This is a genomic window from Nonomuraea sp. NPDC001699 (genome assembly GCF_053596455.1).
This window is the reverse complement of record NZ_JBSFGF010000009.1, coordinates 1-54,794: the sequence shown is the minus strand read 5'-3', so window position 1 is coordinate 54,794 and position 54,794 is coordinate 1. Positions and strand designations below refer to the sequence as shown.

At 72.0% G+C, this 54,794-nt stretch carries 55 protein-coding genes (1 of these 55 running past the window's edge); 23 read left to right on the top strand and 32 right to left on the bottom strand.

Features of this window, described 5'->3' with window-relative positions; all coding sequences use genetic code 11:
* Together ACWCSU_RS26700 and ACWCSU_RS26695 are read right to left on the bottom strand one after the other, a co-directional pair.
* Window positions 1–674: the 5' portion of a cytochrome P450 gene (locus ACWCSU_RS26700; protein WP_357695960.1), read on the bottom strand. The gene continues 463 nt to the left of window position 1, outside the view; only the first 674 of its 1,137 coding nucleotides appear in the window; the start codon lies at window positions 672–674; the stop codon falls past the left edge of the window.
* A gap of 200 nt (window positions 675–874) precedes the next feature.
* Window positions 875–1,657: an IclR family transcriptional regulator gene (locus ACWCSU_RS26695; RefSeq protein ID WP_357695961.1), complete on the bottom strand. Its 783-nt coding sequence runs from the start codon at window positions 1,655–1,657 to the stop codon at window positions 875–877.
* A 213-nt stretch (window positions 1,658–1,870) separates the two neighbouring features.
* Between ACWCSU_RS26695 and ACWCSU_RS26690 the strand changes: the two genes are divergently transcribed.
* A complete protein-coding gene (locus ACWCSU_RS26690; RefSeq protein ID WP_449938480.1) occupies window positions 1,871–2,692 on the top strand; it encodes a hypothetical protein in 822 nt (273 codons plus the stop codon).
* Here the strand turns inward: ACWCSU_RS26690 and eda are convergent.
* The 4 genes from eda to zwf all read right to left on the bottom strand — a co-directional run bounded on the left by eda (window position 2,610) and on the right by zwf (window position 7,686).
* Complete coding sequence (eda, locus tag ACWCSU_RS26685) at window positions 2,610–3,224, bottom strand: bifunctional 4-hydroxy-2-oxoglutarate aldolase/2-dehydro-3-deoxy-phosphogluconate aldolase (protein ID WP_449938476.1); 615 nt, start codon at window positions 3,222–3,224, stop codon at window positions 2,610–2,612. The two genes, ACWCSU_RS26690 and eda, sit on opposite strands and share 83 nt — an antisense overlap.
* A gap of 58 nt (window positions 3,225–3,282) precedes the next feature.
* Window positions 3,283–4,248 (bottom strand): glucokinase, encoded by a 966-nt coding sequence (locus tag ACWCSU_RS26680; RefSeq protein ID WP_364094366.1) that lies wholly within the window; start codon window positions 4,246–4,248, stop codon window positions 3,283–3,285.
* Window positions 4,249–4,315: 67 nt separating this feature from the next.
* Window positions 4,316–6,286, bottom strand: a complete 1,971-nt coding sequence (gene edd / locus ACWCSU_RS26675; RefSeq protein WP_449938473.1) for a phosphogluconate dehydratase — start codon at window positions 6,284–6,286, stop codon at window positions 4,316–4,318.
* Complete coding sequence (gene zwf / locus ACWCSU_RS26670; protein ID WP_397042551.1) at window positions 6,283–7,686, bottom strand: glucose-6-phosphate dehydrogenase; 1,404 nt, start codon at window positions 7,684–7,686, stop codon at window positions 6,283–6,285. The genes edd and zwf overlap by 4 nt, the downstream gene beginning before the upstream one ends.
* Window positions 7,687–7,900: 214 nt before the next feature.
* Between zwf and ACWCSU_RS26665 the strand changes: the two genes are divergently transcribed.
* Window positions 7,901–9,112, top strand: coding sequence for an ROK family transcriptional regulator (locus tag ACWCSU_RS26665; protein ID WP_357695973.1), 1,212 nt, complete (start codon window positions 7,901–7,903; stop codon window positions 9,110–9,112).
* On the opposite strand, the gene ACWCSU_RS26660 is transcribed toward ACWCSU_RS26665, so the two are convergent.
* On the bottom strand, window positions 9,109–10,683 hold the full coding sequence (locus tag ACWCSU_RS26660; RefSeq protein WP_449938469.1) for an ATP-binding cassette domain-containing protein: 1,575 nt from the start codon (window positions 10,681–10,683) through the stop codon (window positions 9,109–9,111). The genes ACWCSU_RS26665 and ACWCSU_RS26660 overlap by 4 nt on opposite strands.
* Window positions 10,684–10,735: 52 nt before the next feature.
* Here ACWCSU_RS26660 and ACWCSU_RS26655 point away from each other — a divergent pair, with 52 nt between their 5' ends.
* Window positions 10,736–11,368 (top strand): TetR/AcrR family transcriptional regulator, encoded by a 633-nt coding sequence (locus ACWCSU_RS26655; RefSeq protein WP_357695977.1) that lies wholly within the window; start codon window positions 10,736–10,738, stop codon window positions 11,366–11,368.
* 18 nt (window positions 11,369–11,386) lie between these two features.
* Here the strand turns inward: ACWCSU_RS26655 and ACWCSU_RS26650 are convergent, their stop codons facing one another.
* The 4 genes from ACWCSU_RS26650 to ACWCSU_RS26635 all read right to left on the bottom strand — a co-directional run bounded on the left by ACWCSU_RS26650 (window position 11,387) and on the right by ACWCSU_RS26635 (window position 14,128).
* A complete protein-coding gene (locus tag ACWCSU_RS26650; protein WP_449938466.1) occupies window positions 11,387–12,700 on the bottom strand; it encodes a hypothetical protein in 1,314 nt (437 codons plus the stop codon).
* Window positions 12,697–13,008, bottom strand: coding sequence for a hypothetical protein (locus tag ACWCSU_RS26645; protein WP_364094344.1), 312 nt, complete (start codon window positions 13,006–13,008; stop codon window positions 12,697–12,699). The genes ACWCSU_RS26650 and ACWCSU_RS26645 overlap by 4 nt, the downstream gene beginning before the upstream one ends.
* A gap of 93 nt (window positions 13,009–13,101) precedes the next feature.
* The gene (locus ACWCSU_RS26640; RefSeq protein WP_449938464.1) at window positions 13,102–13,728 is read right to left on the bottom strand and encodes a hypothetical protein; all 627 of its coding nucleotides are present in this window, start codon (window positions 13,726–13,728) and stop codon (window positions 13,102–13,104) included.
* 79 nt (window positions 13,729–13,807) lie between these two features.
* Window positions 13,808–14,128 (bottom strand): hypothetical protein, encoded by a 321-nt coding sequence (locus tag ACWCSU_RS26635; protein ID WP_449938462.1) that lies wholly within the window; start codon window positions 14,126–14,128, stop codon window positions 13,808–13,810.
* A 31-nt stretch (window positions 14,129–14,159) separates the two neighbouring features.
* Between ACWCSU_RS26635 and ACWCSU_RS26630 the strand changes: the two genes are divergently transcribed.
* Together ACWCSU_RS26630 and rpsD are read left to right on the top strand one after the other, a co-directional pair.
* A complete protein-coding gene (locus ACWCSU_RS26630; protein WP_449938460.1) occupies window positions 14,160–14,528 on the top strand; it encodes a hypothetical protein in 369 nt (122 codons plus the stop codon).
* 49 nt (window positions 14,529–14,577) lie between these two features.
* Window positions 14,578–15,192, top strand: a complete 615-nt coding sequence (gene rpsD / locus ACWCSU_RS26625) for a 30S ribosomal protein S4 (RefSeq protein ID WP_449938882.1) — start codon at window positions 14,578–14,580, stop codon at window positions 15,190–15,192.
* Between the two features lie 26 nt (window positions 15,193–15,218).
* On the opposite strand, the gene ACWCSU_RS26620 is transcribed toward rpsD, so the two are convergent.
* Window positions 15,219–16,010, bottom strand: a complete 792-nt coding sequence (locus ACWCSU_RS26620; protein ID WP_449938458.1) for an ion transporter — start codon at window positions 16,008–16,010, stop codon at window positions 15,219–15,221.
* A gap of 118 nt (window positions 16,011–16,128) precedes the next feature.
* On the opposite strand from ACWCSU_RS26620, the gene ACWCSU_RS26615 reads away from it, so the two are divergent.
* The gene (locus ACWCSU_RS26615; RefSeq protein ID WP_357695987.1) at window positions 16,129–16,440 is read left to right on the top strand and encodes a DUF4190 domain-containing protein; all 312 of its coding nucleotides are present in this window, start codon (window positions 16,129–16,131) and stop codon (window positions 16,438–16,440) included.
* Here ACWCSU_RS26615 and ACWCSU_RS26610 read toward each other — a convergent pair.
* Complete coding sequence (locus tag ACWCSU_RS26610) at window positions 16,366–17,073, bottom strand: TetR/AcrR family transcriptional regulator (RefSeq protein WP_449938455.1); 708 nt, start codon at window positions 17,071–17,073, stop codon at window positions 16,366–16,368. The genes ACWCSU_RS26615 and ACWCSU_RS26610 overlap by 75 nt on opposite strands.
* A 68-nt stretch (window positions 17,074–17,141) precedes the next feature.
* Between ACWCSU_RS26610 and ACWCSU_RS26605 the strand changes: the two genes are divergently transcribed.
* Both ACWCSU_RS26605 and ACWCSU_RS26600 read left to right on the top strand, forming a co-directional pair.
* The gene (locus tag ACWCSU_RS26605) at window positions 17,142–17,879 is read left to right on the top strand and encodes an ABC transporter ATP-binding protein (RefSeq protein ID WP_357695991.1); all 738 of its coding nucleotides are present in this window, start codon (window positions 17,142–17,144) and stop codon (window positions 17,877–17,879) included.
* A complete protein-coding gene (locus ACWCSU_RS26600; protein ID WP_449938452.1) occupies window positions 17,879–18,604 on the top strand; it encodes an ABC transporter permease in 726 nt (241 codons plus the stop codon). Before ACWCSU_RS26605 ends, ACWCSU_RS26600 begins: the two co-directional genes overlap by 1 nt.
* A gap of 34 nt (window positions 18,605–18,638) precedes the next feature.
* Here the strand turns inward: ACWCSU_RS26600 and ACWCSU_RS26595 are convergent, their stop codons facing one another.
* The gene (locus ACWCSU_RS26595; protein ID WP_357695995.1) at window positions 18,639–19,997 is read right to left on the bottom strand and encodes a S8 family serine peptidase; all 1,359 of its coding nucleotides are present in this window, start codon (window positions 19,995–19,997) and stop codon (window positions 18,639–18,641) included.
* Between the two features lie 273 nt (window positions 19,998–20,270).
* Between ACWCSU_RS26595 and ACWCSU_RS26590 the strand changes: the two genes are divergently transcribed.
* Window positions 20,271–22,217: a spermidine synthase gene (locus ACWCSU_RS26590; protein WP_449938450.1), complete on the top strand. Its 1,947-nt coding sequence runs from the start codon at window positions 20,271–20,273 to the stop codon at window positions 22,215–22,217.
* Window positions 22,218–22,338: 121 nt separating this feature from the next.
* Here the strand turns inward: ACWCSU_RS26590 and ACWCSU_RS26585 are convergent, their stop codons facing one another.
* The gene (locus ACWCSU_RS26585; protein WP_357695999.1) at window positions 22,339–23,907 is read right to left on the bottom strand and encodes an LCP family protein; all 1,569 of its coding nucleotides are present in this window, start codon (window positions 23,905–23,907) and stop codon (window positions 22,339–22,341) included.
* Between the two features lie 133 nt (window positions 23,908–24,040).
* Entirely contained in the window at window positions 24,041–25,360 is a 1,320-nt protein-coding gene (locus tag ACWCSU_RS26580; protein WP_449938447.1) for a neutral zinc metallopeptidase, read from the bottom strand.
* 346 nt (window positions 25,361–25,706) lie between these two features.
* On the opposite strand from ACWCSU_RS26580, the gene ACWCSU_RS26575 reads away from it, so the two are divergent.
* Entirely contained in the window at window positions 25,707–26,576 is an 870-nt protein-coding gene (locus ACWCSU_RS26575) for a LysR family transcriptional regulator (protein ID WP_357696003.1), read from the top strand.
* Window positions 26,577–26,674: 98 nt separating this feature from the next.
* Here ACWCSU_RS26575 and ACWCSU_RS26570 read toward each other — a convergent pair whose 3' ends face one another.
* Together ACWCSU_RS26570 and ACWCSU_RS26565 are read right to left on the bottom strand one after the other, a co-directional pair.
* A complete protein-coding gene (locus ACWCSU_RS26570; RefSeq protein WP_449938444.1) occupies window positions 26,675–28,021 on the bottom strand; it encodes a sensor histidine kinase in 1,347 nt (448 codons plus the stop codon).
* Window positions 28,014–28,688: a response regulator transcription factor gene (locus tag ACWCSU_RS26565; protein ID WP_357696007.1), complete on the bottom strand. Its 675-nt coding sequence runs from the start codon at window positions 28,686–28,688 to the stop codon at window positions 28,014–28,016. Before ACWCSU_RS26565 ends, ACWCSU_RS26570 begins: the two co-directional genes overlap by 8 nt.
* Window positions 28,689–28,815: 127 nt before the next feature.
* Between ACWCSU_RS26565 and ACWCSU_RS26560 the strand changes: the two genes are divergently transcribed.
* From ACWCSU_RS26560 to ACWCSU_RS26550, 3 genes are read left to right on the top strand one after another with little or no spacing between them, the layout of a single operon-like run.
* Window positions 28,816–29,955 (top strand): LolA family protein, encoded by a 1,140-nt coding sequence (locus ACWCSU_RS26560; RefSeq protein WP_449938441.1) that lies wholly within the window; start codon window positions 28,816–28,818, stop codon window positions 29,953–29,955.
* Window positions 29,952–30,929: an ATP-binding cassette domain-containing protein gene (locus ACWCSU_RS26555; RefSeq protein WP_449938439.1), complete on the top strand. Its 978-nt coding sequence runs from the start codon at window positions 29,952–29,954 to the stop codon at window positions 30,927–30,929. The genes ACWCSU_RS26560 and ACWCSU_RS26555 overlap by 4 nt, the downstream gene beginning before the upstream one ends.
* Window positions 30,930–30,987: 58 nt before the next feature.
* The gene (locus tag ACWCSU_RS26550; protein WP_449938436.1) at window positions 30,988–31,941 is read left to right on the top strand and encodes an ABC transporter permease; all 954 of its coding nucleotides are present in this window, start codon (window positions 30,988–30,990) and stop codon (window positions 31,939–31,941) included.
* Between the two features lie 58 nt (window positions 31,942–31,999).
* Here the strand turns inward: ACWCSU_RS26550 and ACWCSU_RS26545 are convergent, their stop codons facing one another.
* Together ACWCSU_RS26545 and ACWCSU_RS26540 are read right to left on the bottom strand one after the other, a co-directional pair.
* The gene (locus tag ACWCSU_RS26545; RefSeq protein ID WP_449938434.1) at window positions 32,000–32,725 is read right to left on the bottom strand and encodes a YcnI family copper-binding membrane protein; all 726 of its coding nucleotides are present in this window, start codon (window positions 32,723–32,725) and stop codon (window positions 32,000–32,002) included.
* Between the two features lie 47 nt (window positions 32,726–32,772).
* Window positions 32,773–33,312 (bottom strand): MFS transporter, encoded by a 540-nt coding sequence (locus ACWCSU_RS26540; RefSeq protein ID WP_357696017.1) that lies wholly within the window; start codon window positions 33,310–33,312, stop codon window positions 32,773–32,775.
* Window positions 33,313–33,441: 129 nt separating this feature from the next.
* Here ACWCSU_RS26540 and ACWCSU_RS26535 point away from each other — a divergent pair, with 129 nt between their 5' ends.
* Window positions 33,442–33,924 carry a hypothetical protein gene (locus ACWCSU_RS26535; protein WP_364104140.1) on the top strand — a complete coding sequence of 161 codons (483 nt, stop codon included), beginning with the start codon at window positions 33,442–33,444 and terminating at the stop codon, window positions 33,922–33,924.
* Here ACWCSU_RS26535 and ACWCSU_RS26530 read toward each other — a convergent pair.
* Genes ACWCSU_RS26530 through ACWCSU_RS26520 form a run of 3 tightly spaced genes read right to left on the bottom strand, consistent with a single transcriptional unit; the run spans window position 33,918 to window position 36,140 of the window.
* On the bottom strand, window positions 33,918–34,661 hold the full coding sequence (locus tag ACWCSU_RS26530; protein ID WP_357696021.1) for an ABC transporter ATP-binding protein: 744 nt from the start codon (window positions 34,659–34,661) through the stop codon (window positions 33,918–33,920). The genes ACWCSU_RS26535 and ACWCSU_RS26530 overlap by 7 nt on opposite strands.
* A gap of 2 nt (window positions 34,662–34,663) precedes the next feature.
* Complete coding sequence (locus tag ACWCSU_RS26525) at window positions 34,664–35,452, bottom strand: ABC transporter permease (RefSeq protein WP_449938431.1); 789 nt, start codon at window positions 35,450–35,452, stop codon at window positions 34,664–34,666.
* Window positions 35,445–36,140 carry an ABC transporter permease gene (locus tag ACWCSU_RS26520; protein ID WP_357696025.1) on the bottom strand — a complete coding sequence of 232 codons (696 nt, stop codon included), beginning with the start codon at window positions 36,138–36,140 and terminating at the stop codon, window positions 35,445–35,447. Before ACWCSU_RS26520 ends, ACWCSU_RS26525 begins: the two co-directional genes overlap by 8 nt.
* Window positions 36,141–36,569: 429 nt before the next feature.
* On the opposite strand from ACWCSU_RS26520, the gene ACWCSU_RS26515 reads away from it, so the two are divergent.
* From ACWCSU_RS26515 to ACWCSU_RS26500, 4 genes are all read left to right on the top strand, one after another.
* Window positions 36,570–37,568: an alpha/beta hydrolase gene (locus ACWCSU_RS26515; RefSeq protein ID WP_357696027.1), complete on the top strand. Its 999-nt coding sequence runs from the start codon at window positions 36,570–36,572 to the stop codon at window positions 37,566–37,568.
* A gap of 149 nt (window positions 37,569–37,717) precedes the next feature.
* On the top strand, window positions 37,718–38,554 hold the full coding sequence (locus tag ACWCSU_RS26510; protein WP_449938427.1) for a siderophore-interacting protein: 837 nt from the start codon (window positions 37,718–37,720) through the stop codon (window positions 38,552–38,554).
* Between the two features lie 220 nt (window positions 38,555–38,774).
* On the top strand, window positions 38,775–40,103 hold the full coding sequence (locus ACWCSU_RS26505; protein ID WP_449938425.1) for a serine/threonine-protein kinase: 1,329 nt from the start codon (window positions 38,775–38,777) through the stop codon (window positions 40,101–40,103).
* Between the two features lie 73 nt (window positions 40,104–40,176).
* The gene (locus ACWCSU_RS26500; RefSeq protein ID WP_357696032.1) at window positions 40,177–40,530 is read left to right on the top strand and encodes a hypothetical protein; all 354 of its coding nucleotides are present in this window, start codon (window positions 40,177–40,179) and stop codon (window positions 40,528–40,530) included.
* 107 nt (window positions 40,531–40,637) lie between these two features.
* Here ACWCSU_RS26500 and aceA read toward each other — a convergent pair whose 3' ends face one another.
* Window positions 40,638–41,924, bottom strand: coding sequence for an isocitrate lyase (aceA, locus tag ACWCSU_RS26495; RefSeq protein WP_357696034.1), 1,287 nt, complete (start codon window positions 41,922–41,924; stop codon window positions 40,638–40,640).
* 267 nt (window positions 41,925–42,191) lie between these two features.
* Here aceA and ACWCSU_RS26490 point away from each other — a divergent pair, with 267 nt between their 5' ends.
* On the top strand, window positions 42,192–43,664 hold the full coding sequence (locus tag ACWCSU_RS26490; protein WP_364104120.1) for a helix-turn-helix domain-containing protein: 1,473 nt from the start codon (window positions 42,192–42,194) through the stop codon (window positions 43,662–43,664).
* A 35-nt stretch (window positions 43,665–43,699) separates the two neighbouring features.
* Entirely contained in the window at window positions 43,700–44,638 is a 939-nt protein-coding gene (locus ACWCSU_RS26485; RefSeq protein WP_357696038.1) for a glucosyl-3-phosphoglycerate synthase, read from the top strand.
* Between the two features lie 86 nt (window positions 44,639–44,724).
* Here the strand turns inward: ACWCSU_RS26485 and ACWCSU_RS26480 are convergent, their stop codons facing one another.
* A complete protein-coding gene (locus tag ACWCSU_RS26480; protein WP_357696040.1) occupies window positions 44,725–45,297 on the bottom strand; it encodes a TetR/AcrR family transcriptional regulator in 573 nt (190 codons plus the stop codon).
* Between the two features lie 87 nt (window positions 45,298–45,384).
* On the opposite strand from ACWCSU_RS26480, the gene ACWCSU_RS26475 reads away from it, so the two are divergent.
* Entirely contained in the window at window positions 45,385–46,587 is a 1,203-nt protein-coding gene (locus ACWCSU_RS26475) for an MFS transporter (protein ID WP_357696042.1), read from the top strand.
* Window positions 46,588–46,601: 14 nt separating this feature from the next.
* On the opposite strand, the gene ACWCSU_RS26470 is transcribed toward ACWCSU_RS26475, so the two are convergent.
* Entirely contained in the window at window positions 46,602–47,741 is a 1,140-nt protein-coding gene (locus tag ACWCSU_RS26470; RefSeq protein ID WP_449938420.1) for an MCE family protein, read from the bottom strand.
* A gap of 140 nt (window positions 47,742–47,881) precedes the next feature.
* Between ACWCSU_RS26470 and ACWCSU_RS26465 the strand changes: the two genes are divergently transcribed.
* Window positions 47,882–49,090, top strand: a complete 1,209-nt coding sequence (locus ACWCSU_RS26465) for an acyl-CoA dehydrogenase family protein (protein ID WP_449938418.1) — start codon at window positions 47,882–47,884, stop codon at window positions 49,088–49,090.
* 137 nt (window positions 49,091–49,227) lie between these two features.
* Here the strand turns inward: ACWCSU_RS26465 and ACWCSU_RS26460 are convergent, their stop codons facing one another.
* The 3 genes from ACWCSU_RS26460 to ACWCSU_RS26450 form a co-directional block, all read right to left on the bottom strand.
* Window positions 49,228–49,689, bottom strand: coding sequence for a hypothetical protein (locus tag ACWCSU_RS26460; RefSeq protein ID WP_449938416.1), 462 nt, complete (start codon window positions 49,687–49,689; stop codon window positions 49,228–49,230).
* 53 nt (window positions 49,690–49,742) lie between these two features.
* Window positions 49,743–49,934, bottom strand: coding sequence for a hypothetical protein (locus tag ACWCSU_RS26455; protein WP_449938414.1), 192 nt, complete (start codon window positions 49,932–49,934; stop codon window positions 49,743–49,745).
* 111 nt (window positions 49,935–50,045) lie between these two features.
* The gene (locus ACWCSU_RS26450; protein WP_449938412.1) at window positions 50,046–50,831 is read right to left on the bottom strand and encodes a helix-turn-helix domain-containing protein; all 786 of its coding nucleotides are present in this window, start codon (window positions 50,829–50,831) and stop codon (window positions 50,046–50,048) included.
* Between the two features lie 86 nt (window positions 50,832–50,917).
* Between ACWCSU_RS26450 and ACWCSU_RS26445 the strand changes: the two genes are divergently transcribed.
* Window positions 50,918–51,775, top strand: a complete 858-nt coding sequence (locus ACWCSU_RS26445) for an NAD(P)H-binding protein (protein ID WP_449938410.1) — start codon at window positions 50,918–50,920, stop codon at window positions 51,773–51,775.
* Window positions 51,776–51,910: 135 nt separating this feature from the next.
* On the opposite strand, the gene atpE is transcribed toward ACWCSU_RS26445, so the two are convergent.
* The 3 genes from atpE to ACWCSU_RS26430 form a co-directional block, all read right to left on the bottom strand.
* Window positions 51,911–52,144, bottom strand: coding sequence for an ATP synthase F0 subunit C (gene atpE, locus ACWCSU_RS26440; RefSeq protein WP_357696054.1), 234 nt, complete (start codon window positions 52,142–52,144; stop codon window positions 51,911–51,913).
* Between the two features lie 198 nt (window positions 52,145–52,342).
* Window positions 52,343–53,914, bottom strand: coding sequence for a M28 family metallopeptidase (locus ACWCSU_RS26435; RefSeq protein WP_449938407.1), 1,572 nt, complete (start codon window positions 53,912–53,914; stop codon window positions 52,343–52,345).
* 151 nt (window positions 53,915–54,065) lie between these two features.
* Window positions 54,066–54,794 (bottom strand): cation diffusion facilitator family transporter (locus tag ACWCSU_RS26430; protein ID WP_449938405.1); only part of this gene is annotated, 729 nt, incomplete at its 5' end.

The following is a 54,794-nucleotide window of genomic DNA, read 5'->3' as shown; positions in this document are numbered from 1 at the left end:
AGCAGCGCGAGGGTGCGCATGAGGCTCGCGGCGGTGACGCTGAAGCCGAGCAGCCAGAACGCCGCCTGCCGCAGGCCGCGCGCCTCCGGGCCGCTGGTCTCGGCCAGCAGGCCGGCGAGGGTGCCGGGCTCGGCGCGGCGCAGGTGGTCGAGGATGCGGGCGTCGTAGCGGCCGGACAGGATCTCCTGGCGGCGTCTGGCCCGGCCTCTGCCCGCCCGCCTGACCTGGGCGAGCAGCGCGCTCAGCTCCTCGTCGCCGGCGGCGCCCGCGCCGTAGACGCAGCGCCGGGCCACGCGTTGCCAGCAGCCCTCCAGCCGGGCGTAGTCGATCACGCCCGCCGTCAGCGCCGCCGCCTCCTCGCGTGCGACCTCGGCGAACGTCGGTCGCAGCACGTCGTAGGGCAGCCCGGCGGCCCGCGTGCGCACGGCGGGGACGAAGGCGGGCTCCGACAGCACGCGCTCGGCGTCGCGGCGGGACAGCACCACCAGAGCCGTGCGGCGCGGGCCGCGGACGAGCACGGGACGGCCGCCGTACCGCACGTGCAGGCCGGTCAGCAGGGAGCGGGAACGCAGCAGGTCGAGCCCGGCCGTCGCGTGCGGCGTGCCCGGCGGCAGGAGGGCGGCGGCCAGGCGCAGGCTCTCCAGCACGGTGGCCCTGTGCAGGCCTCTAGGCACGCGTGCCCTCCCCGGGGCCCGTGCCCAGGGGCGTCGGGGCCTGACCTCGCCGGGCCGCGGGCGCCTCCTCGGCGGCCGGAGCGGGAAGGTGATTCATGGGCTCATGCGATCGCCCGTCCGCCGGTCGCGCAAGCGGGGGTCTCGCTGGGCGGAACGTTTTCGGGCCGCGCCATATGGAGCGTTCCAGAAGCCGGAACACCTCAGGCCACCACCAGCGCGGCCGAGATCGCCTGTGCCGCGCCGCGCACGGTGAGGCCCAGCCGGGCCAGCGGCGCGGACGGCGCGGGCGCCGCCACCCCCACTGACATGCACACGCCGCCGCCGGGCCCGAACACCGGCGCGGCCACGCACGACACGCCCTCGGTGTACTCCTCCTGGGCGTAGGCCACGCCGTAGCGTCGGACCTGGGCCAGTTCCCGTTCCAGGGTGGCCACCCCGGTGATCGTGCGACGGGTCAGCCGCTCGAAGCCGCCGCGCCCGAGCACCTCCTCGCGCAGCCCGGTGTCGAAGGCCAGCAGCGCCTTGCCGGTCGCCGTGCAGTGCAGCGGCGCGAGATCGGTGCCGTCGGAGCGGGAGCGGACGCGGTCGTGACCGTACAGGCGCTCGACGTAGCGGGCCTCCAGGCCGGCGGTCACGGCCAGGTTGACCGTCTGCCGGGTGGTCTCCTGCAGGCAGAGCAGGTACGGCAGCACCACCCGGCGCGACCCCGGGATGCGGCTCCTGGCGATGCCGGCCATGGTCTCCAGTTGCCGGCCGGGCAGGTAGCCGGTGCCCACCCGCCGGGCCAGTTCGCGGGCGCACAACACGCCCAGGATGCGGTGGGCCGTGGACTTGGGCAGGCCCGTGCTCCGGCTGAGCTGGGCCAGGCTGACCGGCCGGGGCGCGGCGCTCAGCGCGAGGAGGATGTCGATGCCCCGCTCCAGGCTCCCGATCGGCGTCACCGGACGCGTGAGGTCTTCCTGGCGGGCCGTTTGCAGCGGCATGGCAGTCCCTTTCGCTCTCCGAGGAGCGGATGGGGCTTCCCGGGGCTACGGCTTGGCATTCCTTGCCCTACCCCGCCGCCACGCGTCCGAATACCCGGTTCGGCGCGGGCTGATGATCTCCGCTTACCCGTGAACGGCCACGTCGGCGGTGGTTCTGCGGTATAAGTCCAGAAGTGCGGCATATGCGCATGGGCGTGCGAAGGGGGCATCAGGATGTCGCTGCGGGCGTACGCCGTCGCGCTGACGGCGGTGCTGCTCGTCGGAGGGCTGCTCTGGCTGGCCTACGGCCCGGAACGGGACGTCCCGCGAGCCGCGCACACGGCGGCCCCCACGAGCACACCGGTGCCCGTGATCCGGTCCACGCGGCCGCCGCCGGAGCTGCTGGAGTCCTGCGCGGACACCTCCGACGCCAAGCGGTGCGAGAGGGGACGGGCCCTTCTCGACGCCTGCGAGGAGGCCGGGTTCACCGGCCGTCGTTGCCGGGGCAGCGAGGCCGTCCAGCGCGACCGGAGGGCGTTCCTGGCGGACTGCCGTCGCGCCGACGTCGTCGTACGCGACACGCGGACGTGCGCGCGGGACGGGGAGAGCGCCGCGCGGGCGTACCTGTACTGCCGGTTCGCCGGTGGGACGGACCGCCGGTGCGAGCGCCCGGCGGTCTACACCGTCTGCGTCCGGCGGGGCGGCGGGATGCTCTGCGGCGACGCCGCCCCCGGCTATGACGCCTGCCGGGCGCGGACCGTCGAGGGCACGGAGATCGCCCGCCACATCTGCGTCGAAGGCATCGAGGAGTACGCCTTCTGCCGGTACGGCTGGACCCTCACCTCCGAGGGCGGCGACATCTGCCGGCACGCGACCGCCGTCTACGAGGACTGCCGCACCCGCGCGCCCGTCGCCGAGTGCGAGCAGGCGCGGCACGAGGACGCCAAGGCCCAGGACCTCCGGCAGGGGCGGCCTACCGGCGCAGGGCCGCCGCGTCGGCGGCCAGCTTCTCCACCCGCGCCCAGTCGCCCGCGGCCAGCACGTCGGCCGGGGTGAGCCAGCTCCCGCCCACGCAGCCGACGTTCGGCAGCCGCAGGTAGTCGGCGGCGCTCTCGGCCCGGATGCCGCCGGTCGGGCAGAAGCGCACGTCCGGCAGCGGCCCGGCCAGCGACTTCAGGTACGGCACGCCGCCCGCCGCCTCGGCCGGGAAGAACTTCAGCTCCTTGATGCCGCGCTCGGCCAGCGCCATCACCTCCGAGACGGTGGCCGCGCCCGGCAGGTACGGCACGCCGCTCGCCTCCAGCGCCTCCACCAGCGACAACGTCGTGCCCGGCGAGACCAGGAACCGGGACCCGGCCGCCACGGCCGCCGAGATGTCGGCGGTGGTGCGGATCGTGCCCGCGCCGACCGTGGCCCCCGGCACCTCCGCGGCGATCCGCTCGATCGCGCCGAGCGCGGCCGGCGTGCGCAGCGTCACCTCGATGACGGGCAGTCCGCCCGTCACGAGCGCCTCGGCCATCGGCACGGCGGTCGCCACGTCGTCGATCACCACGACGGGGATCACGGGGGCGAGGTCGAGCAAGCTCATGAGAGTCTTCTCCTCATCGGCCGCGGTCGCGGCCGTCTAGTGGTGATCAGGGTGAGCCTCAGCCCACGAGTTCGGTGGTGGCCCGCCGGCGCAGCCAGGCGGCCGCGCCGGTGAGCGCCGGCTGGGGCGCGACGATCAGCGTGGTGGCGATCGCCTCCAGGTATCCGGACATGTCGGGGTTGCCGATGAACCGGTCGCGGAAGCCGCTGGCCCGCACCCGTTCCACGATACGGGGCAGCACCCCGCCGCCCAGGTACACCCCACCCCTGGCGCCCAGGGTGAGGGCCACGTTCCCGGCGAAGCTGCCCAGCATCTCGCAGAACACCTCGACGGTCTCCGCGCAGAGCGAGTCGTCGAGCCGGGCCACGATGTCGGAGGCGTTCAGGTCGGGCGCGGTCACGCCGTTGACCTTGGCCAGCGCCCGGTGCAGGCGTACCAGGCCGGGGCCGGACAGCAGGTGCTCGGCCACGACGTGCGGCAGCCCCTCGGCCTGCAGCACCCGTACGATCTCCAGCTCCCGCCGGTCGATCACCGGCACCGTGACGTGCCCGCCCTCGCCCGGGACGGGCGTCCAGCCCCGGTCGGTGGGCACGAGCCCGCCGACGCCGAGCCCGGTCCCCGGACCCAGCACGGCCTTGACGCCGTCGCCGGGCTCGGGCCCGCCCAGGGACACCAGATCGGGGCCCTCCAGGTGCGGCAGCGACACGGCCAGCGCCTCGAAGTCGTTGAGCAGCACCGCGTACGGGATGCCCAGGTCGCGGACGGACCCGGCCCACGCCGAGTTCGTCAGCCGGTAGCGGTCGCCGTCGATGGGCCCGGCCAGCGCCAGGCAGGCCGCGCCCGGACGCGCCCCGCCCGCGTGCTCGGCGAGGTAGGCGTCCACGGCGTCGGGCAGGGTGGCGTAGGCGGAGCCGGCCAGCACCGCGACGTTCGTCGGCCGGGCCTGCGGCGAGGTGACCAGCCCGAACCGGGCGTTGGTCCCCCCGATGTCGGCGACCAGCCAGGGCAGGTCGAACGCACTCATCTCACACCTCCGATGCTCAGGGCGCGACCGGGATCGCACGCCGTCGCCGGAAGGATGTCACGAACGCTCACCGGCGCAGCCCGGTGGCCCGCGTGCCCGCGGGCGCGCCCGTCTCCAGGTGGGAGGCGCCCGCCTCGGCGGGGAAGCCCAGCCCGGGGCCGTGGTGGGGCGACTCGGCGCCGCTCACCCCGAAGATCCCCGCGCCCTGCTCGGCGTGCCCGGCCATGCGGCGGAACGTGGCGAACAGCTCGCGTCCCGTGCCGACCCACTCCGCGTCGCTCAGCGGCCGGCCCTCGGGCGTGCGCCGGGCCAGCTCCTCGGCGGGCACCCGCAGCTCCAGCGTGCCGGCGGCCGAGTCGAGCCGGACCACGTCGCCGTCGCGGACGAGCGCGATCGGCCCGCCGTCGGCGGCCTCGGGCGACAGGTGGATGGCCGCGGGCACCTTGCCCGACGCGCCCGACATGCGGCCGTCGGTGACGATCGCCACGCGCTGCCCCCGGTCCAGCAGCACGGCCAGCGGCGGCGTGAGCTTGTGCAGCTCGGGCATGCCGTTGGCGCTGGGGCCCTGGTAGCGGATGACGGCCACGAAGTCCTGCCCGTCCAGCTCGCCGGCCTCGAAGGCGCGCAGCAGGTCGAGCTGGTCGTCGAACACCTTGGCCGGGGCCTCGATCACCAGGTGCTCGGCCTTGACCGCCGACACCTTGCTGACGGCCCGGCCGAGGTTGCCCTCGACCATGTGGATCCCGCCGTCGGCCGAGAACGGCTCGGCGACCGGACGCAGCACGTCGAGGTCCTTGCTGCCGCCCGTGACCGGCTCCCACACCAGCTCGCCGTCCACCAGGGACGGCGCCTCGCGGTAGCGGTCGAGTCCGGGGCCGGCGACGGTCAGCACGTCGCCGTGGAGCAGGCCCTCGTCCAGCAGGTCGCCGATGAGCACCTGCATGCCGCCGGCGTCGCGGAAGTGGTTCACGTCCGCCTGGCCGTTGGGGTAAATCTTGGTCAGCGACGGCACGACGCGCGACAGGCAGGCCAGGTCGTCCCAGGTCAGCACGAGGCCCGCGGCGGCGGCCATGGCGACCAGGTGCAGCGTGTGGTTGGTGGAGCCGCCGGTGGCCAGCAGCGCCACGCACGCGTTCACGATGGACTTCTCGTCCACCAGCTCGCCGATCGGCGTGTACTCCGATCCGTGCGCGGTGATCTCCACCGCGCGGCGGCCGGCCGCCTCGGTGAGAGCGTGGCGCAGCTCGGTGTGCGGGTTGACGAACGTCGAGCCGGGCAGGTGCAGGCCCATGACCTCCATCAGCGCCTGGTTGGAGTTGGCGGTGCCGTAGAAGGTGCAGGTGCCGGGGGAGTGGTAGGACTTGGCCTCGGCGTCCAGCAGCTCGGCCCGTCCCACCTTGCCCTCGGCGAAGAGCTGGCGGGTACGCGCCTTGACCTTGTTCGGCAGCCCGGAGGTCATCGGCCCGGCCGGCACGAAGATCGCCGGCAGGTGCCCGAAGTGCAGCGCCCCGATGAACAGGCCCGGCACGATCTTGTCGCAGACGCCCAGCAGCAGCGACGCGTCGAACATGTCGTGCGACAGCGCGATGGCGGCCGCCATGGCGATCACGTCGCGGCTGTAGAGGGACAGCTCCATGCCCGCGCGGCCCTGCGTGATGCCGTCACACATGGCGGGCACGCCGCCGGCGACCTGCGCCACGCCGCCCGCCCTGCGCACCGCCGCCTTCAGCTCCGGCGGGTAGGTCTCGTACGGCTGGTGGGCCGAGAGCATGTCGTTGTAGCTGGTCACGATCGCCACGCCGGGCTTGGCCGTGCTTCCGGCGCTTCCGGCGCCTCCGGCGCCGCGCAGGATCAGCTTGTCGTCCTCGGGTGCGGCCGCGAAGCCGTGGGCCAGGTTCGCGCAGCCCAGGTGGGCGCGCGCCGGGCCCTTGGCCCGCGCCGCCTCGCCGTCGCGCCGGATGCGCGCCAGGTAGGCGGTACGGCTGGCCGCGCTGCGCTCGGCGATCCGATCGGTGATCTCCTGGATGACGGAATTCACAGGTCTTCCTCCTCGTGCCAGGCGCGACCGCTGCGGCCGAGCAGTTCGTGGGCCCCGGCGGGGCCGGTGGTTCCTGCGGGGTAGGGCTCGGGCAGATCGGCGGAGGACTCCCAGGCGGCCAGGATCGGATCGATCCAACGCCAGGCCGCCTCCACCTCGTCACGCCGCATGAACAGCGTCGGGTTGCCCGCCAGGACGTCGGTCAGCAGCCGCTCGTACGCCTCCGGCACCCGGGCCGTGAACGTCTTGCCGAAGCTGAGCGACAGCGGCACCGGCTTCAGCGTCACCTCGCCCGCGCCCGGCTCCTTGGCCATGATGTGCAGCTCGATGCCCTCCTCGGGCTGCAACCGCAGCACCAGGCGGTTCGGCGTGCCGCCGGGGAAGATGGAGTGCGGCACGTCCTTGAACTGCACCACGATCTCCGACCGCCGGTACGGCATGCGCTTGCCGGTCCGCAGATAGAACGGCACCCCGGCCCATCGCCAGTTCTTGATCTCGGCCCGGATCGCGGTGAACGTCTCCACCCGCCGCGAGGCCTCGGTCGTCGGCGTGGAGGCGGGCTCGTCCAGGTAGGACGGCATGCCGTCGGCCTCGGTGTACTGGCCGCGCACGGTGAAACGGTCCACCTCGGTCCCGACGACCGGCCGCAGCGACTGCAGCACCTTGACCTTCTCGTCGCGGATGGACTCGCGGTCGTTGCGGGACGGCGGTTCCATCGCGGTCAGCGTGAGGAGCTGGAGCAGGTGGTTCTGCACCATGTCGCGCAGCGCGCCCGCATGGTCGTAGTAGCCGCGCCGTCCCGGCGTGCCGACGGTCTCGGCGGCGGTGATCTGGACGTGGTCGATCCACAACGAGTTCCAGATCGGTTCGAGGAAGGCGTTGGCGAAGCGCAGGACCAGCAGGTTCTGCACCGTCTCCTTGCCCAGGTAGTGGTCGATGCGGAAGATCTGGCGCTCGTCGAAGATGGCGCCGACCTCGTCGTTGATCCGCTGCGCGCTGGGCAGGTCGCGGCCGAGCGGCTTCTCCAGCACCACCCGCGAGAGCGGGGTGACCAGGCCGGCCTCGTCCAGCTCGCGGCAGAAGGGGCCGAACGTCATCGGCGGGCTGGCCAGGTAGAACACCCGGTCGCGCTGCTCGTGACCGGCCAGCAGCCTGGTCAGCGCACCCCACCCGGACTTGTCCTCGCCGCCGACGTCCACCGAGACGTGGTGCAGACGGCCGAGGAAGCGCTGCCAGACGGCGGGGTCGTCCACGGGGACCTGGTCGCGTACCTCGGCGTCCACCTTGCCGCGGAAGTCGGCGTCGGTCAGCCCGCCCCGGGACATGGCGATGACGCGGGTCTCGGGGGACAGCCGGCCGTCCCTGTCGCTGTGGTAGAGCGCCGGGATCAGCTTGCGCATGGACAGGTCGCCGGTGCCGCCGAAGACGACGAGATCGGCGGTATGGGCGGGGCTGGCGGTCGAGAGGGGGGACAAGGCGAAGCTCCGTTGATCTACCAAGAAGGACAGAACGGACACTAACGAGAGTTCGGGTCGTACACAAGCAGGGTTTTGCTATCTGAGATGAAAAAGTCTTCACCTTTCATTACCGAAGCCCATGTGATTCACTTAGCCGATGCCTCGACGTACCGCCGCGACCCTCGCCACGAGTGGCGAGGTGCTCCGCCTCATCCGCACAGGTGAGGCCGTCACGCGCGCCGACCTCGGCCGGGTGACCGGTCTGTCGCGTCCGGCGGTGCAACTGCGCGTCGGCGAGCTGCTCGAACGCGGCTTGGTCGTCGAGCGCACCGACGCGCCCTCCACGGGCGGGCGGCCGCCGGTCCGGCTGGAGTTCAACTCCGGCGGCGGCGTCGTCCTGGTCGCCGCGCTGGGCGCGAGCCGCACCCGGGTCGCGGTCTGCGACCTGGCCGGGCGCGAGCTGGCCGGCCGTGACTTCTTCATCGACGTCGAGCAGGGCCCCGACGTCGTGCTCCCGCTGCTCATGGACACCTGGGACGAGCTGCTCGGCGACCGCCCCCGCTCGTGCGTCAGGGGTGTCGGCATGGGCGTGCCCGCCACCGTCGAGTTCGCCCAGGGCCGTACGGAGAGCGCCCGGGTGATGGCCTCCTGGACCGGCGTGGTGATCCCGCCGATCATCCGCGACCGGTTCCCCGTCCCGGTGCTCGTGGACAACGACGTCAACGTGCTGGCCATCGGCGAGCACCGAGGCGCCTACCCCGACCTCGACGACCTGATGTTCGTGAAGGTCTCCACCCGGATCGGCGCGGGCGTGATCGCCGGCGGCGAGATCCTGCGCGGCGCGATGGGCGCGGCCGGCGAGATCGGCCACATCCCCGTGCTCGACGGCGGCGGCGTGCTGTGCCGTTGCGGCAACACCGACTGCGTCGACTCCGTCGCCAGTGGCACCGCGCTGCTGCGCGACCTGCGCGAGGCGGGCAAGAACGTCGTGACCATCGCCGACGTGACCGCGCTGGTGCGCGCGGGCGACGCCGAGACGATGGCCACGGTCCGCACGGCCGGCCGCCGCATCGGCGAGGTGCTGGCCGGGGCGGTCAACATCCTCAACCCGTCGGTCGTGGTGCTCGGCGGCGACATGGCCGAGGCGTTCGGCCCGCTGGTGTCGAGCATCCGCGAGGTCGTCTACCGGCGTTCCACCGCCCTGGCGACCCGGCGGCTGCGCATCGAGCCGAGCCGGCTCGGCGCGGGGGCGGGCATCAGCGGCTGCGCGGTGATGGTTCTCGACCACGTGCTCTCGCCCGAGGCGGTCGACGAGACGATGACGGTCTCCACGCTGCGCCGCGAGCGCGGCCTGGCCGCCTCCAGCTAGAGGTCCCAGCGGGGTTCGGGGCTCTCCCGCACCACGCCGTCCGCGCCGAAGATCAGGTGGCGGTCCAGGTCGTCGGCGAACCAGCGGTCGTGCGTGACCGCCAGCACCGTGCCCGCGAAGCCGTCCAGCCCCTCCTGCAACGCCTGCGCGCTGGCCAGGTCGAGGTTGTCGGTCGGCTCGTCGAGCAGCAGCAGCGTCGCCCCCGACAACTCCAGCAGCAGGATCTGCAGCCGGGCCTGCTGGCCGCCCGACAACGTCTCGAACCGCTGCCCGCCGGCCGGCGCCAGCTCGTAGCGGGCCAGCGCGGCCATGGCCTCGTTCCTGGTCAGCGCGAACGTCTCGGTGACCAGCTCGGCGACGGGCCGTCCGTGCAGGTCGGGCCGCAGGTGGGTCTGGGCGAAGTGGCCGGGGACGACGCGGGCGCCCAGCCGGGCCACGCCGGTGTGCGCGACGGGCTCGCCGGCCAGCAGGCGCAGGAAGTGGCTCTTGCCGGTGCCGTTCAGGCCCAGCACGCCGACCCGCTCGCCGTAGGCGACCTCGGTGGAGAAGGGCCGCACCAGGCCGGTCAGCTCCAGGTCCGCGCACGTCACGGCCCGTTTCCCGGTACGCCCGCCGCGCAGCCGCATCCGTACGTTCTGCTCCTTCGGCGGCCGGCTCGGCGGCCCCGCCCGCTCGAAGCGCTCCAGCCGGGACACCGCCGACCGGTAGGCCCCGGCGAGCGCGTCGTTGTTCGCCGACCGCTGCCGCAGGACGTGCACCAGCCGGCGCAGCCGGCCCCGCTCGTCCTCCCAGCGCCGCCGCCGCTCCTCCAGACGCTCGCCGCGCCGTCTGCGGGCCTCGGCGTAACCGGCGAAGCCGCCGCCGTGCACCCACACCTCGCGCCCCTCCACCGTGACGACGCGGTCGGCCGCCTCGGCCAGCAGCCGACGGTCGTGCGAGACCAGCAGCACCGTCTTGGCCGAGCTCCTGACCGCCCGCTCCAGCCACTGCTTGGCCGGCACGTCCAGGTAGTTGTCCGGCTCGTCGAGCAGCAGGATCTCGTCGGGGCCGCGCAGCAGCGCCTCCAGCATCAGCCGTTTCTGCTCGCCGCCGGACAGCGTGTCCAGCCCCCGGCCGGCGACCCGCTCGTACGGCAGCCCGAGCGCCTCGGTCGCGCACACGTCCCACACGACCTCCAGCTCGTAGCCGCCCGCGTCGGCGAAGTCGGCGACCGCCTGGGCGTAGGCGAGCTGCCGGGGCTCGTCGTCGCACCGCCCGATCGCCGACTCCGCGCGCTCCAGCTCGGCCGCGGCCTCCCGCACCCGTAGGGGCGCGACGCCCAGCAGCAGGTCGCGCACGCTGCCGGTGCCGAGGAACTGCCGCATCACCCCGACGCCGCCCCCGGTGGTGACCCGCCCGTCGTCGGGGCGCAGGTCGCCCGCGATCAGCCGGAGCAGTGTCGTCTTGCCCGCGCCGTTGGGGCCGACCAGCGCCGCCTTGGCGCCGTCGCCCACCTTGAACGACGCCTCCAGCAGCAGCGGACGCCCGTCCGGCAGCAGGTACGTCACGCCGCTCACCTCGATATGACCCATGTTCCATTACTAGACCATCGATCCGGTCCGCGTACAGCGTATTATCCGACGGGTGGACAACGTATGGGTGCGCCCCCGTAAGGACGCCAAGCCCAGGCTGACGCTTGACCGGATCGTCGCCGAGGCCGTCGCGCTGCTCGACGAGGAGGGCGTGGGCGGGCTCACCATGCGCCGGCTGGCCGAACGCCTCGACACCGGCTCGACCACCCTCTACTGGCACGTCCGCACCAAGGAGGACGTCCTGGACCTGGCGCTCGACGCCGTCTTCGGCGAGGTGCCGCTCCCCGGGGACCACGACGACTGGCGCACGGCCGCACGCGACCTGATGGACGGCTGGCGCGCCGCCCTGCTGCGCCACCCCTGGTCGGCCACCATCCTCGACCGCCCGCTCATGGGCCCCAACGCCCTGGAGCGCACCGACTTCCTCTACCGGACGTTGTCCGGGGCCGGTCTCGACGGCCCGCAGGCCGCCTACAGCCTGTCCAACTACGTCATGGGCTCGGTCATCATGCAGGTCACCTGGCAGCGCCGCGACCTGCACGACACCGACGCGTTCCTGCGCGAGCGGGCCGCCAGCTACCCGGCGCTGGCCGCGCACGGCCTTGGCCACGACTGGGACGCCACCTTCGCCACCGGCCTCGGCTACCTCCTGCGCGGCATGACGCCCGGGAGCGGCGAGGGGTGAACCGGCCGGAGGCCGCCGTCACCAGCTGTCGCCGGACTGGATCCGGCCGCGCCACGCCGACGAGGTGATCATGCCCTGCTCCCGCAGCTCCTGCAGCCGCTGGAGCCTGCCCCTGATCTCCCGGTGCCCGAACCCGGACTCGCGCAGCAGCCGGGCCTCCTGCTCCAGGTCCAGCGCCCGCAGGTCGGCGACGATCCCGGGGCTGAGCGGCTCGTCGCGGTAGGCCATGAGGAACGGCGAGCGCATGGCCCGGGTGTGCGACCGGGGGTTCGACAGCGCGTTGTCGATCAGCCGGAGGCCGCCTGCCTCGTCGGTCAGGTAGTTCTCCGAGTGCCGGTCGAGGCTGCCGATGACGTAGTCGAAGACGGCCGCGCGCTCGCGCTGGATCTCCGGGACGCCGCGTCCCATGCCTCCGCCGCGCGCGTTCTCCACCCACAGCTGCACCGAGCCGTGCCCGTGGGGGCCGTCCCAGGTCGTCGTGGGCGGTACGAGGTCCCAGCCCAGGCGCTCGCTGAACCGGTACGCCTCGGCCTCGCGGCGCGGCATGCCCGACCTCGGCACCGTCTCCCGGGGGCTGCGGCCGGGGGGCAGCTTGTAGATCGCGCGGCTGCCGTCGTCGAGGGTGACCAGGTAGACGCCCTCGTCGCCGGCATGCGGGTACGGGACGACGTCCTTGTCCCGTACCCGGCTCAGCCTGGACAGCAGGTCACGTTCGGCGGCGCCGACCGGCCGGGCGCCCGCCCGTTCCTTCGTCAGGGTGCGGGCCTTGCGGGCGCTGAGGACGGGGTGCAGCAGCGCTCGCAGCCCCGTGGCCAGGTCGCGCGCGAAGAAGCGCTCCAGCTGGCGCACGAAGGCCCGGCAGAAGCGCATGGCCGAGACCCGTAACGACAGGAGCGCGGACCTGGCCTGGAGAGCCGCCGCCCCACCACTCACCGCGGCCGCCGCCACCGCCCACACCAGGACGGCGACCACCCCGGCGGCCAGCGCGACGAGCACCGCCTTCAGCGCCTCCACCAGCAGCGCCGCCGCCTCGTGCGCGTCGGCCAGGGCGTTCAGGGTCGTGCCCATCCTGGACAGGTGGCCCGAGCGGTCGTCGTCCCGGTCCAGTTCGTCCCAGAACGCGGCCACCGCCTCCATGTGCAGCCCCGCGCTGCCGGTGGCGGCCCGGCCGAGCGACTCGCGCACCAGCGGCGTGACCTGGACGACGAGCGCCGCCGCGCACTCACGGTAGGCCGCCGCGCCGGCGCGCAGCCCGTCCTCGTCCTGGGTGGGCCAGGGCACGCCGAGCGCCTGGAAGGCGATCTCCAGTTGGGGCGGCAGCATCACCGTCATGAAGCGTCGATCACCCGGGCGGTCGGCACCGTCGCCCGTTCGGCGGCCCGGCGGACGGCGGCCATGTCCCGCAGGCCCGTCCCGGCGCTGGCCATGCTCTCGTGCAGGCGGGTGCACGCCTCGCCGACCAGGAGGTTGATCTCGTCCACGGCCATGCCGACCACGCCGATGCCCCACGGAGAGCGGCCCCCGCCCGACAGGCGGCCCAGCAGTGTGTCCACGTGCCGCCCGAACAGGTCCGCGGACTCGTCCATGGCGTGCGCCGCGTTCGCCAACGACGTGTCGTCCGCCCAGAACTCCCGCGTCATCGCCACTCCGTCCCCCGATGGGGAGCCCACCTTACGGGCCACCGGCGACGGATGATCAACAACTGGGTGAACGCCCGTCTACAGGCGGGGGAGCTACGTCCGGCTCTTGGGGCCGTGGGTCCTGGACGGGACGCGGCCCGGCGGGGTGCCGTGCGGATGGGACGGCGGGTCGCTCGCCGCCGGGCCCGTGCTCATGGACGGCGTCGGCGTGGGGCCGGGCCGGGAGCCGTGCGGGCGGGACGGCGACGGCGCCGGGGTCCGGCCCGGGGCCGTCGCGGCGGGGCCGGGGACGGTCGAGTGCGGGCGGCGCGTTCCCCGCCCGCCCTCCGGCTGGACGGCCGACGGCGTGGACCCGCCCGGCGGTGTGGAACCGGCCACGAAAGGTCCGGTACGGCCCACGGCGGGCCCTGTGGCGGTCTTGGCGGGCCGGTCGGCGACGGGGCCGGAGGCGACGGCGGCGCGTTCCGACCTCACCGCGACGGGACGGCGGGAGTCGGTGGCGACGGGCCCCGGCTCCCCGGAGGTCCGGCGCGCGTCGTGCGGCCAGTGGACCGGGTCGAGGCCCGGCGAGTTGAACGTGTCGCCCATGAGCGCGCCCGCGGTGGCCAGCATGAGCGTGCCCAGCAGCACCCCGGCGGCCATCAGCGCCCGCCCGCGCCGCCCGCCGCCCTCGGACGGGGAGGAGGCGGCTCGCGCCGCTGATCGATGGGTTCCGCTCACGTACCCCGATGGTAGCGAGGCGGAGGCATGGGTCGGCCGGTAGTGGACGTCCGCCCGGAAAATACGGCGTCAATCGTGATCAACATGCGCACAGCAGCCCGCGCAACGCCGTCTCCAGGCACAGCTCCGAGCGGGCGGGGACCGGCCACGGGAAGCGCACCAGCGACTCGTCCACGCGTACGGTGGCGCCGTACCGGTCGAGCTCCCACAGCCACACCTCGCCGGGCTCCTCGCCGAGCTGCCTGGCCACGCCCGCGGTGAGCTGCGGCCGGTGGGAGGCGTTGACGTGCGCGATCACCCGTTCGGCCGTCTCGGTCAGCGGGTCGGGCGCCGCGCCGAGGTAGTCGTCGGCGTCGAGCACGCCGGACTCCTGGCCGGTCAGGTAGACCACCTGGGCCACGGTCCAGGCGCAGCAGGCGCGGGGCGCCGGGGTGACCGTACCGTTCCAGGGCGTCGAACAGGCCCTCGTCGGCGCTGTGCGCGGCCACCGCCACCGCCGCGGAGCGGGCCTGCGACTCCGGTACGGCCTCCGCCCACCCGTGCACCTCGATCAGCGCCCGCGGATGCGTCACCTCGCCGAGCTGCCGCATGGCCGTCAGGTTCACCGCGACCACGGCGTCCTCGCGCAGGCCGTGCAGGGGCTCGCCGGGCCGGACCAGCAGCACCGGGCGGCCGCGCTCGTCCACGCCGCCGCGGGCGGGGCGGTGGACGCCGTCCACCGTGAGGTTGGCCGGCGTCGAGGTCGAGGCGAGAGTACGGATCCGCTCGGCGAGGGGCAACATGGAGATCACATCCACTGATAGGTTAGGCTTACCTAAGTAAGGATTACCTAACCACACGGAGGTGAACGTGCGCTACACCGGCCCGAAGGTGCGACTGTCGCGTCGCGCGGGCGTCCCGCTGACCAGGAAAGCCGTCCGCTACTTCGAGCAGCGGCCGTACCCGCCGGGCGAGCACGGCCGCAAGACCAACCGCCGCACCACCGGCGACTACGGGCTGCGGCTGCTGGAGAAGCAGAAGCTGCGCTGGTACTACGACGTGTCCGAACGGCAGTTGCGCCGCTACTGGGACCTGGCGGTACGCAAGCCGGGCGCCTCGGGCGCCGAACTGGTCACGATCCTGGAGAGCCGCCTGGCCTCCCTGGTGCTGCGGGCCGGCCTGGCCCCCTCGATCTACGCCGCCCGCCAGTACGTCACCCACGGCCACATCGCCGTGGACGGCCGCAAGGTGGACATCCCCAGCTACCTGGTCAAGCCGGGCCAGATCGTCACGGTGCGGGAGCGCTCGCGGCGCATGCAGCCCTTCGTGGCCGCCGCCGAGGGCGTGCACGCCGACGAGCGCATCGCGCCCTACCTGACGGTCGACCACGCCGGCCTGAGCTTCACCCTCACCCACCGGCCCGAGCGCGAGCAGATCGCGGTGCCGGTGGACGAGCAGCTCGTGGTGGAGTTCTATTCGCGCTAGCCGTGCGGCCGGGGCCGGCGGGCGGGTCAGCCGGCGACGTCCTGCCGGCGCAGTTCGGCGACCTCGCGGCGCAGGGCGCTCAGCTCCTCCAGGATGCGCTGGGTGTGCACGCTGTTGTCCTTCTCCAACGCCGCCCGCTCCTCGGCCGACTCCTCGTCCATGGCGCTCACCACGACCGCCATGAACAGGTTCAGCACGACGAACGTGCAGACGAGGATGAAGATGGTGAAGAAGATCCAGGCCGTGGGGTGGGCGCCCATCACCTCGCGGGCGATGTTGCCCCAGTCGTCCCCGGTCATCGTCTGGTAGAGGGTGAACAGCGAGGTCGGCAGGCTGCCGAAGCGCTCGGGGGCGTCGTCGCCGTACAGCTTGGTGGCCATGACGGCGGCCACGTACAGGACCAGGGAGAGCAGCACCACGATCGAGCTCATCCCGGGCAGGGCGCGCAGCAGCGCCGAGACCACCCGGCGCAGGCTCGGCACCACCGACAGCAGGCGCAGGGCCCGCAGGATGCGCAGCGAGCGCAGCACCGACAGCCCGCCGGACGCCGGGACCAGGGCGATGCCCACGATCGCGGTGTCGAACAGGTTCCACGGGTCGCGCACGAACGCCGACCGCTCGACGTAGACCTTGGCCAGCAGCTCGGCCACGAAGATGTACAGGGCGACGTGGTCGATGGCGACCAGCACGTGGCCGAACTCCCCGGCGACGGCGGGGACGGTCTCCAGGCCGAGGGTGGCCGCGTTGACCAGGATGACGCCGACGATGAAGCGCTGGAAGCGCCGGTCGGCGAGGAGGGCTTGGACGCGTTCACGCACGGGGGCAGGCTCCTAAAGATCGGTCATGTGCCGTTCCATGATGCAGCAACATGATCAAGGAGTTGCCTGTGGTATAAATCGCACCTGATAGTCACAGGGGCAAGGGGGCGCAAGGGGCATGTCGTATCCGAACTACGGACCGTCCTACTACGGGCCGCCGCCCCAGAGCCACCCCAACGGCACCACCATCCTCGTCCTCGGCATCCTGAGCCTGGTGGTCTGCGGCATCCTCGGCCCCTTCGCCTGGTCGATGGGCAACAAGGCGCTCAAGGAGATCGACGGCAGCGGCTACCCCTACGACAACCGGGGCGCGGTGCAGGCCGGCCGTGTCTGCGGCATGATCGCCACGATCCTGCTAATCATCGGGGCCGCGTTCATGGTCCTCGGGCTCGGGGCCGGCATCCTGTCGGCCATCTTCTCCAACAACTAGAGGCCGCACGCAGTAGCCGCCGATGCCCGACTCCAGCAGGTCGAAGGCCGCCGTGGCCTGCGCCCGCAGGTCGGGCGCGATCGTCTCCCAGCTCTCGCCCGCCAGCGTCCGGGTCATCGCGTGATCGGTGAGGATCTTGGTCGTGCCGAGGACGTGCGTGGCCACCATCCGCGGGGTCAGGTCGTCGGGGTCGGCGTCGAGCTCGTCGGTCAGGGCCGCGGCCAGCGCCTGCACCCGCGCGACGTGCAGCTCGTGCAGCTTGGCCACCAGTGACGGGCTGTCGTTGACGATCCGGGCGAACACGTCGCCGCCCGCGTTGAGGCCGTAGCGCCAGTCGCGTGAGTCGAGGGCGTCCAGGAAGTCGCGGCGGAAGGCCCGCGCCACGCTCTCGCCCGGCCGCCGCCCGCGCACCACCTGCTGCGGCAGGTCGGTCACCAGCTCCTGCCGGTCGGCGAACAGGTCTTCCTTGGTCGGGAAGTAGTTGAAGACCGTGTTGACCGACACGTCCGCGGCCCGCGCGATCTCGGCCACGGTCACGCTGTCGAACCCGCGCGTCATGAACAGCCCCATCGCCATGTCCGCGATGCGCTGCCTGGTCTCCCGCTTCTTGCGCTCCCGCAGCCCCTCTTCCATGCCGCCATGATACCAAGTTTGCAGTGACCCCAAAATTGTGGTTACCCTAATTTTGGAGGCGATCACACATGTTGAGAACCACAGGTCTGACCAAGACCTTCGAAGGCGGCGTGGAGGCCGTCAAAGGCGTCGACATCTCGGTGGAGGCCGGCGAGATCGTCGGCTTCCTCGGCCCCAACGGCGCCGGCAAGACCACGACCATGCGCATGCTGACGACCCTGCTCCGCCCCACCTCGGGCACCGCCACCGTGGCGGGCCACGACCTGCTGGGCGACCCGCGAGAGGTGCGCCGCCGCATCGGCTACGTCTCGCAGGGCGGCGGCGTCAACGTCATGGCCCCGCTCGCCGACGAGCTGGAACTGCAAGGCATGCTGTACGGCCTGACCAGGGCCGCGGCCAGGTCCAGGTACCGCGAGGTCCTGGCCCGGCTCGACCTGGCCGGCCTGGAGGAGCGCGTGGGCGGCGCGCTGTCGGGCGGCCAGCGCCGCCGCTTCGACATCGCCTTCGCCCTGCTGCACGACCCCCGGCTGCTCTTCCTGGACGAGCCGACCACCGGCCTCGACCCGCAGAGCCGCGCCAACCTGTGGGAGCACGTCCGCTCCCTGCGCGAGGAGCACGGCGTGACGATCTTCCTGACCACCCACTACCTCGACGAGGCCGACGCGCTCTGCGACCGCCTGCTGATCATCGACGGCGGCCGCATCGCCGCCGAGGGCACCCCGGCCGAGCTCAAGGCGGGCCGCACGCTCGACGAGGCGTTCCTCGACATCACCGGCAGGTCGCTGCGCGAGGAGGCGGGGGTCTGATGCTGCGCGACACCTGGGTGCTGTTCCGCCACTCCCTGCGCGCCACCCTGAGGCAGAAGCTCGGCATTGTCTTCGGCGCCGTCCAGCCGCTGCTGTTCCTGGTGCTGTTCGGGCCGATCTTCGCCACGTTCGGCACCTGGGAGGTGCTGGTGCCGGGGCTGATCGTCCAGCTCGGCCTGATGAGCATGGGGCTGGCCGGGTTCGGGGTGGTCTTCGACAGGCGCTTCGGCGTGCTGGAGCGCCTGCGCGTCACCCCGGCCAGCCGGCTGGCCCTGCTGCTGGGACGGGTGCTCAACAACGCCGTGACGATGGTCGTCCAGACGGTGATGCTGCTGGCCGTCGGGTTCGCCTTCGGGATGCGGGTGCCGATCGCCGGGCTCGTGGCCGGGTTCGTGCTGGTCGTGGTGCTGGGAGCGAGCCTGGCCGCGATGTCGTACGCCGTCGCGCTGACCATCGGCGAGCAGCTCTTCGCACCCGTGATGTCGACGGCGGTCATCCCGCTGGTGCTGCTGTCGGGCGCGTTCCTGCCGATGTCGATGGCGCCCGGCTGGCTGGACGTCCTGTCCCGCCTCAGCCCCTTCAGGTACGTGCTGGAGGCGCTGCGCGACCTGTTCGCCGGCCACTACGCCACCGGCACGGTCGGGCTCGGCGTCGCCGTCACCGCCGTCCTGGCGGTGGTCGGCCTGGCCGTCGGGGCCCGTGTGTTCAACCGGGAGACCGCGTGAGCGGGCCGCTCCGGGACGGCCCGCCCGCCCGCGATCAGGCCGCCGCCCTGGCCCGCCGGTGCAGCGCGGCCAGGATGCCCGCCGGATCGACCGTCCCGTAGCCGTAGTCGTAGTCGAAGCCCACCTCGCTGCGGTCCTCGGCGGTGCGCCGCAGCAGCGCCCGCAGCTGCGCAGGTGACAGCTTGGCGGCCGGCCATCGGGTGCGCACCGCGGCCACCAGCCCGGCGGCCACCGGCGTCGCCGCCGAGGTGCCCGTGTCGGGCTCGCCGTCGCCGAACGCCCGCGACCCCGAGAAGTGCGTGTACGCGCACACGTCGGGCTTGCGCGCGGTCAGCCGCCCGGGGCCCTGCGAGGAGTAGCCCACCCGCTCGCCGTTGACGTCGACCGCGCCGATCGACAGCGCCTTGGGATGGGAGTTGGCGCCCCCGATGGGCCGGTTGGGGAAGGCGCACCGGCCGTCGGGGCACTCCTTGCCGCAGTTGCCCGCCGCGAAGAGCACGTCCGCGCCCGCCCGGTCGAGACTGGCCACCACCAGGTTGAACGGGTGGGCCGCGTTGTCGGAGTAGTTGCCCGGATGCCCGACGGGGAAGTCCCATTCGGGGGAGAACGACCCCCACGAATTGCTCACCACCAGCGATCTGGACGCCGCCGGCTGGGCCTCCAGCACCGTGCGCAGGTGCGTGAAGGCGGCCACCGCGTCCGACAGCAGCCCGTCGAGCGCCGAACCGCCCGGCCGGGCCGACCGCAGCAGCGGGACGTCGATCAGGGACGCCTGCGGCGCGGCGATGAGCGCGTCGAAGGCGCACATCGTGCCGTGGTCGACCTCGAACTGGCCGGCCCGCCCGGTGACGCCGGAGGGGCTCCAGCTGCGTTCGGCGTCGAGCGTGACACCGCGGCCGAGCTGTCTGGCGACGTGGGCGGCGTTGATGCCGGTGTCGAGCACGGCCAGCGCCACCCCGGCGCCGTCGAGCCCTTCGGCGTGCAGGCCGGCGACGTTGAGCAGGCGCTCGACGTCGTGCCAGTCGCCCACCGGCGGATTGCCGCCGCAGGTCAGGCTGGACTCGATCACCGGATCGGCGAACACGCCGACGACGTCGGGCCGCAGCGTGGGCAGCAGCGTGACCCGCGAGGTCAGCTCGTCGTCGGAGATCGTGCCGCGGACGAGCACGGAGGCGTCCTCGGCGGCCAGCGAGAAGGTGAGTGGCTGGTGAAGGGAGAGGGGATCGCCGCCGGCCACCGGGACCGGCCTCGGCACGGCGACCGGTGTGAAGGCCGTGTCGAGTTCGACGCCGGGCAGACCGTCGGCGACGTCGGCCGTGGTGGCGGTCTGGCCGGGGTCGGCGACGGCCGCGACCAGATCGGGGGAGGGGCGGAGCTGGATCAGGACCCGCATGAGTCACCACCGAACATAGGGGGAAAACGAACGACCCAACATTCCTGCATCCGCCAAGGCTCGTCCAGCCCCTTGCAGCGGTTGTGACCTGCGAAAACATGGCATAACTGGCGAAGCGGACGGATATTGTTTCCGGGGCGTCAGACTTCCTTGTTTTCGGTCTGTTCACTACGGTGATGCATCATGACGCTCCAGGCGCAGACGCCGGTTTCCGACGGAGAAAGACATCACTGGCTGCCGGTTCGGCCGAGGCTCGTTCTCGCCAGTGCCTTCATGCTTTTCCTCGAACTGGCGCTCATCCGGTGGACCGGATCGAACATTGTTCATCTGAGTTATTTCACCAATTTTGTCCTGCTCGGTTCTTTTCTTGGAATCGGACTCGGATTCCTGCGCGAGGGGCGCTCGCGGCGCCAGCCCTATTACTCGCCGGTCGTCCTGCTCGTCCTGGTGGCCCTCGTGCTGGCCTTCCCGGTGACCGTCGACCGCAACACCGAGGGCGTCCTGTACTGGACGAGCCTCGGCACCGTCGGGCCGCCCGCCTGGCTGATCCTGCCGGTGATCTTCGTCGCCGCCGCGGCGGTGCTCATGGGGCCGGCCGAGCTGGTCGGGCGCTGCTTCCCCGAGCTGCCGCGCCTGGAGGCCTACCGCTACGACCTGATCGGCAGCCTCAGCGGGATCGCCGCGTTCACGGCGCTGTCGTTCCTGTCGGCGCCGCCGGTGTTCTGGGGCGCGGTCGCGGCCCTGTGCTACGGCCTGCTGCTCGTGCCCCGTCCCCGCTCGCTCTACCTGGGCCTGGTGGTCCTGCCCGCGCTCGTGGTCGTCGGCCTGCTGCTGTCGGAGACGCTGACGGCCGGGGCGCTGTGGTCGCCGTACTACAAGGTGACCTACAAGGCGATGCAGATGCTCGGCGTGCCGGTCACCGACATCGCCGTCAACGGCATCCCCCACCAGCAGGCCGTGCCCGCCTACGCCCGCCTGCAGTGGGAGCGCCAGTACGGGCTGCCCTACGAGCGCACCACCAGGCCGCCCAAGGACGTGCTGATCGTCGGCGCGGGCAGCGGCACCGACGTGGCCATCGCGCTGTCCAAGGGCGCCCAGCACGTCGACGCCGTCGAGATCGACCCCAAGCTGCGCGAGCTGGGCGGCGCCGTCCACCCCGACAAGCCCTACGCCGACCCGCGCGTCACCACGCACATCACCGACGGCCGCGCCTTCCTGGAACGCAGCGGCGACCGCTACGACCTGATCCTGTTCGCCCTGCCCGACTCGCTCACACTCGTGTCAGGGGCCAGCTCGCTGCGGCTGGAGAGCTACCTGTTCACCGAGGAGTCCATGAAGGCCGCCCGCGCCCACCTGCGGCCCGGCGGCACCTTCTCGATGTACAACTACTACCGCGAGAGCTGGCTGGTCGACCGCCTGGCCTCCACCATGCAGGCCGCCTTCGGCCACAAGCCCTGCGTCGACGTGGTCAGCACCGCCGGCCAGCAGGCCGTCATCACCGCCGGCCTGACCGCCTCCGACCAGCGCTGCGCGAGCGAGTGGCCCGGCGCCGCCGCCGGCACCCCGGCGCCCGCCGACGACGACCGTCCCTTCCTCTACCTCAAGGACCGGACGATCCCGCCGATCTACATCATCACCCTCGGCCTGATCCTCATCGTCAGCCTGCTGGCCGTCCGCGTCGTGGCGGGCCCGTACGGGCGCATGAAGCCCTACTCCGACCTGTTCCTGCTCGGGGTGGCGTTCATGCTGCTGGAGACCAAGAGCGTGACCGGCTTCGCGCTGCTGTTCGGCACCACCTGGGTGGTCAACGCGATCGTCTTCGCCGGGGTGCTGGTCGCCGTGCTCGCCGCCGTCGAGGTGACCCGCCGCTTCCGCACCCCGCCGCTGCCCGTCATGTACGCCGTGCTGCTGGCCGGCCTGCTGCTGGCCTGGCTCGTGCCGAACGCGTGGCTGCTGTCGCTGCCGGTGCCGCTGCGCGCCGTGGCGGCCGTGACGGTGGCGTTCCTGCCGATCTTCGCCGCGAACGTGGTCTTCGCCAAACGTTTCTCCGACACCGCCGACGCGACCACGTCCTTCGGCGCGAACCTGCTCGGCGCGATGGTCGGCGGCTGCCTGGAGTACCTGGCGCTGGTGATCGGCTACAAGGGGCTGCTCATCGTGGCCGCCCTGCTCTACCTGGGCGCTCTCGCGGTGATGCCGCGCAAGACCGCGCTCGTGTGACCAAGGGGACCGGCGGGCTTCCGCGATCTGCCGTCGGCGCCGCCCCCATGGGGGTCCTCACGCGGGACCGCCCTGCCGGAGCGGATCCGGCAGGGCGGGGTGGATCGGCAGGGCGGGGCGGTTACAGGCCGCAGAGCTCCGCCAGGGACTTCGCGCCGCTCTTCTGGGTGTTGCGGGTCGGGGTCTCCGTCGGCGTCCCGGCCTGCGTACCCGTCTGGGCCTGCGTCCGCGACGGCGAGGTGGTCGGGGAACCCGAGGGGCCAGGGGAGGCGGTCACGTTGGCGGTCTGGGCCTGGCGGGCGGAACGGTCGGAGTCGGCGATCGCCTTCCTCGTGGCCGCCCGGATCTTGACCCAGTCGGGCCGGCCCGAGTAGAAGTCCGGCGGCACGAACTGGAGGCTGGTGATCTTGGCGTCCTTGACCTTGAGCGCCAGGTCCGCCAGCGGCGCGACGAGCGGACGCGGGATGTTCGTCTGGGCCAGCCGCTTGGCCGCCCCGGCGATCTTGGTGAAGTTCGTCAGGATCACGCCGGGGGTGGCCTGCTGGGCGAAGGCGCCGATGACGCAGCGCTGGCGGCCCATGCGGGAGAAGTCGTCGCTTTCGACGCGGGAGCGGCCGTACCACAGGGCCTGCTCGCCCGACAGCTTGCGGTAGCCCGCCTTGATCGTGCCCGCGGTGCCGAAGTGGCCGCCCCACTTGACGTCCCGCTCGACCCGGATCTTCAGGCCGCCGATGGCGTCCACGAGGGCGGCGAAGCCGTACATGTTGATCAGGGCGTAGTAGTCGATCTTGAGGTTCAGGGTGTAGCCGATGGCGTCCATCAGGGCTCGGGGGCCGCGGTTCTTGCCGCCCATGAGCTGGGGGTTGTCGTTGGCGTACTGCCAGACCTCGTTGAGCAGGCCGCCGTTGGGCAGCTCGGCCATGTAGCCGTTGGGGAAGTGCTTGGCCAGCGGCGAGGACGGCGGGAAGCGCACGTGCTGCAGGTTGCGCGGCAGGCTGAACAGGACGGTGTTGCCGGTCCTGGTGTCCACGCTGGCCACCGTCATGCTGTCGGTGCGCACGCCGACGCGATTGCCCGCGGCGTCGCCGCCGACGAGCAGGAAGTTCACCCGGGCCTTGCCGTCCCAGGGGTCCGCGGGGTTCTTGATCTGGATGGGGTTCTCCGGGTCCGGGTGGGACGGGAAGATCGCGTTGACCGCCTCCCGCCCGGCCAGCACGTAGTTGGCCGTCAGCGCGAACGGCGACATGACGGCCACGCACAGCACGCCCACGACGATCCCGGTCACCACCTGGCCCTGCTGGTTCAGCCTGTTCGGGCCCAGCGCCACGTACGAGACGGCGATCACGGCGAACCAGGCCAGCGCGCACGCCGCGGCGATGACGATCACCGTCACCATGGCGCCGTCCTCGGCGAGGCCCGTCACGTTGCTCAGGTCCCGCGTCAGGCCGAAGGCCAGGGCCGAGAGCAGCACCACCGCGTACACGCCGATCATGATCAGCCCGGTACGACGGCGCCCGGCCCGCAGATGCGCGGCGCCGGGCACGAGGGCGGACAGAGCCGTCCAGCCGATGATCGAGGCGATCGTCAGGGGTTTGGCGAAGCGTGGCGCGGGGGAGGAGCCCTTGCGCGGGCGTGGAGCGCGCCGTTTGGTGCCTCCGGGCACGGGGTCCACCCCATCGCGCTTGCTCACACCGGCTCCTTCACACGCCTACCAGGCAAAAATGACGTTCGCCCCATGTCGGGCACAAGATTGCCAGGATTCTAGCCCCCATACCTGGACATCAGAGACAACTCTTCAACATGAGATGAACGCCACGTGTCTGTCAGGAGGTTGTCGAGGACGGCGCCATCCACGTGTTGCACTGGTACGTCTTGTCCCGCTCCCACCCCTGCCGGAACCAGCGGTTGTTGTTGGCGGGCGTGCCGTGGTCGCGCGGATAGCCGGGATAGTCGCCCACCTGCGCGTAGAACCAGAAAAGCCGTGAGCGCAGCGAGGACGGGACCGGGTAGGAGGCGGCGACCGAGCGCATCCACATGCCGCCCAGACAGGTGGCCTGCAGCTCCAGCCTCCTGCTCAGCGCCATCTTGCCGCTCTGGCTGGAGGAGGCCAGGGTGCCCTGCCACCAGGAGTCCATCACGCCGCTGATGTTTTGGACGTGGTGGCCGTACTCGTGGGCCATCATGCTGATGATGCCGCCGTGCCAGGAGATGATCTGGCCGTAGCCGCGGGAGTTGCCGTTGCCCCTGGACATCGCCGAGGTGGAGGCGTAAATCGTGTTGTTGCGCGGGCAGTAGTACGGCACCATGCTCCCGGCCGACGGATAGTCGCCGCAGGCGCCCCGCCCGCGTCCGGCCGCGATGGCGTAGCCCGGCGGGCGGAACGCGATGCCCTGACGCTGCAGGATCGGCCCCCACGCCTTGTCCATGCACCGGCCGGTCTTCAGGATCAGCGCCTTGAGCTGGCTGTGGTTGAAGACGTTCGCGTTGCCGGCCCGGCAGTTCACCCGCGGCAGGGTGCCCGCCTTGTAGAGGGTGTTGTTCTTCAGGCTGGTGTTGAGCGTGACCTGCTTGGGCGGCGTGACCGTCTCCTGGGTCGGCTGCTCGGTCGGCTGCGCTGTCGGCTGCTCAGTAGGCCGCTGGGTGGGCTCCTCGGACGGCTCGCGCGTCGGCTCGGCCTCGCGGGTGGGCTCCCGCGTGGGGAAGGGCTCGTCGCTGTGCGACGGCTCGTACGACGGGATCGCGACCGGCGTGGTCGTCTCCGTGTGCTTGGACGACTTCAGCATCGCCGCCCCGATGACGATCAGCACGAACAGCGCGGCCAGCGACCCGAACACGGCCCCGAGCACGCCGGCGACCCCCATGCCGGACTTCTTGCGCGGCTGCTGCGGCCACTGCCGCGTGGGCATGGGCGGCGGCGGGGGCGGGGGCGGGGGCTGGAACTGCTGCCCGTACTGCGGCGGCGGGAACTGCGGTCCGCGCGGCGGATAAGCCTGCGGCGGCTGCTGCGGATAGCCCTGCGGCTGCGGCGGCTGCGGCGGATAGCCCTGTGGAGGCGACGGCTGCTGCTGCGGGCGGTTCGGCGGGGGCTGCTGCTGCGGATAGGGATGGGAACCGGGCGGCGGGCCCTGCGGAGGCGGGGGCATGGGCGGCGGGGGAGCCTGCGGGTAGGGCTGACCGCCCTGCGGCTGCGGCTGCCCGTAGCCCGGCGGCGGCCAGGGCCGCGAAGGAGGCCGCTGGGGCTGCCCTGGCCCCTGTGGCGGAGGTGGATACTGCCCGTTTGCTGTCACCGTGTCTCCCCGTTAACCCGCTTGTCTGCAATGCACGGCTTTGCGGCAGACCCCAAAGGATCTTTGCCAAATTTGGGGCAAAAGCATACTGATTTATCACCCGTCACGGATGTAGCGGTACTCGGTCACGCTCCGAAATCAATCGAGGTGATCTCCGCTATCTCCCGGTCCCGGAGCGGGGCGGTGTCCTAGCTTCTTTGGCATGAACCTCCAGCAGCTCCGCTATGTGGTCGCGACTGCGGAGCACCGCACCATGACCGACGCGGCCAGGTCGCTCTACATCGCGCAGCCTGCGCTGTCCCGCGCGATCCGCGATCTTGAGCGGGAGCTGGGCATGACGCTCTTCGCCCGCTCCGGCCGCGGCGTGGTGGTCACCGCACAGGGCCGTCGCGTGGTCAAGCTGGCGAGGGAGGCGCTCGACGCCGTCCACGAGATCGAGGGCCTGGCCAACCACGCCGGCATGACGGATGCCGAACTGCGCATAGCCGCCACACCGAGTCTCGAACCCGGACTCGCGGGGCGGTTGCTCCCTGCCTACGCGGCCGAGCACCCAGGGGTGCGCGTGCACATCGTGCGCTGCGACGGCCGTGACGGCGTCGTCAGCGCCATCCGGGATCAGCGGGCCGACCTCGGGCTCACCGATCTGCCCGTGCCCACCGACCTCATCACCCACCCGCTCGAACGCCAGGAGATCGTGCTGATCTCCCCGCCCGGGCTCGACCTGCCCAACCCGGTCCCCATGGGCAAGCTCCACGGGATGCGCCTGGCGCTGCCCGCCCGCGGCAGCTCGCGGCGCAGGGAGCTCGACGCCATGTTCGGCAAGTACGCCGTCACCCCCGTGGTCGTCCTGGAGACCGACGAGCGCAACGGCTGGCTCAACGCGGTCCGCGCCGGCCGGGCCTCGCTGCTGTGGTACCGCGGCATGGCCGACCAGGCCGCCCGGGCGGGCCTGGTGGTGCGCTCACTCGAACCGGCCGTGCGACGCGTCATCGCCGTGGTGCACGCACGCCGCCGCCTGCCCCTCATCGCCCAGGACTTCCTGTCCACCGCGGAGAAGGGCACGGCCGCCTGACCAGGAACGTTCCATGATCCCCCGCTACCGCCGCCACTGACCGCAGCCCGCCGGCGCCCCCCAACGCGTCGCGCGGGCCGAGCACCCCGGCAGCCCGCCTAGCGGGACACCGGAAGGCGGACCACGGCGCGCAGGCCCGGCGCCGCGTCCTCCAGCACCACCGTCCCCCCGTGGGCGCGCACGGTCTCCCGGACGATCGCCAGCCCCAGCCCGGCCCCGCCCTCGTCCCTGCTGCGGCCGGAGTCCAGCCGGGTGAACCGGTTGAACACCCGCTCCTGGTCGCGCTCCGGGATGCCGGGCCCGTCGTCGGTCACCGTCAGCACGCCGTCGGCGGTCAACGCGACCTCGACCTTCGACGAGGTGTGCCGGACGGCGTTGTCCATCAGGTTCGTCAGCACCCGGCTCAGGTCCAGCGCGTCCCCGCGCACCACCACGGGGTCGCACGTGGTCAGCCGGGCCTCGCTGTACCGCTCGGCGACCTGGCGCACCACCTCGTCGAGGTTGACCGGCTCGTCACGGGCCGGGACGCCGCCGCGCTCGTCCAGGCGGGCCAGCGCGAGCAGGTCCTCCGCCAGCCTGGACAGCCTCAGGGCGTCCTCCAGCACGCCCTCGGCGGTCTCCCGCCAGTCCTGGCCCTCCGGATGGCCGAGCGCCACCTCAAGCTGCAGCCGGATGCTGGCCAGCGGGCTGCGCAGCTCGTGGGCGGCGTCGGAGACCAGCGCGCGCTGGCGCTGCTCGGCCTCCTCCAGCCGGGACAGCATGCCGTTGAGCGTGGTGGCCAGGGCGTACACCTCGTCGCGCGACTGCGGCACCGGCAGCCGCCGGGACCGGGCCGTGTGCGTGATCTCGGCCGCGACCCGGCGCAGCGACGAGATCGGGCGCAGCGTCCTGCCGATCATCAGCCAGCTCGCCACCGCCAGCAGCACGACCAGCGCGGGCGTGCCGACCAGCAGCACCCGCCCGGCGACGCCCAGGCTCGTCTGGATCTCGCCGATGGGACGGGCCGCCAGCACCGTCTGCCCGTGGTCGGCACTGAGCACCACCACCCGCAGCGGCCCCGGGATCGCGTACGGCCGCCCGTCCAGGAACGTCGCCCGCCCCTCCCGCAGCACCCTGGCCCTGGCCGCCGCGTCCAGCAGCGGCACCAGCCGGTCGGTGCCGTACGTGACGTGCGTGATGCGCCCGCTCCGGTCGAGCACCTGGACGATCGTGCCGTCGTGCGTGGTGATCGGGCTGGTCAGCGTGCCGCCGTCGGCCGCCACGCGCACGCTCTGGGCCTGCTGCCTGGTGGACGCGTCGACGGTGTCGATCAGCGCCCGGTCGAGCACCGACAGCAGCACCGAGGCCGACAACGCCAGCGCCAGCCCCAGCACGGCGGCCGCCGCGACCGTCAGCCTGAACCGCAGCCCCTGACGCCGCCACCAGGCCACGGGGGAGTCAGCCACCGTCGCCCGCCAGCCGGTAGCCCGCGCCGCGCACGGTTTGCAGCGCGTTCCTGCCGAACGGGGCGTCGACCTTGCGCCGCAGGTAGCCGACGTAGACCTCGACCACGTTGGGGTCGGTGTCGAAGGTGTCCCACACGTGTTCCAGGATCTCCGACTTCGACACCACCTCGTCACGGCGGCGCATCAGGAACTCCAGCAGCGCGAACTCCCTCGGCGTCAGCTCCACCGGCGTCTCGCCCCGCTGCACCTTCCGGCGGGCCGGGTCGAGGGACAGGTCGCCGGCCGCCAGCACCGCCGGCCGCCGCCCGGCGTCGCGCCGCAGCAGGGCCCGGAGCCTGGCCACCAGCACCACGTACGAGAAGGGCTTGGTCAGGTAGTCGTCGGCGCCGAGGTCGAGGCCGTCGGCCATGTCGTACTCGCCGTCCTTGGCCGACAACATGAGGATCGGCACCCAGTTCTCCTCGGCGCGCAACTGCTTGCACACGTTGTAGCCCGACAACCTCGGCAGCATGATGTCCAGCACCACGACGTCGTAGTCGCCCTGCCGGGCCGCGTGCAGGCCCTCCTCGCCGTCGTGGGCGAGGTCCACGGCGAACCCCTCGGCCTGCAGCCCGCGCTGGAGGGCCGCGGCCATCCGCCGCTCGTCCTCGACGACCAGTACTCTCATGTGCTGATTCTCCCGTCCCTGACCTGAGACGCCGCTGAGAAGGCTGAGAGGCGTCTCAGACAGTCTCAGGCCGGCCACAGGATGCATGCCGCAGGCTCTGGTCATCGACATACCGTTAAGGAGTGAGATGCGCAGAGGCACGTTCGTGAGGTGGGGAGTCCCGATCGCCGCGGCGGCGTTGATCGGTGGCGCGATCGGAGCGGGCCCGGTGATCGCGGCCGTCAGCGGCGAGCCCGTCCTGCCCGAGCGTTCGGCCCAGCAACTGCTGGCCGACGCCGTGGCGGCGACGAGCAAGGAGGGTGGGGTGCCGCCCATGTCCGGCACCGTGCAGCAGACGGCCTCGCTCGGCCTGCCGTCGCTGCCCCAGACCGGTTCCGAGTCGCCGCTCAGCCTGCTGTCCGGCTCGCACGAGATCAAGGTCTGGTACGGCGGCGCCGACCGGTTCCGGGTGGCCATGCCGACCCAGCTGAACGAGACCAACCTGATCGTCAACGGCGACCAGGGCTGGTACTGGGAGAGCGCCACCAACACCGCCACCAAGTTGACCATCAAGCCCGGCGCGGGCCAGGAGCACCAGCGGCCCACCCCGCCGCCGACCCAGCTCACGCCGGCGCAGATGGCCGAGCAGCTGCTGGCCAAGGCCGACGAGCACACCGCGGTCCGCGTGATCAACACCGCCGAGGTGGCCGGCCGTCCGGTCTACCAGCTCGTCCTGGCGCCCAAGGACGAGGGCTCGCTGGTGCAGGAGGTGCGCCTGGCGCTCGACGGCGAGACCTACGTCCCGCTCCAGGTCCAGCTCTACGCCAAGGGCTCGGCGGAACCGGCCTTCCAGGTCGGCTTCACCCAGGTGACGTTCACGCCACCGGCGCCGGAGAACTTCGCCTTCACCCCGCCCGCGGGCGCCAAGGTGAAGGAGCAGGACCTCAGCGAGCTGGGCGACGTCAAGCGGGCCGAGGAGCACGCCGAGCGGGCCGAGAAGGTCGCGGGCGAGCTCAAGGTCGTCGGCGACGGCTGGACGACCGTGGCCGTCCTGCCGTTCAAGCCGGAGGACCTCACGGGCGGCGCCGGGGCCGGCGACGGCTCGAAGGCCGATCCGGCCGCGCTGGCCGACACCGTCCTGAAGTCGGCCACCCCGGTGAGCGGCACGTGGGGCTCGGGCCGGCTGATCAGGACCAAGCTCGTCACCGTCCTGCTGACCGACGACGGCCGCCTGCTGGTCGGCGCGGTCACCCCGGAGGAGATCACCCAGGCGGCGGGCGTCAGGTGACGACCGCCGTCACGCAGGAAGCGGGGGCGCCCTTCGGGGCGGCCCCGCCCTCCGGGGAGCACGCCATCGTCACGCGCGGCCTGACCAAGCGCTTCCGCGGCGGCCAGGTGGCCGTGGACGCGCTCGACCTGGCCGTGCCGCGCGGCTCGGTCTACGGCTTCCTCGGGCCCAACGGCTCGGGCAAGACCACGACCATCCGCATGCTGCTGGGCCTGATCTCGCCCACCGAGGGGGAGCACTCCCTGCTCGGGCTGCCGCTGCCGCGGGCGCTGCCCCGGGTGGGGGCGGTGGTGGAGGGGCCGGCGTTCTACCCGTACCTGTCGGGCGAGGCCAACCTGATGCGCTTCGACGCCGCCGACCCCACCGCCGTGCGCCGTACCGCCAAGGAGCGCGTCGCCGTCGCGCTCGACCGGGTGGGCCTGTCGGCCGCGGCCGGCAAGCGCTACCGCAACTACTCGCTCGGCATGCGCCAGCGGCTGGCCATCGCCGCCGCCCTGCTCGGCCCGCGCGAGCTGCTGATCCTGGACGAGCCGACCAACGGCCTCGACCCGCAGGGCACCCGCGAGGTGCGCGCGCTGGTCAAGGACATCGCCGCCGGCGGCACCACCGTCTTCGTCTCCTCGCACCTGCTGGCCGAGGTCGAGCAGATGTGCACGCACGCGGCGATCATGCGGGCCGGCAGGCTGGCCGCCCAGGGCACGATCGCTTCGCTGAACGGCGGCCTGGCCACGCGCGTCCGGATCGAGACGCCCGACGTGGCCGACGCCGCGCGGGTGCTCGGCCGGCTGGGGCTGGCCGACGTGCGGCCCGGCGTCGCCGACGTGACGGCCGAGCTGGGCGGCGACGCGCCGGAGCGGATCAACGCCGCGCTGGTCGGCGAGGGGGTCGCCGTACGGGGGCTGGCCGTGCTGCGGCCGAGCCTGGAGGACGTGTTCGTCGGACTGACCGGGGAGGGCTTCGATGTCGACGGCTGAGACGCGGGCCACTGAGACGCGGGCCACTGAGACCCGCCGGGGACGCACGCCCGGATTGGTGCCCGTCACCGAGACGCTGCGCACCGCCGAACGGCGCATCCCGGACGCGGACCCGGCCCTGACCGCCGCGGAGGCCGTGGAAGGCACGGGCCAGGGCTCCACGCCGGACGCCGCCGACGGGCCGAGGCGGGCGAGGGGGGCGTTCTGGCGGCTGCTCGGCTCGGAGCTGGGCCTGACCTTCCGCCGCCCGCGCAACCTGATGATGCTGGCCGTGCTCGCCTCCGTGCCGGCCGTCCTCGGCCTCGCCCTGCGCGCGTTCGGCGGCGGCGATTCCGATGGGATGGGCGGGTTCATCCAGAACGTGGCGGGCAACAGCCTCATGCTGACGTTCGTCGCCTTCTCGTTCCTCGTGCTGCTGCTCATGCCGGTCGCCGTCAGCGTGGTCGCGGGCGACTCGGTGGCCGGGGAGGCGGGCGGCGGCACCCTGCGCTACCTGCTGGCCGCGCCCGCCGGACGCACCCGGCTGCTGGCCGTCAAATACCTCAACGCGGTCGTCTTCGCCTACGCCGTCACGGTGGTGGTGGCGCTGTCGGCGCTGGTCACCGGGCTGATCCTGTTCCCGGTCGGGCCGGTGACGCTGCTGTCGGGCACCACCATCTCGATGGGCGAGGGGCTGCTGCGCATCCTCGTCGCCGTCGGCTACGTCGGGGCGGGCATGGCGGCGCTGGCGGCCGTCGCGCTGGCGTTGTCGACGTTCACCGAGGTGTCCATCGGGGCCGTGGCCGCCACGCTCGTGCTGGTGATCGTCTGCCAGGTGCTGCGGGCCTTCCCCGAGCTGAGCGCGGTGACGCCGTATCTGCTGCCGACCAGGTTCACCGGCTTCGACGCGGTGCTGCGCAGCCCGATGGACCTGTCGGCGCTGCGGGACGGGCTGCTGGCCTTCGGCGCCTACATCGTGCTGTTCTGCTCGATCGCCTGGGCGCGCTTCTCCGGCAAGGACATCACGTCCTGACCGGGAGGCGCGTCCCCGGCCGGGTTCCTCGCCCGGCCGGGGACGCCGCGTTCCGGGGTCAGGCCGCCCGGCGGCGCAGGCCCAGGGCGCCCACGACGACGCCGATGATCCCGACGACCAGCCCGGCGCCGCCCAGCAGGCGGGCCGTGCCGTCGGAGGCCGACGCGGCCGCCACCGGCGCCACCGACGGGCCCGTGGCGGCGACCGGCGCGGCCGAGGCCGGCGTGCTCGCGGCGGAGTGCTCGTCACCGCCGGAGGCCGGGACGAGCTTCAGCGTGGGGACGGGGTGCTCGGCCTCGGTGCCGTCGGACTTGGGCGCGTCGGCCCACTCGACCACCTCGCCGCCCGAGTACGTCTGCTTCGTCGGGAATGCCAGCGAGTCGACGTCCTTGGGCAACTGGCCCATGGACACCTCGAACTCCTGGAACTCACCCGGGTTGATCTTGCCGCCGGACCACACGACCGTGGTGACGGCCTCCTCCAGGTCGCCGTACTCGGTCTTGACCGGCTTGGGCAGCTTGCCCTCGGTGACCTTGACGTCCCAGCCGGGCACCGGCTTCACCGACACGAACGCCAGCGGATGGTCGGTGGGGAAGCTGATCTGGACCTTGGTCGTCGAGGCGTTGTCGCGCTCGTTGGGCACCCGGAAGGCCACCTTGGTGAACCCGCCCTGCTCGGCGGAGCCGGGGGTGATGGACACGTGGGCCAGCGCGGGCGCGGCCAGGGCGGCGGTGAGGGCGGTGGCGGCGGCGAGCACGGTCGCCGCACGACGGACGAAGGACATGACGGAACTCCACTTCGGATGACAGGGGTCTAAGGGGTGTCAGCAGGTCAGGCGGGAAGTGGAGGACCACGCCTGGCCACCCGGTGCCGGAACCCCGGCTGCGGGGGGACCACCCTGGTGTGCACGACCGGCACGCCCGGCCGCACGGCGGGCACGACCGCGAGCAGCAGCGGTGGCACGAGCCGCAGCCCGAGACGGCGCAGCAGGGACCACAGCGCGATCTCGCCGCGCGACAGCCACCAGCCGGTCACCAGGGTCGCCGTGAGGTGCGCGAGCAGCATGCCCGCGTTGACGGCCAGGCCCTGGCCGTGACCGTGCTCGAAGACGTAGGAGGACGGGCTGCCGCCCGCGAACAGCTCGTGCAGGCCGAACTGCGCCACCCCGAGCACGATGTTGATCGTCGCCGCCGACCGTTCCCGGCCGGACAGCGCCAGCCCCAGGCCGGACACCGCCGCCAGGCCCAGCGCCGCCGCCAACGGCCCCGGACGCCCGCCGCCGCCCACCACGTGGGCGAGGGCAGCGAGGGTCACGCAGACGGCGGCGAAGGCGGCCGTCCGCGCGAGCCGGAGGGGAAGTCGCGCACGCATGTGTGCCACATGGTCTCACGGGGCGCGGTCGAGCGAGACCCCTAGTTCTGAGCCGGCCAATGCCTGGTCTGAAAATGGCATTTGTCGCTAGGGTCGTGCCGAGCGCGTCGACATTTGAGGGTGAGAACGTTGCGGCACTTAGCAGGTTTGCTCATCGGCGTCGTGGTCACGGTGGCCGTCCTGGGCGGTGGCGGATGGGCCGTGCAGCAGGCCCTCGCCAGTGCGGCGACGACACCGCCGCCGCCCGACAACCAGAAGATGTGGATCGCCCTGGGGGCCATGGCCGCCGTCGGGCTGGTCGTGGGTCTCGTGGTGGCCGGCCGGATCTCGCCGCTGGCCACGTTCGTGCCCTCGATGGTGCTGCTGGCCTGGACGGTCGTCTACGCCCTCGACACCGGCAGGGCGCTGTCCCTCATCCCCGCCGAGCTGTCGGTGAACCAGATCGTCAGGGACGCCGGCGCCGGTGACAAGATCCTGCTCACCACGGGCGTGCTGGCCCTGCTCGGCGTGGCCCTGTTCATCCCCGTGCTGATGCCCTCGCGCTGGTCACGCCGGCACGACGACCTCGACGACGACGACTACGAGACCTCGCCGGAGGGCGGCTACTACTGACCGCCGGTGTAGAGCCTGGTCACCACGTCCTCGATGGTGGTCTGCTCCGGGGCCGTGGCCATGAGTTCGGCCAGCGTTCCGTCGAAGGTCAGCCGGCCGTGGTCGATCAGCATGATCCGGCGGCACAGGCGCTCGATGTCGCCGAGGTCGTGCGTGGTCAGCAGCACGGTCGTGCCGCGTTCGGCGTTCTGCCGCTGGAGGAAGGCGCGGATGCTCGCCTTGCTGACCACGTCGAGGCCGATGGTGGGCTCGTCCAGCACCAGGATGTCGGGGGCGTGCAGCAGCGCCGCGGCCAGGTCGCCGCGCATGCGCTGCCCCAGGCTGAGCTGGCGCACCGGGGTGCGCAGGAAGGCGCCGAGGTCGAGGGTCTCGGTCAGCTCGGCCAGCCGGGCCCGGAACGTTCCGCGATCTACTTTGTAAAGGTGCCGGATCAGTTCGAAGCTGTCCTGGAGCGGCAGGTCCCACCACAGGGTCGTCCGCTGCCCGAACACCACGCCGATCCGGCGGGCGAGCGTGGTGCGCCGGCGCGAGGGGTCGAGCCCCGCCACCCGCACCGAGCCCGAGGTGGGGGTGAGGATGCCGCACAACATCTTGATCGTGGTGGACTTGCCCGCGCCGTTGGGCCCGAGGTAGCCGACGAACTCGCCGGCCGGCACGCTGAACGACAGATCGCGCACGGCGTGCACGACGGTGCGCTTGACCTTGAACGAACGTCCCGCCTGCAGCAGCTCGATCATCCCTAACTCCCCGTCGATCGGTAGTGCCTGATGCCCTGCCGCCAGGCCGCGGCGGCGGCCAGCGCGAGGACCAGCGCGGCGGCCGGTCCGAGGAACCGCATGAACCCGGGCGTGCCGAACGGGTCGTCCCGGCCCAGGACGTAGAGGCCGGGCTGCCAGTTGACGAACGCCAGGGGCAGCGCGTACGTGATGCCGCGGACCAGGTCGCGGGCGTAGATGCTGAGGGGGTACTGGTTGAGCTGGTAGGTGCCGTAGGTGAAGGAGTTGGCCACCTCCGGCGCGTCGGTCAGCGCGAACTGGAGCGCGCCGGCCAGCGTCCAGAGCGCGGCGAAGATGACGATGCCGGTGACGATCATGACGGGGATCATCCAGGCCCGCCGCCAGTCGAGGCCGAGCGCGGCCACGGCGTAGGCGAGCACGGCCACCGCCTGGACGACGCGGCCGATCCTGGTGGGGACGAAACGGTCGGCGGCGATCTGGATCCAGGCCGGGACCGGGCGGATGAGGAACGTGTCGAGCGTGCCGGCCTTGATGTGCTGGCTGATGCGGTCGAGGTTGCTGACGAAGGTGTCGCAGACGGTGAAGGCCAGGCTGGACGTGCCGTACAGGAACAGGACCTCCTCGCGGGTGAACCCGGCCAGGGCGTCGGTGTTGGCGAAGACGACGAGGATGGCCGCGACGTCCATCGCGCCGGTGGCCAGGCCGAAGACGAGCATCAGGATGAAGGAGGCACGGTAGGAGGCCGCGGCGCGGGTCCAGGTCCAGGCCAGCAGGAAGTACGTCCTAACCACCCTGGATCACCACCTTGTGGCGGACGAGGCGGGTGGCCAGCAGGCCGAGCGCGAACAGCGTCGCGGCCCAGAACGCCTGGAGGGCGAGCGTCTGCCCCACGGGAGCCTTGCCGAGGTAGAGGTCGGCGGGCGCCTGGACCATGGAGGCCCACGGCAGGGCTCTGACCAGTTCGCCCAGCAGGCCGGGGAACAGGTGGAGCGGGAGCATCATGCCGCTGAAGAACGTGGTCAGGACCAGGGACACGACGGCCACGCCGCGGTCGTCGGCGAGCCAGCAGACCGACAGGGCGACGAGGTAGCGCCAGCCGAAGCTGATCAGCACGCCGATGAGCAGGCCGGCCAGGACCCCCGCCCACCGGGTGGGAGAGGTGGGCGCGGTGACGCCGAACAGGGCCGCGCCGAGCAGCAGCGGCGGGATGCCGCGCACCAGGAACAGGTACGCGGCCCGGCCCAGGTCCTCGGCGAGCGTCCAGAGCTGGAGCGAGGCGGGGCGGACGAGGTCGAGCGCGATGTCGCCGCTGCGGATGCGTTCGGGGAGGGGCAGGCCGCCGCCGAACAGCATCATCGGGCCGATGAAGGCCTGGGTGACGAAGCAGTAGGTGACGGCGTCGGTGACGTCGTAGCCGGCCAGGCCGGGGCGGGCCTGCCACAGGGCGATGAGGACGTAGGCGCGCAGGATGCCGAACACGCTGTTGGTGAACGCGCCGGCGAGCGCGGCCCAGACGTAGACGGCGTGTTTGCGGAAGCCGTACCGGACGAGCCGGGCGTAGAGGGGAATCGTGGCACACCTCCGAAGAGTGAGGACATGTTTACCGAACGTGTCCGAGCCCGTGCACGGGTCTGCCTGGCGGAAGTCTGGAATTATCCGCCGGAGGCCCGGCGGTCCGCAACGAGATAAACGCCGGCGGCCTGCGCCGGTGGGGACGTGCGGTGCAGGGCAGGGGAGCGGGGACGACGTCGCACGAGCCGCCGCCACGGGCGGGCGTGCGCGTCGAGGGGCGTCGGGGCGCGTCGGCGGGGAGCTTCGCGTAAATCCGGAATATCTGGAGAAGGGATGAGATCCCTACTGGCCGGTAGACCGAGGGCGTTTCGGGAACATAAGGGGTGGAGGACCGTGATGCGCATCAACCAGGACGTAGCACCCGACTACCCCTTGAGCTGGCAGGCCCGGGCCCTGACCTCGGTCATGTGGGGCACCCTGAAGCCGGCCTCCACGGTGCTGATGCGTCATCCGCTGGCCCTGATCGGCGCGGCCGCCCTGGGCGAGCTGACCCGGCTGATGCCCATGCACCTGCCCGAGCACGCCGTCGTCGCGCCGGCCGACGGGCCGGAGTGCGGCGGCGAGTGGGTCCGCGCCGGGCCGGGCGTGGACGAGCGCAAGGCGCTGCTCTACTTCCACGGCGGCGGCTACTTCTCGTGCTCGCCGCGCACCCACCGGCCCATCACCTGGCGGCTGTCGGCCGTGGCCCGGCGGCCGGTGCTCGCCCTGGACTACCGGCAGGGCCCGGTGCATCCGCTGGCCGACTCCCTGGCCGACGCGCTGGACGCCTATGAGTGCCTGATGCGGAACGGGCACGCCGCCGAGGACATCATCATCGCCGGGGACTCGGCGGGCGGTCACCTGACGCTGGCCACCCTGCTGGCCCTGCGCGACCGCGGTCTGCCGACGCCCGCCGCCGCGATCTGCCTGTCGCCGTGGGCGGACCTGACCGACATCCCGCGCCGGGCCAACCGCTGGCAGGACCCGATGCTGCCGGCGGGCCGGGTGCGCTGGCTGGCCCGCCACTGGACCTGCGGGCTCGACCCGTGGGACCCGCTCGTCTCGCCGGTGCACGGCGACTTCACCGGGCTGCCGCCGCTGATGATCGTCACCGGCTCCACGGAGGTGCTGCGGGACGAGGCGCGGCGGGTGGCCGAGCGGGCGCGCATGGCGGGGGTGCCGGTCAGGTACGAGGAGTGGCGGCGGATGCCGCACGCGTTCCCGATCCTGGCCGACGTCCTGCCGGAGGCGCGGCTGGCCTTCCGGCACATGTCGGCGTTCCTGGAGGCCGTGGCGGCCCGGGCGGCCCGCGCGGCGGCACGGGCGGCGGCTCGGGGGGATTCGGCGGCGGCCTGACTGGGCCGGGCGTGTCGGGGTAGCTTGGCCTGATATGTCGCAGCTTGGGGTTGTGTGCTGAGGAAGGCGTCCAGGCCTTTGCGGTGGCCTTGCCCGTCAATCCCGCTGTAAGGTTAGGTATACCTAACTAACACATGGGGGCTGAAGTGATGGCTGACAAGCCCACGGACCACCATCGGGGCGTCGTCCTGCGGACCGAGCGGCTCTCCCCGCACATGATCCGCGTCGTGGTCGGCGGCGACGGCCTGCGCGACTTCGCCTGCCGCGGGCTCACCGACCATTACGTGAAGCTCGTCTTCCCGCACGAGGGCGTGGAGTACCCCGAGCCCTTCAGCGTCAAGCACGTGCGCGAGACGATGCCGCGCGAGTTCTGGCCGCGTCTGCGCACCTACACCGTGCGCGCGTGGGACCCCGACGCCCTTGAGCTGACCCTCGACTTCGTCCATCACGGCGACAAGGGCCTGGCCGGTCCATGGGCCGCCACGGCCGTGCCCGGCGACGTCGTGCTCTTGCTGGGCCCCGGCGGCGGCTACGTGCCCGACCCCGAGGCCGGCTGGCACCTCATGGTGGGCGACGAGAGCGCGTTGCCGGCCATCGCGGCCTCCCTGGAGACGCTGCCCGAAGGGGCTCTCGCCCACGTCCTGCTGGAGGTGGACGGCCCGGAGGACGAGCTGAAGCTCGGCACGGCCGCCGACGCGCGGATCACCTGGCTCTACCGGGGCGAGCGGCCGGTCGGCCGGGCGCTGGTGGAGGCGGTGCACGCGCTGGAGTTCCCCGAGGAGGACGTGCACGCGTTCGTGCACGGCGAGGCCGGTTTCGTCAAGGAGCTCCGGCGTCACCTGCGGCTGGATCGAGGCGTCCCGATGGCGCGGCTGTCCATCTCCGGCTACTGGCGCCTCGGCGTGGACGACGAGGGCTGGCGGGCGGTCAAGAACGACTGGAACCGCGAGGTCGAGGCCGACGAGGCCCGCGCACTGGCCTCCTGACTCCCTTACGGTCGAAAGCTCGCCCACCACAAAAAGCCACTTCAGAACGTTCCACCCCAGCCCTTACTCACCCTCCGGGCATGAACGTCTTACCTCCGATACCCCTTGCGCAAAACGCGCGAAAAGGGCCCCCGGATCTCGCCACAGTGTGCCTTGCCGTGTCCCACACAGGAGAGGCGAGGCCCGGATGGCGCGTGGTGCGAGCGACATGCCTTCTGGCGTGCGACCGCTTACGGTGGGCGACCCGGTCGTCATCGGCCGGTACCTTCTCCTCGGCCGTCTGGGGGCGGGCGGGATGGGGGTGGTGTACCTGGCCGAACACCCACGAGGGGGCCTGGTCGCGCTCAAGACGCCGCATCCGGTGCATCTCCACGATGCCACGTTGCGGGCGCGTTTCGCCAAGGAAGTGGCTTTCTCCCGCAGATTGGTGCCCTTCTGCACCGCCGCCGTCATCGAGGACGGAACCGACGGCGATCACCCGTACCTGGTCACCGAGTACCTCCCGGGGCCCGCGCTGTCGGAGGTGGTCAGGGCCGCCGGAGCGCTCACGCCCGACCTCGCCTACGGCGTCGCGCTCGGGGTGGCCGCCGCGCTCGTCGCGGTGCACGAGGCCGGTCTGGTGCACCGCGATCTCAAGCCCGGCAACGTGCTGCTGTCGTCCAGGGGGCCGCGGGTCATCGACTTCGGCATCGCCTGCGACGTGGACACCCACGCCGCCCACACCCGGGCCGGCCACATCATGGGCAGCCCCGGCTGGGTGGCGCCCGAGCGGCTGACCGGCGGCCCGGCGCTGCCGCCCTCGGACGTGTTCGCCTGGGGCTGCCTGGTGGCCTTCGCCGCGAGCGGCCACCATCCGTTCGGCGGCGGCGGGACGGACGTGCCGGCCCGGCGCATCCTGTTCGACCCGCCGCGCCTGGACGGCGTGCCTGCCCTGCTGCGCCCGGCCGTCGAAGCGGCGCTGGCCAAGGACCCGGGCTCCCGGCCCCGGTCGGCCGACCTGCTGCGGGCGCTGCTGGCGTCCGGCGGTGTGGGCGATCCGTGGGACCTGCGCCAGGCGGTCGGCGACGTCCTGGACGGAAGCTGGGCCGAGGTGCCGTACCCGGCGGGGTCCCCCGTCACGCCGGCCGGGCCCAGGCGCAGGAGCAGGGCGAAGGCCGGAGCACACCTGTCGCACGCCGGCCTCGCGGCGCTGGCCACGGTCTCCCTCGCGGCCGTCACCGTGATCGCCGCCTCGGGCGGGGACGCCCTGAGCCTCGACGGCGGCTCGCCGGCGCCCGATCCCGTGGTCGTGCGGCCGTACGTCAGCGTCCGCTCCACCGAGCGGTCCACCCTGACGCCCACCGGCGCCCGGCCGTCCGTCCACGTGGGCGATCCGGGTGGGGAGGAGGCCGGTCCCTGTGCCGGACCGGCCGGTCGCCGCCGCGGGGCCGGGGGCCCTCACTGCCCGCGGCCGTCGGTCTCGATCAGCACGATCCCCCAGGACGGCCCCGGCGAGTGGCCCGGCGGGTGGCCCGACCCGGCCACCCCGACGGCCACCGGAGCGTCCTGACCGCGCATGCCTCATGATCGAGGTGAGCGGAGGAGGTGTGGTCTCTCCACCGCACCCGAGAGCGAGGCCGTACATGAGCTACTACGACATAGAGGGCAACCCCATCAGCCCGGCACGGGCGCAGGAGCTGCTGGCCGACCGCGCCGGGCGGACGATCGGCGACGACCGCGTCGGCACCGCCGCGGGAACGTTCCGCGTCCGCACCCTGCACCTGGTGCTCGACCAGGCCGACGGCGGCACGGTGCCGCTGCTGTTCGAGTCGACCGTACGACTGTCGCCCCCCGGCGCCGATCCAGGGACGGGCGGCGAGGAGGTGCTGAGCCTGCACTGGTCCACCAGGCAGCAGGCCGAGGACGCGCACGCCCAGCTCGTCCGCGACATCACCGAGCGGCAGGACCTGCCGTCCTGGGCCCGGGAGGGCGGCTGAACGCACGGCAGGCAGGAAAGGGGGCCGCGCCGGGCTGGGGGAGCCGGCGCGGCCCTTCGCCGGGGGAACCATCCCATGCCCTGGAGGTGGCCGGCGAGATCGCGGGATCAGTGGTGGAACTGCTCCTCTTCGGTCGAGCCCTTGAGCGCGGTCGTCGAGGAGTCGGGCGCGACGGCCGTGCTGACCAGGTCGAAGTAGCCGGTGCCGACCTCGCGCTGGTGCCTGGTCGCGGTGTAGCCGCGGGCCTCGGCGGCGAACTCGGCCTCCTGGAGCTCGACGTACGCCGTCATGCCGTCGGCGGCGTACCCCTGGGCGAGGTCGAACATCGAGTAGTTCAGCGAGTGGAACCCGGCCAGCGTGATGAACTGGAACTTGTACCCCATGTGCCCCAGCTCGCGTTGGAACTTGGCGATCGTGGAGTCGTCCAGATGCTTCTTCCAGTTGAACGACGGCGAGCAGTTGTAGGCCAGCAGCTGGTCCGGGTAGCGGGCCTTGATCGCCTCGGCGAACTCGCGGGCCACGTCCAGGTCCGGCGTGCCGGTCTCCATCCACAGCAGGTCGGAGTACGGCGCGTAGGCCAGGCCGCGGGCGATGCAGGCGTCCACGCCGTTGCGCACCCGGTAGAAGCCCTCGGCGGTGCGCTCGCCGGTGGTGAAGGCCTGGTCGCGGGCGTCCACGTCACTGGTCAGGAGCGTCGCGGCCTGTGCGTCGGTCCGCGCGACGATCAGTGAGGGGACGCCGCACACGTCGGCGGCCAGCCGCGCGGCGTTGAGCGTCTTGATGTGCTGGCCGGTCGGGATCAGCACCTTGCCGCCCAGATGGCCGCACTTCTTCTCGGAGGCGAGCTGGTCCTCCCAGTGCACGCCCGCGGCACCGGCCGCGATCATGCCCTTCATCAGCTCGAACGCGTTCAGCACGCCGCCGAACCCGGCCTCGGCGTCGGCCACGATCGGCGCCAGCCAGTGCGGCGCGTCCGGCGCGCCCTCCGACCAGGTGATCTGGTCGGCGCGCAGCAGCGCGTTGTTGATCCGGCGCACGACGGCGGGCACGGAGTTGGCCGGGTAGAGGCTCTGGTCCGGGTACGTCTGGCCGCCGAGGTTGGCGTCCGCGGCCACCTGCCAGCCGGACAGGTAGATCGCCTTCAGGCCGGCCCTCACCTGCTGGACGGCCTGGTTGCCGGTCAGCGCGCCGAGGGAGTTGACGTAGTCCTCGGTGTGCAGCAGGTCCCAGAGCCGCTCGGCGCCGAGCCGGGCCAGCGTGTGCTCCTCCTGGACGCTGCCCCGCAACCGCACCACGTCCTGCGCGCTGTAGGTGCGCTCGACCCCCGCCCAGCGAGGGTCGTTGTGCCACTTGTCCTGCAGCTGCTCCGCAGCTCCCTTGAGGCGATCGTTCATCGTTCGCTCCTTTGTCGTCCCCTGGGGCTCACCTCGATCATCTGCCCGGAGAGCCGGTGTCAACAGGCTCCACCTGGAAGAAGAACGTCCAAAGTTTCTGGTGTGTGCATTACTCGCGGGTATTCAACTGAGAAGAAAACGCAAGTTTTCCTGTTGGACTAGACCACTCGCTCTCTGGAACCGCACCCGGCTCTCGCGTCCCGCTGCGGCACGCCCCGAGTGCCCAAAGGCTAGAAAATGGGCCGAATTTCTGTCTAAGATGCCTTCATGGCGTCCCTGCTAGGCGAAGAACCGCTGTCTTTGACGCAGGAGCTCGATCTGCTCGCGTTCGGCCAGCGCCTGCGCCACCTGCGCAAACAGCGCGGCCTCACCCTGTCGGACCTGGGCTCGCGCGTCAGCAGGGCGCCCAGCCAGCTGTCGCTGCTCGAGAACGGCAAGCGCGAGCCCAAGCTCTCGCTGCTCAAGTCCCTGGCTACCGCGCTGGGCGTCCCCGTCGAGGAGCTGCTGCGCCGCCAGCCGCCCAACCGGCGCGCCCAGCTCGAAATAGCGCTGGAGGAGGCGCAGCGCGACCCCATCTACGCCGGGCTCGGCCTGCCCCGGCTCAAGGTGTCCGCGCGCGTGCCCAACGACGTGCTCGAACACCTGCTCGGCCTCTACGGCGAGCTGCGCGCCCGGCAGGCCCGCGGCACCGCCACGCCCGAGGAGGCCAGGGCCGCCAACGCCGAGCTGCGGCGCAGGCAGCGCGAGGTGGGCAACTACTTTCCCGACATCGAGAAGGCCGCCGCCGAGGCGCTCGACGCCGTCGGCTACCGCACCGGTGCCCTGTCCCAGAGCACGATCCAGGGCCTGGTCACGCACTTCGGCTACACCGTCCACACCGCCCAGGACCTGCCGCGCTCGGTGCGTTCCATCACCGACCTGCGCAACCGGCGCATCTACGTCAAGCACGAGCAGCTCGGCATGCACACCCCGCGCACGATCCTGCTCCAGACGCTCGGCCACCTCGCGCTGGGCCACGGTAAGCCGCGCGACTTCGCCGACTTCCTGCGCCAGCGCACCGAGGCCAACTACTTCGCCGCCGCCGTGCTCGTGCCCGAGCGGGCCGCCGCCCCCTACCTCCAGGAGGCCAAGGCGGCGCGGGCGCTGTCGGTGGAGGACCTGCGCGACGTGTTCGCGGTCTCGTACGAGATGGCCGCCCACCGTTTCACCAACCTGGCCACCCATCACCTCGGTCTCGTCTGCCACTTCGTGCGCAACGACGCCGGCGGCACCATCTACAAGGCGTACGAGAACGACGGCATCGTCTTCCCCGCCGACGAGCAGGGGGCCATCGAGGGGCAGCGGATGTGCCTGCAGTGGTCGGGGCGGCAGGTGTTCGCCTCGCCCGACCGGTTCTCGGTGTTCTACCAGTATTCCGACTCGCCCACCGGCACCTATTTCTGCGTCGCCCACGTCGATCCGTCGCGGGAACGGGACTTCGCCATCACTTTGGGGGTGCCGTACCGGGAGTCGCGGTGGTTCCGGGGCCGCGAGACCACCAACCGCACCAAGTCCGGCTGCCCCAACGGCGACTGCTGCCGCCGTCCGCCCACTGAGCTGGCCGAACGCTGGGAGGGGTACGCCTGGCCGTCCGCGCGGGCCAACTCGCACATCCTGGCCGCCCTGCCGCCAGGGTCGTTCCCGGGCGTGGACGAGGCGGACGTCTATACCTTCCTGGAGCGCCACGCGACCCTCGCATAAGCTGACATGCGGGGGCAACGGGGGAGGTGTCGCACATGCTGCCTGATGTGCGGAAATGGTGGCATCGCCGAACGTCGTGTGCCGCGGACTGGCCGCTGCCCGATCTCGTGGCGGCCAAGGGGAGCACCACGGTGAGCGTGGTCCTCCCGGCCCGTGACGAACGGGAGACCGTGGGGGAGATCGTCGAGGTCATCCGGCGCGAGCTGGACGGCCTCGTGGACGAGATCGTCGTCATCGACTCGTGCTCGGCCGACGACACCGCCCGCGTCGCAGCCCGGGCCGGGGCCGCCGTGCACGCCCAACGGGACATTCTGCCCGAACTCGCACCGCTGGAGGGCAAGGGCGAGGCGCTGTGGAAGTCGCTGGCGGTCACCTCCGGCGACGTGGTGGCCTTCGCCGACGCCGACATCAGGCACTTCCACGCCTCGCTCGTCGCCGGGCTGCTCGGCCCGCTGCTCACCGATCCCACGGTCGCCTACGCCAAGGGCTGCTACGACCGTCCGCTGAACGGTGCTCCCACCGGCGGCGGCCGCGTCACCGAGCTGGTCGCCCGTCCTCTGATCAACCTGCACTGGCCGGAACTGGCCGGGTTCGTGCAACCGCTCGCCGGCGAGTACGCCGGCCGCCGCTCGGCCCTGGAACGCGTGCCGTTCCTCACCGGGTACGGGGTGGAGCTCGGCCTGCTCATCGACCTGCTGGACCTGGCCGGGCTCGACGGCCTGGCCCAGGTGGACCTGGGCTCGCGCGAGCACGCCCCGCAGTCGACCGAGGCGCTCGGCGGGATGGCGGCCCAGATCATGCTGGCGGCGTGGTCGCGGCTGCGGCGTCAGGGGAAGATCGAGGGGCGGCATGTGCCGGGGGTGGAGCTGGCGCAGTTCCGCCGGTGCGAGGGCGGCCACGACATACTGACCCGCCATGTCGCCATCGGCGAACGCCCTCCGATGCTCACCCTGCCCCGCCCGTCCGGCCCCTGACCGCCTCGCAAACACCCACGAGCCGCCCAGGGCGGTCCTTCACCCGCGCCGGGCCCTTCGTTCATGGGAGCTTCGGTCGGTCGGGGCTACTTGAGGGCTGCGGTCACGAAGGCGGTGAGCTGGTCGCGCAGGGCGTCGTGGTCGTCGGCCTCGTCGCCCAGGATGATCCGCCCGAGCTGCGGCATCATCGCCGGGAACAGGGCCAGCCCGGTCAGCGTGAACAGCGTGCGCGCCGTCGCCTCGGACGGCTCCTCGCCGCGCCCCTCGGCCAGCGACGCCGCCTTGCGCGCGCACCGCTCGACCCGCGCCTCCTGGCCGGGCAGCAGCTCCTGGCCGCGGTAGTTGAGCGCCTCCCACATCAGCAGCCGCACCAGGTCGGGGTGGCGCCGGTAGTAGTCGGTCAGCCGGGCCACGTAGTCGACGGGGTCGGCGCCGGGCAGAGCGATCTGCGACGTCAGGTCGTCGAGCGCCTCGTTGATGACGGCGTCGAACAACTTCTCCTTGTTGCCGAAATGCCCGTAGATGCGCTCCTTGTTGACGCCGGCGCGTTCCGCGATGCGATCCACGCGCGCCCCCGCCACGCCGTACGCGGCGAACTCCTCGCGGGCGGCCTCCAGCAGGGCGGCCCGGGTGGCGGCGGTCGAGACCTTGGGTGACATGCCTTCATTCTGCCACGAACAACTAGTTGGTTGTAAACCAACTATCTAGTTGACGTCCAACTAGTTGGTTGGCTACCGTCCTCTGCCATGGCACTGACTCTTCCCCGTACGGAGGCCGCCCCGGCCGTCCGTACCGACTACGCCCGTTTCGGCCGCACCCTGTTGGCGTTCACCCTCACCGCGGTCCTGTGCAGCGGGCAGTTGTACATCGTGATCCCCCTGCTGCACGACATGGCGACCGGCTGGCACACCTCACCCGGCGGCCTGACCTGGCTGGTCACCGCGTTCGGCGCCGGCTACGGAGTCGGGTTCCTGGTGTTCGGCCCGCTGTCCGACCGGTACGGCCGCCGCCGCCTGCTGATGGCCGGCCTGCCGCTCGCCGCCTTGACCAGCGCGCTGGTGGCGTTGAGCCCGAACCCCGAGATGGCCCTCGTGCTGCGGGCCGTGCAGGGGGTGGCGGTGGCGATGTTCCCGCCCGCCGGCATGGCGTACCTGGCCGAACGGCTTGAGCCGCGGCGCCGCGTGGTCGCCATCGCCGCGGTGACCGGCGCCTTCCTCGCCTCGGCCGTGTTGTTGCAGGTGGCCGCGCAGGTGCTGGTCGAGACGGTCGGCTGGCGGGGGCTGTTCCTGCTGTCGGCCGCCGGATTCGCCCTCGCCGGGCTCGGCCTGCGCGCGGTCATGCTGCCCGATCTGCCGCGCGAGTCGGCCGGGTCGCTGCTGTCGGCCTACCGGGCGGTGCCCGGTCTGCTGTTCGACCGGGTGCTGGCGTTGCGCTACGTGGCCACGGTGATGCTGATGGCCGGGTTCGTCGCCGTCTACACCGGGTTGCAGATCTACGGCGGCACATCACCCGCCGGCCTGCTCACGCTGCGCGCCTCCGGGCTGCCCTCGATCGTGCTGATGCCGGCGCTCATGCCGTGGCTGGCCCGGATCCCCACCACGGCCAGGGCCACCGCGTTCCTGGTCATGGGCGGGCTCGCCCTGGCGGCCGTCGCGTTCACCGGAGCCGGCGCGCTCGGCCTGGTGCTCCTGCTGGCCGTGTACGTCGCCAGCATCACCGGCGGCCTGCCCAGCATGAACGAGGCCATCTCCGCCCAGGCCGGACCGGCCCGCGGCACGGCGCTCGCCCTGTTCTCCTTCGCCCTCGCCGTCGGCGGCAGCGTCGGCCCCCAGCTCGCGGCCGCCTTCGGCGGGTTCAACCCGCTCGTGTACGGCCTGGCGATCGGCATGGGCGTGGCGGCCCTGGCCGTCCTCGCCTCCGCCCGCCGCCCGGCCCCCACGGGACACTGACCCGGCGGGGCCGGTCAGGGGATCGTGACCAGCCCGCCGAGCGACAGATCGGGGCGATCGACACGCACATCGGGCAGCAGCCACGATGTGTCGATCGCCACCGCGTCGTTGAGGGCCCGCGCCAAGGGGTTGAGCGCGCCGAGCAGCGGTTCGCAGCCGCTGCCCATGGAGTGGGCCAGCGAGCAGAGCCACATCGCGACGTCGTCGGTCTGGCCGTTGAGGTTGAACCGGGCCCGGAACGTCGCGCTCACCGGGTCGTAGGCGTTGTTCGCGTTGTTCAGGGCGAGCGGCGCGGCGTCGAGGAACGTGCCGATGGAGGCGCGCTGGCGTACCAGCAGGGTGGTGAGGTGGGCGAGATCGCGGGAGTTGGCGGCGATCTCACCCCTGTTGTCCTCGACGAAGTCCGCGACCTGCGTGAGCGTGGAGGACAGCTCGCGCAGCACCGCGCGCAGCTCCTCGCGCTCGCCGTCGAGCTGCGCCGACACGCCCGCCAGGTCCTTCATGAACGCCCGGATGCGCGCGTCGTCGCGGGCCATCGCGCCGGTGATCGTGGCGAGGTCGCGCACCGTGCGGGCCAGGTCGTCGCCGTCTCCCGCCAGCACGGAAGCCGCGTCGGACAGGCCGCGCACGGTGGCGCCCACCGTCTCGCCCTGGCCGCCGAACGTGCCCGCCGAGACCCGCAGCAACCGTGCCAGCGCGCCGCGCTCGCCCGCCCCGCCTGGCCGTGGAGAACCCGGCGGGGCGAGGGCCGCGGCGAGCTGGTCGTAGCCGCGTAACGCCTCGTCGATCTCGACGGGTGAGCGGGTCTCGCGCAGCGTGCCGCCGTCCTGGAGCACGGGCCCTCCCCGGTACGGCGGCGTGAGCTGCACGAACCGGTCGGCGATCAGCGACCGTGCGACGATGACGGCCTGCGCGTCGGCCGGGACCCTGCGCCCGGCGTCGAGGGTCAGCTCCACCCGGACCTTCGCGCCCGCCGGGCTGACCGCGGTGACCCGGCCGACCCGCACCCCGAGGACGCGTACGTCGGAGCCCGGATACAGCCCCACGGCGGCATCGAACCAGGCGATGACCCGGACGCCGGCGACCGGCCTGAGCAGCAGATATCCCGCCGCCAGCGCGAGGACGGCGAGAAGTGCGGCGAGCCGGCGGTCCATCGGCCTTCCTCGATCGACTTGGGCGTACGGTGGCCAGAACATTACCGTGAGTCGCCGAACCCTCGCACCTTCCGGCCGGGCCCTACTCGCCGGTAGGTTGTTACCAACGGTAACCATGGAACGGCCAGGGAGTGGACGCGATGACCGGGTTCTGTCCGGAGCTCAGTGACGACGTGATCGAGGTGCGCGACTGGGTTCACGCGTTCGCCCGCGACGTGATCCGCCCCGCGGGCGCCGAATGGGACGAACGCGAGGAGACCCCCTGGCCCGTGATCCAGGAGGCCGCCAAGATCGGCCTGTACTCGCTGGACTTCTTCGCCACCCAGTGGTTCGAGCAGAGCGGCCTGGCGCTGCCGGTGGCGTTCGAGGAGATCTTCTGGGGGGACGCCGGCATCGGCCTGTCCATCGTCGGCACCGGCCTGGCCGCCGCCGCGCTGTCCGCGAACGGCACCCCGGAGCAGATGGGGGAGTGGCTGCCCCAGATGTTCGGCACGGAGAACGACGTGAAACTCGGGGCCTTCTGCGCCTCCGAGCCCGACGCCGGCTCCGACATCGGCGCCATCCGCACCCGCGCCGTCCACGACAACGGCGACTGGGTGCTGAACGGCGTCAAGACCTGGGCCACCAACGGTGGCATCGCCGACGTCCACGTGGTCGTCGCCTCGGTGGACCCGTCGCTGGGCACCCGCGGGCAGGCGAGCTTCGTCGTCCCGCCCGGCACGCCCGGCCTGTCGATGGGGCAGAAGTTCCGCAAGCACGGCATCCGCGCCTCGCACACCGCCGAGGTGATCCTGGAGGACGTGCGCCTGCCCGGATCGTGCCTGCTGGGCGGCAAGGAGAAGCTGGAGGCCCGCCTGGCCAAGGTCCGCAACGGCGAACGCGCCGGCGGGCAGGCCGCGATGCGCACGTTCGAGACCACCCGCCCGTCGGTGGCCGCGATGGCCGTCGGCATCGCCCGCGCGGGCTTCGAGTACGCCAGGGACTACGCCCGCGAACGCGAGCAGTTCGGCCGCCGGATCGGCGACAACCAGGCGATCGCGTTCCTGCTCGCCGACATGGCGACCCGCGTCGACGTGGCCCGCCTGCTGACCTGGCGGGCGGCCTGGATGGCCCGCAACGGCAGGCCGTTCGAGCAGGCCGAGGGGTCGATGTCGAAGCTGGTGGCGGGGGAGACGGCGGTGTGGGTGACCGAGCAGGCGATCCAGATCCTGGGCGGCGCCGGCTACACCCGGGAACACCCCGTCGAGCGATTCCACCGCGACGCCAAGATCTACACCATTTTCGAGGGCACGTCGGAGATCCAGCGCCTCATCATCGGCCGCGCCGTCACCGGCCTCCCGGTTCGCTGAGAACTTCGCACGTCAGATGGGAGTGGTGTGCCGCAGGTCCATCACCGCGGCACACCACCGCGCACGAGTTGTCCGCCGCCTCAGCCAGGGCGACGGACGCGAGCACGTCACCCCGACCAGCGAGCGCATACGCACGGTCACCCCGGGCGGGCAGATCGCTGATGCGGTGCCCGCACCTTCGTCAGGCACTGTTGCATGGTCTTCAGTCGCGAGCCCGTGATCGGGCAGACCCGGATCTCGCGGCCCTCCTCGTCGAGGACCTTCCTGCGCCCCAAGGGGCGGTCGAGTGTGACGGCCACGTCGACGGCCCCGACGCCCGTGTCGAGGCGGGCGCGCGGCCACAACTCCTCCCGCCACTTCTCCAGCAGCGTGCGCTCGGATGCCGGGCAGACATTGCGAATCATCACCCGGACCCGGACGACCGTCTCGGACTCGACAGCTTGGGCTTCGTCGGTCTTGAGGCATTTCGTGGGGATCGCCCGGCTGACCGCCTGCATGATGAGGACCCGTCCTTCCACCTCGACCGTGTCGATCTGCCCGGGAAAGGGCGGCTCGGCCGGCCGCGACTGCCGTAGTCCAGCCACCATGGAGATGGCCACGGCCAACACCAGGACGCAGCATGTGCGCCACAGAAGGGACGGGCCCAAAAGGTTCATTTCTTGTGGATGTCCTTGCCGACGGCCTTCATCACGTCATGGATGTCGGTGAAGTAATTGACGCAGGTGGACTGTACGGGGTTGTTGTCGAGGCTATTGTTGCCGCCCTTGATCGTGCAGCCGATGTCGGTGACCTCGAAGCGGCAGATCTGACCGTTGGACCGGGCGTCCGGGCCGGCTTCTGCCACCGAGGAAGATGGTGGGATCGTGGTCCGGCTTGCGGTGGGAGCGACGATGTGCCGGTACCGCGGGATGGGGTGGTGGCGTCGGTGCGATCCGAAGTCTGCGCCGCGAGCCTGTCAGCAGGGTTGGAGGGCGGGCAGGTGGCCTTCGAAGTAGGCGGCCGGGGTGACGCCCATCAGCGTGCGGAACTCGGCCGTCATGTGGGACTGGTCGTAGTAGCCGGTGGCCGTGGCCAGGTCGGCCCAACGGGGGCCGTCGGCACGAGCGAGGGCGAGGGCTTGACGGACGCGTTCGATGCGTTCGTAGCGTTTGGGCGACAGGCCGACGGCGTCGGCGAAAAGGGCGCGCAGGTGGCGTTCGCTGACGGCGAGGTGGCGGGCGATGGCGGGCAGCGGTTCGCGTCGCTCGCGCGCACGACCGCGCAGCGCTTGGACGGCGGCCTGGACCAACTCGGCCCTCACCCCGTCCGCCGAGGTCCTGGCCGACAGCGCGGCCTCCAGGTGCTTGAGTGCCAGGCCGTCGTCACCGCCCACGTACGCCAGGGCGGCGTCCAGCGGGTCGGCGGAGGCGCCCCACAGTTCCCTGAGGGGGACCACCCGGTCCACGACCTCGCTCACCGGGACGCCGAGCAACGGCCGGGTGGCGCCGGGACGCAGCCGCAACCGCAGGCAGAACGGGAGGTCCTTGCCGACGTGGTACGAGGCGCGCGTGCGCGGGCCGATCACGAGCAGGTCGCTCCGCCCGGCGGAGGTCGTACGGAAGATCAGGGATGTGTCGGGGTCGGGGAGGTGCACAAGCGGCGGCCGCTCACCCGCTGCGGGATCGTCCGCCCTCAGCACGCTCACCGCCTTGACGAGCGACCGCAGACCGTCCGGCACGGTCTTCGAGACCTCGATGCTCATGACCACACGGTAGCCGGGCCACGAGATGCGCGTGCGTGCCGAAAAGTCCTATAAGGGCTGGTGGGCAGGGTGACAGGGTGGGGCGCATGATTGTTGTCACAGGTGCCACGGGCACGGTCGGCGGTGAGGTGGTCCGGCTGCTGGCGGGCCAGGGTGAGCGTGTCCGGGCGATGACGCGGACGCCGTCGAAGGTCGAGGCGTTGCCGGGGGTGGAAGTCGTCCAGGGGGATTTCGACGATCCTGGGTCGTTGGCCGCAGCGGCGCGCGGTGCCGACGCCATGTTCCTCCTCAGTGCCCCGGGCCCGTGGCTCGCTCGGCATGACGAGGCGATGGTCATGGCGGCGCAGGCTGCGGGGGTGCGGAAGGTGGTGAAGGTCTCGGCCATCGGCACGGGAGAGGAGCATGGGGGTGCCAGAGTCGGGGACTGGCATCTGGCCGGAGAGCGGGCGTTGCGCGCGGGTGAGCTGGAATGGACGATACTGCGGCCGTCCAGCTTCGCCTCCAACGCCTTGAGGTGGGCTCCCCAGGTCCGGCAGGGGCAGCCGGTGCCGAACACGACGGGCAAGGGCAGGCAGGGGGTCGTCGATCCGCGGGACGTGGCCGAGGTGGCGGTGACGGCGCTGACGTCCGACGAGCACGTACGGACCGTCCTCACGCTGACCGGGCCCGAACTGCTCGGCGTCCGGGACATGGCCAAGGCGCTGGGGGAGACGCTAGGGCGGGCCGTCGAGACGATGGACCTGCCACTGGAGGTCTACCGCACGCAGCTGATCGCCGCCGGGGTGGATCCCGAGTTCGCCGACGTCGCGGTCGACGGCTCCCGGCTGGTGGCGCGGGACGGCAACGCCCGGCTCACTCGTGACGTCGAGCTGGTGCTGGGACGTGGTCCCCGTACGTTCCTCACCTGGGCGGCCGATCACAGCGCCGCCTTCGTCTCCGGCTGACACCGGCGCCTGAGGACCCGGGCAACCGGGAAACGCTGCTGCCAGTGACTCCGTCGTAGGGGTGGCGTGACTCCTGAACGGTCACCGCCACCCGTCTTCAGCGTGAGTTCGCCATTCACGTTCCGAAGGCGGCGATTACTTGAGGAACTGGAAGATGAACGGCGCGACCAGCCCGATCAGGGCCAGCGCCTCGGTGAGGACGAAACCGAGAAGGATGTTCTGGCGGATCAGTGGATACGCCTCGGGCTGACGGGCGATGGCCTGCACACCCTGTCCGAAGATGATGCCGACCCCGATGCCGGGGCCGATCGCGGCGAGGCCGTAGCCGATGGCGGTGATGTTGCCGGAGACTTGAGCGAGTACTTCCATTGCGCCGCCTTTCTGGCGTCCGATGAAGCAGTGTGTCGCTGGTCTTGCTGCCATTCCAGCGCGTGGACGCGAGAAAGAAAATATGGCGTTTCTCTAGTTTCTCCGCAAAATGCTCGTCGATCAACGTACTGGACAAATCTATCTATATGGTGAAGGTTCTTTCCGTGCGCCCGGTGCGGGCGCACGGAAAGGACGGGTTCAGCGGGTTTCCCTGCCTTCGATGGTCGCCTTGAGCGTGGTCGTCGCGGCGCGGGCCTTGGCCGCCGGGCGGGCGGTGTCGGGGCCGGGCAGGTCGCGGCTGTAGGCGTAGACGACGGCCGCCGTGGCGATCGCGCCGGTGTTCAGCGCGAGCGCCTTGTCATTGATGTTGGCGGTGGTGTCGCAGGCCTGGTGGTAGCAGGGGTCGTAGGGCTGTCCCGCGGTGCCGCCGAAGATCGCGGCCTCCTCGGGCGTCTTGATGCCCTCGGCGCCGGTGAACACCCCGCCGGAGGGGATGCCGGCCTCGATGAACGGGCCGTAGTCCGAGCGGCCGTCGAAGTCGGTGCCGTTGTGCCCCTGGTGCAGGAGGTCGAAGTACTTCTCGTAGAGCTTCTCGATCTCGTCCGATCCGGGCGGGCCCGCGGGGGCGCCGACGCCGTCGGAGTCGTCGCCGTCGTAGATCTTGAAGGCGTAGTTGGTGGAGCCGAGCATGTCGTAGTCCATGAAGAGCTTGATCTTGGACAGCTCTGCCGCGGGCAGGGTCTCCACGTAGTGGATCGAGCCGAGCAGGCCCAGCTCCTCCGCGGTCCACCAGGCGAAGCGCAGCCGGTTGCGGGTCGGGATCTTGCCCAGGGCCTCGGCGACGGCGAGCGTGGCGGCGGTGCCTGAGCCGTCGTCGTTGATGCCGGGCCCGGCCGGGACGGAGTCGAGGTGGGCGCCGGACATGACGACCTTGTTCGGGTCGCCCCACTTGGAGTCGGCGATGACGTTGTAGGTGGTGCGCATCTCGCTGACGGTGTCGGTCTTGATGTGGATCACGCCGCCGGTCGTGGCCAGTTCCTGGCCGACGTCGAAGCTGGTGCCCAGCACCGGGATGGTGACGGGCGTGCCGAGGTTCCCGCGCAGGGTCGCGGTGCGGCCCGGCTGGCCCTCGTTGAAGACGATCACCGCCACGGCCCCCGCGGCCTTGGCGTTGTTGGCCTTGACCACGAAGTCGCAGGTGCCGCGCTGCAGCAGCGCGATGTTGCCCGGCGTGAACCCGGCGAAGTCGGCGGCCTCGCACCCGGAGTTGGAGGTGCTGGGCGTCGGGCCGGGCGGCAGGACGAGGTCGACGTTCTGCAGGGACGCGGTGACCTCACCGCTCCCGGAGTACGTCATGGTGGCGAACTCGCCGACGGAGGACCCGTCGGGCGGGGTCGGCGTGAAGACGCGCGGGCCGGGGGAGACGCGCTCCATGAGCGCCGTCGACTTCTCCTCGAAGTAGGCGATGTCGAAGGGCTGGAGGGTGACGTTGTAGCCGGCCTTCTTGAGCCTGCCGACGACGTAGTCGCGCGAGGCCAGGTGACCGCTGGTGCCGGCGGCGCGGTTGCCGTTGTTGGCATTGGCGATGTTCTGCAATGCCTGCAGGTGTTTCTTCACCGCGGGGGCGGTGACCGACTCGATCAGCTTCTTCTCGGCCGGCCCAGGCGTGGGTTCCGCCTGGGCGGCGGCCGGGAGGAGAGCCAGGGGCAGGGACAGTGCCGCGGCCGTCGCGAGGACGCGGAAGGTGCCTCTGCGCAGGGTGATGCGCATACAAGCTCCTCGAACTCAGATAAACAGGTGTCTTTCCCGATTCAGCGGCCCAGGAGAATACATAAGCCGACAAATCAACCTGTGGGAAGAATCTGAGTCGTCCGATGTCGGACAGGAGTTTCCTGTAACGGGAGGGGCCTCGCGCCGTCCGCTACCAGCCCAGCTCGTCGCAGCCCTGATGGTCGACCGGCTCCACCTGCAGCGTGGCGTGCGCGATGTGGTGGCGCCGTCGCAGCACGTCGCGGGCCCGGTCCAGGACGGCGTGGTTGTCGCCGGGCTCGGCGGTGACCAGGTGGGCGGTGGCCACGTTCATGCCGGACGTGAGCGTCCACAGGTGCAGGTCGTGCACATCGCGCACGCCCTCGACGGCGGCCAGGTCGGCCGCCACGGCGGCGGCGTCGACGCCCTCCGGCACGTGCTGCCCCAGGACGGCGAAGACCTGGCGCCCCAGCGAGACGGCGCGGACGGCCACGAACACGCCGATGGCCAGCGCGACGACGGTGTCCCAGAACGCCTGCCCGGTGGCGGCCACCAGCCAGCCGGCCGCGATGACGCCGACCGAGCCGGCGGTGTCGGCCACCACCTCCAGGTAGGCGCCCTTGACGTTGAGGCTCTCGCCGGCCCCCGAGCGCAGCAGGAGCAGGGCCACGAGGTTCACCACGAGGCCGACGGCGCCGACGACGAGCATCGGCCCGGAGGAGACCTCGGCGCCCGCGCCGATGCGGCCGACGGCCTCGATCACGACGTACAGGGCGACGCCGAGCATCAGCACGACGGCCAGCAGCGAGGCGAACACCTCGGCCCGGTAGGAGCCGTAGCTGCGCCGGCCGGTGGTGTCGGGGCGGCCGGCGATCCTGGTGGCGACCAGGGCCGCGCCGAG

Bases quoted from the DNA above. Each gene is read 5' to 3' on its own strand.
- ACWCSU_RS26695 (WP_357695961.1), bottom strand. From the start codon at position 1,657: ATGCCGCTGCAAACGGCCCGCCAGGAAGACCTCACGCGTCCGGTGACG.
- ACWCSU_RS26690 (WP_449938480.1), top strand. From the start codon at position 1,871: ATGTCGCTGCGGGCGTACGCCGTCGCGCTGACGGCGGTGCTGCTCGTC.
- eda (WP_449938476.1), bottom strand. From the start codon at position 3,224: ATGAGCTTGCTCGACCTCGCCCCCGTGATCCCCGTCGTGGTGATCGAC.
- ACWCSU_RS26680 (WP_364094366.1), bottom strand. From the start codon at position 4,248: ATGAGTGCGTTCGACCTGCCCTGGCTGGTCGCCGACATCGGGGGGACC.
- zwf (WP_397042551.1), bottom strand. From the start codon at position 7,686: ATGCGCAAGCTGATCCCGGCGCTCTACCACAGCGACAGGGACGGCCGG.
- ACWCSU_RS26665 (WP_357695973.1), top strand. From the start codon at position 7,901: ATGCCTCGACGTACCGCCGCGACCCTCGCCACGAGTGGCGAGGTGCTC.
- ACWCSU_RS26660 (WP_449938469.1), bottom strand. From the start codon at position 10,683: ATGGGTCATATCGAGGTGAGCGGCGTGACGTACCTGCTGCCGGACGGG.
- ACWCSU_RS26650 (WP_449938466.1), bottom strand. From the start codon at position 12,700: ATGACGGTGATGCTGCCGCCCCAACTGGAGATCGCCTTCCAGGCGCTC.
- ACWCSU_RS26645 (WP_364094344.1), bottom strand. From the start codon at position 13,008: ATGACGCGGGAGTTCTGGGCGGACGACACGTCGTTGGCGAACGCGGCG.
- ACWCSU_RS26615 (WP_357695987.1), top strand. From the start codon at position 16,129: ATGTCGTATCCGAACTACGGACCGTCCTACTACGGGCCGCCGCCCCAG.
- ACWCSU_RS26610 (WP_449938455.1), bottom strand. From the start codon at position 17,073: ATGGAAGAGGGGCTGCGGGAGCGCAAGAAGCGGGAGACCAGGCAGCGC.
- ACWCSU_RS26605 (WP_357695991.1), top strand. From the start codon at position 17,142: ATGTTGAGAACCACAGGTCTGACCAAGACCTTCGAAGGCGGCGTGGAG.
- ACWCSU_RS26600 (WP_449938452.1), top strand. From the start codon at position 17,879: ATGCTGCGCGACACCTGGGTGCTGTTCCGCCACTCCCTGCGCGCCACC.
- ACWCSU_RS26595 (WP_357695995.1), bottom strand. From the start codon at position 19,997: ATGCGGGTCCTGATCCAGCTCCGCCCCTCCCCCGATCTGGTCGCGGCC.
- ACWCSU_RS26590 (WP_449938450.1), top strand. From the start codon at position 20,271: ATGCTTTTCCTCGAACTGGCGCTCATCCGGTGGACCGGATCGAACATT.
- ACWCSU_RS26580 (WP_449938447.1), bottom strand. From the start codon at position 25,360: ATGCCCCCGCCTCCGCAGGGCCCGCCGCCCGGTTCCCATCCCTATCCG.
- ACWCSU_RS26575 (WP_357696003.1), top strand. From the start codon at position 25,707: ATGAACCTCCAGCAGCTCCGCTATGTGGTCGCGACTGCGGAGCACCGC.
- ACWCSU_RS26565 (WP_357696007.1), bottom strand. From the start codon at position 28,688: ATGAGAGTACTGGTCGTCGAGGACGAGCGGCGGATGGCCGCGGCCCTC.
- ACWCSU_RS26560 (WP_449938441.1), top strand. From the start codon at position 28,816: ATGCGCAGAGGCACGTTCGTGAGGTGGGGAGTCCCGATCGCCGCGGCG.
- ACWCSU_RS26545 (WP_449938434.1), bottom strand. From the start codon at position 32,725: ATGTCCTTCGTCCGTCGTGCGGCGACCGTGCTCGCCGCCGCCACCGCC.
- ACWCSU_RS26540 (WP_357696017.1), bottom strand. From the start codon at position 33,312: ATGCGTGCGCGACTTCCCCTCCGGCTCGCGCGGACGGCCGCCTTCGCC.
- ACWCSU_RS26530 (WP_357696021.1), bottom strand. From the start codon at position 34,661: ATGATCGAGCTGCTGCAGGCGGGACGTTCGTTCAAGGTCAAGCGCACC.
- ACWCSU_RS26515 (WP_357696027.1), top strand. From the start codon at position 36,570: ATGCGCATCAACCAGGACGTAGCACCCGACTACCCCTTGAGCTGGCAG.
- ACWCSU_RS26510 (WP_449938427.1), top strand. From the start codon at position 37,718: ATGGCTGACAAGCCCACGGACCACCATCGGGGCGTCGTCCTGCGGACC.
- ACWCSU_RS26500 (WP_357696032.1), top strand. From the start codon at position 40,177: ATGAGCTACTACGACATAGAGGGCAACCCCATCAGCCCGGCACGGGCG.
- aceA (WP_357696034.1), bottom strand. From the start codon at position 41,924: ATGAACGATCGCCTCAAGGGAGCTGCGGAGCAGCTGCAGGACAAGTGG.
- ACWCSU_RS26490 (WP_364104120.1), top strand. From the start codon at position 42,192: ATGGCGTCCCTGCTAGGCGAAGAACCGCTGTCTTTGACGCAGGAGCTC.
- ACWCSU_RS26485 (WP_357696038.1), top strand. From the start codon at position 43,700: ATGCTGCCTGATGTGCGGAAATGGTGGCATCGCCGAACGTCGTGTGCC.
- ACWCSU_RS26480 (WP_357696040.1), bottom strand. From the start codon at position 45,297: ATGTCACCCAAGGTCTCGACCGCCGCCACCCGGGCCGCCCTGCTGGAG.
- ACWCSU_RS26475 (WP_357696042.1), top strand. From the start codon at position 45,385: ATGGCACTGACTCTTCCCCGTACGGAGGCCGCCCCGGCCGTCCGTACC.
- ACWCSU_RS26470 (WP_449938420.1), bottom strand. From the start codon at position 47,741: ATGGACCGCCGGCTCGCCGCACTTCTCGCCGTCCTCGCGCTGGCGGCG.
- ACWCSU_RS26465 (WP_449938418.1), top strand. From the start codon at position 47,882: ATGACCGGGTTCTGTCCGGAGCTCAGTGACGACGTGATCGAGGTGCGC.
- ACWCSU_RS26450 (WP_449938412.1), bottom strand. From the start codon at position 50,831: ATGAGCATCGAGGTCTCGAAGACCGTGCCGGACGGTCTGCGGTCGCTC.
- ACWCSU_RS26445 (WP_449938410.1), top strand. From the start codon at position 50,918: ATGATTGTTGTCACAGGTGCCACGGGCACGGTCGGCGGTGAGGTGGTC.
- atpE (WP_357696054.1), bottom strand. From the start codon at position 52,144: ATGGAAGTACTCGCTCAAGTCTCCGGCAACATCACCGCCATCGGCTAC.
- ACWCSU_RS26435 (WP_449938407.1), bottom strand. From the start codon at position 53,914: ATGCGCATCACCCTGCGCAGAGGCACCTTCCGCGTCCTCGCGACGGCC.